This is a genomic window from Kribbella sp. NPDC059898, from assembly GCF_042730855.1.
Lineage (GTDB): Bacteria > Actinomycetota > Actinomycetes > Propionibacteriales > Kribbellaceae > Kribbella.
The window spans coordinates 1-57,459 of the sequence record NZ_JBHWKR010000008.1 but is presented as its reverse complement, the minus strand read 5'-3'; the positions used below and the strand labels follow the sequence as shown (position 1 = coordinate 57,459).

Here is a 57,459-nt window from a genome sequence, read left to right as displayed (position 1 = left end):
GGCGCCGCGGGTGCCGCCGACGGCGACGTCGATCACCAGCTCCTTGCCGGTGGCAACCACCGTGACGGCCGGCTCCTTGGCGACCACCGTGCCGACGCGCCGCCCGACCGTCACGCGGACGACCTGTGCGGTCCGGCTCGGATCGGACACCGCAACCGTGGTCACGGGGCCTTCCCGCCCAATCACCACCGAGGCCGGCCCGTCGCTCGCGACGCCCGCCACCGCGTCCCCGGAGACGGATCCTGCGGCCCAGAAGTTCGCCAGTACCAGGCTCTCGCGGTGGGAGACGACCGCCTGGACTGTCGGATTGTTGACAAGAACAGTCAGCCCGGGGTCCGCCGACCGCTCAGCGGTCTGACGGGCGGTTGCATTGGGCAACAGAACGTACGCGTACGACCCGGCGTCCGTCCCGTGCTCGAACACGAGCTTGGCGTAGCGCCGGGTGTACGGCGTCGTCGAACCGGCGGTGTCGTTCCCGATGTTGATCTCCGACCACGAACCGGTCCGGTCCTCCCGCTCGACCCGCAGCTGACCGCCCGCCGGGAACACGTACCCGCCGACACCCTCCAGGTACGCCCACCGCGGATCGCCGTACGTCTGGTCGACGCCAGGCTGCCCGTCGACGACCAGCGCCGCCGTCCCGTTCTCGTGGACATTCCGATTGTCGACAATCGTCTCGACCGGATACCCGTCCGTCCCGACGATCCCGGCCCCGAGCGCGACCACCGAGTCCCGCAGACAGAACCACGACTTCCTGGCCTGCAAGCTCTTGTCGTAGTTGATCAGGTGCATCCCGACCGCACCCGCGACATCCTTGTACGACGCCCCGCCGACCCACTCCGCGAACGCCGCGACGGTCCCCGTACCGCTGCCGGTACCACCCGGCTGCCGCGGTTTCGTGCTGACCGTCGTACCGGGCATCCGCTGCGCGTCCACGGTCGGCCAGTACGCGTCGTAGTACTGCGACTGGTCGGCGTTGTACAGGTACGTCATACCGTCGCCGACGTACCAGCCGCGGAGGTTCTCGCCGTTGCCCCACTCGTAGCGGGCCATCCGCTTCGACGACATCGCGATCGCGAACGTCCAGCCCGGCCGGCGGTGCACGACGCGGTCCTGGTTGTAGAACTGGAAGTGCCGCGGCACCGCCGGCGCGGGTGTCACCGCGGTGTCCGCGAGCAGGGCCTTCGCGCGGGAGATCTCCGGGATCGATGCACCGGGCAGGTAGTCGGCGAGCCGGTCGCGGGTGATCCAGCTCTTCGCGAGTGCCTGGTAGCGCGAGGCATACGGCTCGGCGACACCGCTCGCGAGCAGCAGCACGGTCGACGTGGTGCCGTGGCCGTTGCGGTGGTCGCCGGCGGCCTCGCGGGAGATCGCGCGGCCGGAGACGCAGTCCATCATCAGACCGTCGACCATGAACGGCGCGAAGCTCGCGTCGACCGCGTCCAGCAGTACGGCGCGGTTCGGGTCGGTGATCTCCCAGCTGGAGCCGCCGAGCAGCGCGATCAGGTTCGCGACGCCGCCGAGCGCGACGTTGCCGTACGTGCCGACGTACGCGAGGTTGCCGTGCTGGACGAACGAGCCGTCACGGTAGAACCCGTCGCCGCTGGTCACGTAGGTGAAGACCGAGTTCTTCCCGGACTCGGCGACGTCGCTGAGCGCGTCGCGGGCGGTCGACAATCTGCTCGTCGACTTTCCGACGATCCCGCGGAGCGCGACGATCAGCGACTTGTCGACCCGGTTCGCGCCGGTCTCCCGCAGCGAGGGCAAGTTGGTCCGGCGGTTCGGGTCGGGAACGAAGTGGTCGACGGCGGTCAGGTACTTCGTGAGCTGGTCGGCCGAGAGCGCGTCGTACGCCAGCACGCAGGTGTCGAGGAGCGCCCGGGGTGCGCCGATCTCCCAGAACCACCAGTTCCCGGTCTCCTTCAGCGTCTCGTTGAACGAGTGCACATTGAGGAAGTCCAGCGCCCCGCTCAACAGCTCGCCGACCTCCGCACCCACGCCCGCGCCGGGTGTCGCGCGGGCCAGCGCGATCGTCTTCAGCCGGGTGTAGCTGATCGAGAAGTTGCCGCTCGACGGGCTCAGCGGCAGATCCGCCCACAGCGCCGTCCGCGCAGTGTCGACAATCAGCGTGTCGACAAACTGCTGCGCCTGCTGACTGAGCTTGCCGAGCGCACTCGCGTACGCCGGATCGCCGGCGTCGATCGCCCCACCGGTGTTCAGTTCGGCCCAACGCGCCCGGAGAACGTCGAACTCGTCCTCCGCGAACGCCCGGGTGGGCAGCCCCACGGCACTCAACGCACCGGCGGCAAGCCCCGCCTGCAACAACAGCCGACGACGAATGAAGGGCGGCATCGCGACTCCTCGACCAGGGGTAGTAAACGCTTACCCCACAGCCTGCCGCGTGTCCGTAACCGTCGTCAACAGCTCACTGCGATCACTTTTGATCACTTCGCAGCAGGCCGCCCGAGAGGCTACGGGAGCAGGTCGCGCACCACCGCGTCCGCGAGCAGCCGGCCGCGGTCGGTCAGCACCAGGCGCCCGTCCGCGACGATCGCTAGCCCGTCCGCGACGACCTGGTCCACCGCCGCTCGGCCGGCGGTGTCGAGCGCCTCGAGTGGGAGGCCGGCCGAGAGCCGGACCTCGAGCAGGACCCGCTCGATCCGGCGGGTCTCCGCGTCCAGGGTCTCCCGGGCGTACGCCGGGCTCTCGCCGGACGCGATCCGTTCGGCGTACGCGCTGGGGTGCTTCACGTTCCACCAGCGCACCCCGCCGGCGTGGCTGTGCGCGCCCGGGCCGATGCCCCACCAGGTGTCGCCGCGCCAGTACAGCTCGTTGTGCCGGCAGCGTGCCGCCGTACTGCGGGCCCAGTTGGAGACCTCGTACCACCCGAGGCCCGCGGCGGTCAGCAGCTCGTCGGCCAGCACGTACTTGTCGGCGAGGTCGTCGTCGTCCGGCATCGGCAGCTCACCGCGCCGGATCCGCCGCGCGAGCTGGGTGCCGTCCTCGACGATCAAGGCGTAGGCGCTCACGTGGTCGGGCTGCGCGGAGAGGGCCGACTCGAGCGACGCCCGCCAGTCGTCCAGCGATTCGCCCGGGGTGCCGTAGATGAGGTCGAGATTCACATGTTCGAAGCCTGCGGACGTTGCCTCACGAGCGGCCTGCAGTGCACGCCCAGGACTGTGTTGGCGGTCGAGGATCTTGAGCACGGCCGACGAGGAGCTCTGCATGCCGAAGCTGATCCGGTTGAAGCCCACGGCCCGTAGTTCGTCCAGATAGGCGGGGTCGACCGACTCCGGGTTCGCCTCCGTGGTCACCTCCGCGTCCGGCGCGAGCCCGAACTCGTCCCGGACCGCCGCCAGCATCTTCCCGAGATCGGCGGCCGGCAGCAGGGTCGGCGTACCGCCCCCGAAGAACACCGTGTCGACCGGCCGATCCAGGTCCGCCAGCACCCGTCGCGCGAGCCGCACCTCGGCGACCGCGTTGTCGGCGTACGACGCCTGCGACCCGCCGCCACCCAGCTCCGTGGCCGTGTACGTGTTGAAGTCGCAGTACCCGCAGCGTGACGCGCAGAACGGTACGTGCAGGTAGAAACCGAAGGGCCGCCCGGCGGCCTCACGGACGGCAGCTTCCGGCAGCGCCCCGTCCCGGGGCGCAACCTCCCCCTCGGGCAATGTCGACGGCACCCGTCCATCCTACGGAACTGTTTCGACACCGGATTTCCGTCGTTTCGCGCCTCACACACGGTCCGGCAGTCGTTACATTCGGTTCATGGACACCGAGGCTCAGCCCGTCGGACGTGCCACCCGGAACGCGGTCGTGGTGGCGATCATGCTCGGAATGCTGCTCGCGGCGCTCGACCAGACGATCGTGGCGACCGCACTGCCGACCATCGTCAGCGACCTCGGCGGCGCCAACCACCTGTCCTGGGTGGTGACGTCGTATCTGCTCGCCGAGACGATCATGACCGCGCTGATCGGGAAGTTCGGCGACCTGTACGGGCGCAAGCCGATGTTCCTGACCAGTGTCGTGCTGTTCCTGGCCGGATCCGCGCTGTGCGGGATGGCCCACTCGATGCTGTGGCTGGTCGGCTCCCGCGCGATCCAGGGCCTCGGCGCCGGCGGCCTGATGGTCACCGCGATGGCCGTCATCGTGGACGTCGTACCGCTGAGCGAACGCGGTAAGTACCAGGGCGTGATGGGTTCGGTGTTCGGGGTGTCGACGGTCGCCGGGCCGCTGCTCGGCGGGCTGTTCGTCGACCACCTGAGCTGGCGCTGGGCGTTCTACGTCAACCTGCCGCTCGGCATCATCGTCCTGATCGTTGCCTCGATCACCCTTCCGTCGGTGAAGGCCGCGGTCGGGCCGAAGATCGACTACCTCGGGATCCTGTCCATCGGGATCGCCGCGACCGGGCTGACGCTCGTCACCACCTGGGGCGGGAACGAGTACGCCTGGACGTCGACCGTGATCATCGCGATGGCGGTCGGGTCCGTGGCCGCGCTGGGGCTGTTCGTGATCGCGGAACGAAGAGCGGCGGAACCACTGCTGCCGTTGCGGCTGTTCCGCTCCCCGGTGTTCACGGTGTGCTCGATCATGAGCTTCATCATCGGGTTCGCGATGCTCGGCGGCGTCACGTACCTGCCGACGTACCTGCAGTTCGTGCACGGCGCCTCCGCGACCGAGTCCGGCTTGCAGATGCTGCCGCTGGTGTGCGGGCTGCTGGTCGCGTCGGTGGTGGTCGGGCAGATCATCAGCAAGACCGGGCGGTACCGGCTGTTCCCGATCTTCGGCACGGTCCTGATCGGCGTCGGGCTGTTCCTGCTTTCGCTCCTCGACAACACCACGTCGTACGTCGAGACCGCGGGCTTCATGGTGGTCCTCGGGCTCGGCGTCGGCGCGTGCATGCCGGTGCCGACCGTCGTCGTCCAGAGCACCGTCGACTACTCGGACCTCGGCGTCGCCACCTCCGGCGTGAGCTTCCTGCGGACGATGGGCAGCTCGTTCGGGGTGGCGGTGTTCGGGTCGATCTACGCGCACCAACTGCCGGAGAAGCTCGGCGTCGCGGCCGCCGCCGCGAAGGTCGACCCGCGGGTGGCGGCGACCGTGGAGGGCGTCCGCGGGCTGCCGGACGCGGCGCGGTCGGTGATCACCGCGGCGTACGCCGACTCGCTGCACGTGGTGTTCTTCTGGGCGGTACCGGTCGCCGGGCTGGGGTTCCTCACCGCGCTGCTGCTGAAGGAGGTCCCGCTCCGCGACACCGCGCGGATGGCCGCGTCCGACGTCGGCGAGAACTTCGCGGCGCCGGCCTCGTTCGACTCCGAACGGGAGCTCCAGAAGCTGGCGGCGCTCGTCGTACAGCACCACAAACGCAACCCGGCCCCCGAGGTACTCGCGCAGTCCGGGCTGCCGTTGAGCGCGGCGCAGACCTGGATGATCATGCGTGTCTTCCGCGGCGGCGCGGAGTCCGGGTCCGCCACGCTGGCCGAGATGACCGGCGACCTGCGGATGCCGCCCGGCGTCCTCGAACCGTTGGCCACCCAACTGGTTGCCGACGGCTACTTGTCGGAGACCCTCGGCCACTACCGCTTCACCACCCTCGGCCTGGAGATGTTCCAGCGCTTCGTCGGCGCCTTCCGCGTCTGGATGCTCGAACGCCTCGACGACTGGGACGTGGACAACTCCGAGGCGTTCTCCCAGGCCGTCGACCGCCTCGCCGAACAGATGATCGACCGCGGCCAGTCCCTCACCACCGGCAAACACGCCCTCCCGGTCTGAGCCGGACCACTCAACCCCCGGGGCCAGTCCAGAAGGCCGTGAGGTTGAGGCCGGTGGCTCCGGTCGGACCACGGAGCCTGAGGCGGTTCAACTCGATGCGGTAGGTCAACGGCGTCCGAAGACTGTCGACCACATCTCGCTCGAGTTCGGCAGCACGCTCGGTGGAACGGCCCGGGGTGATGACCAGATCAGTGAACGTGAGCGTGTCATCGGTCCGCGTCACGGTGGCCGTGAACGGGCTCGCGCCGGTGAAGCCGGTGACCCGCGCGCCGTCGAAGACGATGGTCGCGGGACCGACGAGAGGGTAGGCCCGGGAGGAGCGTCCTCCCGCAGTACGACGGATTTCACAGCCCAGGTGGTGCCGTCGAGGGGGAGGTCGGGCTCGGCGATCCGGCGGTCGAGGAGTTCGAGCGTGGTGCTACCGCTGGTGAAGGTGAGTACGTCGCCGTCGACGACCCACGCGGGCTCACTCGTCAGGAACTCGGCGATCCACTCGTCCTGCGCGTTCAGCTCGTCTCCGCAGTTCATCTGGGTCACGATCCCGCGCTCGAACAGCAGTACGCCGTCGTCGAGCATGATCAGCCCGTTGAACTCGTTGCACCCGGCGCGGGCGGCCAGCAGTCCGTCCTTCCGGACCTGCAGCCACAGGCGAGTCCCGAGCACGAACGGCCGTTCCACCCCGTCCACCGTCACCCGGACAGACAAGTACGTCTTTCCCAGCGGTGACTTGTCCCCACCGACCAACGGTCCGTACACCGTCATCTCGTACCCCCTCCGTCAGAGGTTGTTCAGCCAGGATTGCAGGGTGGTGAGGGTTTGGGGGGTTACGCCCTGGTGGGGGTCGATCGGTGGGAGGAAGGTGGGGGCCGGGTGGTGGGTGGCGAGCCAGGTGGTGTCCTGGGTGGTTGGTTCGTCGTCGAGCCAGGCGAAGGGGCGGGTGCCTGCCCACGATGCGAGGCCGCGAGTCTTCCAGTGGAGGCCGTACCAGTGGTCTTCCGGCTCGGGGTCCGATTCCCATGTCACCACGGGCAGGTGCGGGAGACCTAGGAGAGGAGCGAGCTCGAGGTTGGCGTCTTCGCCCCAGGTCGTTGCCCAGACGAGTTCGCACGGTAGCGCGGCCAGCCGCGGGCCGACGCCGGCGACGAGGTGCCGGCCGGCGGGATCGCCCGTGAACGGCAGCAGCGTGCCGTCGACGTCGAGGAACAGGATCGGGTCACCGCTGCTCGTCATCCCCAGGTCTCCCCCATGTGTGCAGCAAGTCCACCATGCCCTTGGGCCACGCGTATGCTCACCGGCATGTTGAGCGATGGCGTGCGGACGGTACCCGCGGGCGGGGTCGGCCATTGGGTACGGGTGGTGGGCGCGCGGAACGGCGGTACGCCCCTGGTCCTGCTGCACGGCGGCCCCGGCGAGAGCTCGTACGGCGTCGAGCGGTCGGTCGGTGACGCGCTCGCCGAGTTCGTCCCGGTGGTGTTCTACGACCAGCGCGGCTGCGGCCGTACGGAGCGTCCGTCCGACGCGTCGACGTACACGATGGAACGTCTGGTCGCGGACCTCGACGAGGTGCGTACGGCGCTGGGCGTCGAGCGGATCGTCCCGTGGGGCGTGTCCTTCGGCGCACTGCTGGCCGCCGAGTACGCCGTTGCCCACAGCAACCATGTGGACCGGCTGGTGCTGCACGCCCCGCCGATCGTCGATCCGCTGCACCCCGGCCTGTGGACGATGCGCCCGGGCGCCGTCGACCCGCTGCTGACCGACGCCGAACGGACCGCGCTGCGTACCCAGCTCGCCGACGTCACCGAGCCGCTGGACCGTACGGTCGCCGCGCTCGGCGCGATCGCCCAGAGCGAGAACGCGGCCGCGTTCTTCTACCACGACCCGTCGAACATCCCCGCCGACGACGAGAACGCGCCGCCGCCGAACATGGACGTGGCGATGGCCCTGGTCGGCAACGAGCGCCCCGAACTGGTCGACGACCTCGCCGCGCTCGACCTCCCGACCCTGATCCTGGCCGGCCTCTGGGACCGCCAGGTCGGCTTCGACATCCCCCGCGACCTCGCCACCCGGCTGCCCCAGGCGACGCTGGAGATCTTCCAGCACTCGGCCCACTCGATCGACGAGGAAGAGCCGGCCCGGTACGTCGAGTCGATCCGCAAGTTCCTCGCCCGATGAACGCGTGGACCTCGCCCGAGTACCCGGGCCGCGGACTCGCGGTCGGACGTGATGCCGACGGCGTCCCGTTCTTCGCGTACTGGCTGACCGGCCGCTCCCCCGCGTCGCAGTCCCGCGAACTCGTCGTCAACGACCGCGAACTCATCGTCCGCGACACCTCCGGCGGCCCGGTCGACGACCTGCGCCACTACACGGCAGCAACTCGCGGCGACGACTGGTTCATCCTCGGCAACGGCACCCAGGTCGCCGCCCTGACCGCGACCCGCGCAACACACCCCGACCTCCAACTCGCCCTACGCCAACTGACCTACGAACCCGACCCGCCCATCCGCACCCCACGCATCACCGCGAGCGCCGTGCTCAGGGACGATGAGCTCACCGACGTCGTCGTCGGCTCGGCCCGGGCGTACGGCGGTGCGCCGGAACTGACCGAGCATCCGTCCGTGTACCTGGCGCGGATCGCACCCGGGACCGCCGTCACGACGACCACCTACGACGGCACCGCGACAGCGATCACCACCAACGGGCGGCCTGTGACGGTCGACGTATCGAGGTCGTGGGCCTCCGTCACCGACGCGATCTGGGCAAGCCTCACGCCGTCGCTCCGGGTCGCGGTGGTGACGGTCCGGCTGGACCGGGACATCTTCGCGGACGTCCGCACCGCGGCTCGATAGGGCTACTCGTACATCTTGTCGAGGAGGTCGGCGTACTCGGATTCGACGTATTTGCGTTTGAGTTTGAGGCTGGGGGTCATCTCGCCGGACTCGACCGTGAGGTCGCGGTCGAGGATGGTGAACTTCTTGATGGTCTCCCAGCGGTTCAGGCCGGCGTTGAGTTCGTCGACGTACCCCTGGACCATGGCGCGGGCGGCGTCGGAGGTGACGATCTCGGCGTACGGCTTGCCGGCGAGGCCGTTCTGGTCCGCCCAGCCGGTGATGGCGTCCGGGTCGAGGGTGACCAGCGCGGAGACGAAGTTGCGCAGGTTGCCGTGCACGATGAACTGGCTCGCGTACGGGCAGATGGTCTTGAAGCGGCCCTCGATCACCTGCGGTGCGACGTACTTGCCTCCGGACGTCTTGAACAGGTCCTTTTTGCGGTCGGTGATGTAGAGGAACTCGTCCTCGAAGTGCCCGATGTCGCCCGTGTGGAACCAGCCGTCGGCGTCCAGCACCTCGGCGGTCTGCTCGGGCTGGTTGTGGTACCCGCTCATCACGCCGTCGCCCTTGATCAGGATCTCGCCGTCCTCGGCGACCTTGAACGACGTCCCGGGGAACGCCGGGCCGACACTGCCGAGCCGGTACTGCGTGGGCCGGTTCAAGGTGGACCCTGCCGACGTCTCCGACAGCCCGTACCCCTCGAGGATCAGCAGCCCGGCCGCGTGGAACCACTCCGCCAGCGACTTGTCGAGCGCCGCGGACCCGGACACGAAGAACCGGATCCGGCCGCCGAAGCGGGCCCGGATCTTCGACAGCACCAGCCGGTCCGCCGCGGCGTACTGCGCGCCCAGCAGCCCCGACGGCTCGCGTCCGGCCTGCCGGAGCGCGGAGACCTTCGCGCCGACCCCGAACGCCCAGTCGAACATCTTGGCCTTGGCGCCGCCCTCGGACTGGATCATCGTCTTGATCCGGGCGTGCGCCTTCTCGAAGATCCGCGGCGCCGCCGCCATGAAGGTCGGCTGGACGATCGCCGCATTGTCGACAATCTTGTCGATCCGGCCGTCCACCGCGGTGGCGAAGCCGATCTGGCACTGGACCGCGAGCAGGACCTGGCCGAACACGTGCGACAACGGCAGCCAGAGGAACTGCAGGTCGTCCGGCGACAACACTCGCATCCCCTCGACCGCGGCGCCCTCGTATGTCCACACCGAGTGCGGCAACCGGACCCCCTTCGGGCGGCCCGTCGTACCGGACGTGTAGATCAGCGTGCACAGGGTGCCCGGTCCGATACCGGCAATCCGATCGTCGACAATCGACGGATGCCCGGCCAGGTAGTCGTCGCCGAGCAGGTCCAGCTGGCCGAGCCCGATCACCCAGTCGCCGTCGCGCTCCTCGGGCGTCCCGTCCAGCAGCACGACCTTGCGCAGCGACGGTGTCTCGGACCGGTGCTCGCGGAGCTTGTCGACCTGCCCCGCGTCCTCGGCGAACACCACCTGTACGTCGGCGTCGGCCACGATGAACGCCACGTCCGCGGACATCGTCGACGGGTAGATCGTCGTCGTCGCGGCGGCCGCGAGGACGGCGGCCAGGTAGCACTCGATCCACTCGATCCGGGTGCTCGCGGCGATCCCGACCCGCTGCTCGGGTTCGACCCCGAGCGCGATCAGGCCGGCGGCCCGGCGCCGGGTCAGCGCCTCGGTCTCCCGCCAGGTGACCGACTTCCACTGGTCTCCGCGCGGAAAGCGGAACGCCTCCCGCTCAGGCGTCGCCGCCACCCGGTCCAGGAACATCTGGGCCATGGTGCCCTTGCGGTTGCTGAGGAGTGCGAGCTGGCCGGGATCGGCGACAGGCGTCATGACTGGCCTCCATCGGGGGTCAAGTAAACCGGACAGTAATAGCAATCCACGCGGCTGACCATGCCACTCGCTTGCCCACCGGAACCTTCTCCATTACGTTTCCGCAACATGCGCACACGGTCGGTGCTAACCGCCTCACTATCCGTCCTGCTGCTCGCGATCGGGATCCCGGCGCGCGCGGCGGCCCCGCCGGCCGAGTTCGGCTCGGACTACGACGACCCGCGGACGCCCGCGCCGGCCGTCGCGGTCCCGCACACGCGGCACTGCGAAGTGCAGATTGTCGACAATCAGTTCCGGAACTTCGACCCGTACCGGTCGACGTACACGCCGCCGGCCGACTGCCAGGGTCCGTGGTCGAAGGTCGTGCTGCGGATGCACGGCGCGGTCAAGGGCGTGCAGTACGACCGCCTCGGGCACCTCACGATCGGCGGCGTCGGCGTGTTCCGGACCTCGACGCCGGAGCCGAGCGCCGACGGCATCGAGTGGAACGTGGAGAAGGACGTCACGTCGTACAGCCCGCTGCTGCGGACGACGCAGCCCGTCGTCATGGAGCTCGGCAACGTCGTCGACGACACGTACACCGGCGTCCTCGACATCAAGGTCACGCTCGACTTCTACACGACGGACCGCCGCGCGCCCGCCGCGAAGACGGCCGACGAAGTACTCCCGCTGCAGGACCAGACCCGTGACGGCGCGGATCTGAGGGGTACGGCGACCCTCCCGAAGAACACGACCCGGGTCCTCGGTGAGGTGTATGTCACGGGCTCGGGCGGCGGCTGCGAGGAGTTCTGGGACACCTCCGCACCGGCCTCGACCGGGTACTCCTGCCCCGACGGTTCGCCGTACCGCGAGGTCGACGTGAGTATCGACGGCAAGCTCGCCGGCATCGCCCTGCCGTACCCGTACATCTACACCGGAGGCTGGTCGAACCCGTACGAGTGGCGTCCCTCGCCCGCGCCGCGCGCCTTCGACATCAAGCCCGTGACGTACGACCTGACGCCGTTCGCGGGCCTGCTCGCCGACGGCAGGCCGCACGAGTTCCGCATCCACGTCGACGGCGTACCGGCGGGCCAGTCCGGCTGGTTCACGGTCCCCAACCTGCACGTGTGGACCGACGCGCACCGCGCCCGGACGACCGGCGCGCTCACGTCGTACGCCGTCAGCCCGCTCGCCAAGACAGAAGTCACCGGCACCGGCTCTGTCAACATGACCGCGTCCCGCACACTCAAGATCAGCGGGTACGTCGACACCTCGGCCGGCCGGATGCATACCACCGTCGAGCGCAACCTGAGCAATGTCTCCAAGCACACCTGGGATGCGGGTGAGTCCCACGACGCCCTCGACGCGAACTGGCGCGATACCGAGACCACGATCAGCAACGGCCGCGTGCACCGTACCGACCTCGACTACGGCAAGAACGGCCTACTGACGTTCTTGCCCAACGCAACGATCCCCGGCGGGTACGACGTGGTCACGGACCTCAAGATCTACGACACGATCCGTACTCCCGGCCTCACCACGACCGAGACGTACGACGGCCGCGCGTCCTGGATCTACGGCGTACCGCGCGACCAGCGCCACGCGACCGGCGCCCAAACCGTACGCTTCCGGGCAACCGGCCACGGGTGTTACGACCACACACTGGCCGCGGTGAACGGCGTCTACACGAAGGACTTCTACCGCTGCTGAGCGGCCAGCAGTTCCGCGATCTGGACGGCGTTGAGGGCGGCGCCCTTGCGGAGGTTGTCGTTCGAGACGAAGAGGATCAGCCCGCGGTTGTCCGGGACCGACTGGTCCTGGCGGATCCGGCCGACGTACGACGGGTCCTGGCCGGCCGCGAGGAGCGGGGTCGGGAGGTCCGCGAGCGCCACACCGGGAGCGGCACGGAGCAGCTCGGTCGCCTCCGCCGGGGTGATCGGCTCGGCGAACTCGGCGTGGATGCTGAGCGAGTGCCCGGTGAAGACCGGGACCCGGACGCAGGTGCCGGCGACCGGCAGGTCCGGGAGGTGCAGGATCTTCCGGCTCTCGTTGCGGAGCTTCTGCTCCTCGTCGGTCTCACCGGTGCCATCGGCAACGATCGACCCGGCCAGCGGGAGCACGTTGAACGCGATCGGCCCGGCGTACACCTTCGGCTCGGGCAGCGTGATGCCGTCGGTCCCGCGTGCGAGCTTGCCGCCGGCCACGGCCAGGTCACGCGCCTGGTCCTCGAGCTCGGTCACGCCGACACCGCCGGAGCCGGAGACGGCCTGGTACGTCGAGACCACGAGGCGGGTCAGCCCGGCAGCGCGGTGCAGCGGGGCGAGGACCGGCATCGCGGCCATCGTCGTGCAGTTCGGGTTCGCGACGATGCCCTTGGGGATGGTGTTCAGGTCGTCCGGGTTCACCTCGGAGACGACCAGCGGTACGTCGGGGTCCATCCGCCAGCCGGACGAGTTGTCCACCACGACCGCACCGGCCGCCGCAACCCGCGGGGCGAGCTCCTTCGAGGCCGTCTTCCCGTTCGAGAACAGCGCCAGCTCGAGCCCCGTGAAGTCCGCCGTCGCGGAGTCCTCGACGACGATCTCCCGGTCGCCGAACGGCAGCTTCGTACCGGCCGACCGCGCGGACGCGAAGAACCGCACCTCGTCGAGCGGGAACGTGCGCTCGAGCAGCAACTCGCGCATGACCCCGCCGACCTGACCCGTCGCACCGAACACACCTACTCGCATACGACCGAGGGTAGTAGGTGCCCACGGCGCCCGCCCGCACATTTCAGCGGGCGGACGCACACCGCAGGCGGGAGGCTGCCCGTGCGCGAGGGTGTCGGGGGTCCGGATGCCAGGGCCATCACAATCGCTCGGGGGCGGGCCGGTGCAGGCTCGGCTGCCGGCGGATCGGGCGATTGTGATGGCCTGGCGATCCGGGGTCAGGCGTCGGCGGCCAGGGTGCCGCCGTTGGCGACGTCGGTCTTCTCGATCTCGGTGAAGACGATCCGGACCGCCTCGCGCTTGGCGCCGAGGATCGCGATCGCGGAGTCGGTGACGGCGGCGACGAACTCGCGGCGCTGGTCGAGGGTGCGGCCGGAGAGCAGTTCGACGGTGATGTTCGGCATCAGGCGGTTCTCCTGTGGGTTGTTTTCGAACAGTGTTTCAGGACCGGGCCGCCGCCGCGTGCGCGGTGACCTCGGGGTCGGTGTTCAGCGAGTCGACCAGTTCGTCGACCTCGGACCGGTGCTCCGGCGCGAGCAGGCCGAGGCCCACGTACACCAGCAGAGAGGTTGCCAGCGGCAACGCGACGACCAGGGTCTGGTCGGTGGATCCGACGCCGTACTTGACGACCGCCCACGCGATCAGCCCGATCGCCCAGGACGCCAGCGCGGCCCGCGACCCGCTCCGCCGGAACCACGGCAGCAGCCCGAGCATCAACGGGATCGCGATCGGCCCCATCGTGGCCGCGACCAGGTCGACGACGATCTTCAGCACCACGCCTTCGCCGTTGGTGGCGATCGCGATCAGCATGCTCACCGTGACGAACGTGAACGTCACGATCCGCGCCATCTTCAGCGTCGCACCGTCGGTCAGCTGCCGCACCCGCGGCACGAGCACCGGCGCGAGGTCGCGGGTGATCACCGACGAGATCGCGTTCGCGTCGGAGGCCACCATCGCCATCGTGTGCGAGAAGAACCCGGCCAGCACCAGCCCGATCAGCCCGCTCGGCAGCAGCAGCTGCGACAACGCGACGTACGACTGCTCGGGCTTGCCCGGGTGTACCAGCAGCGGCGCCGCGCACATCGGGATGAACAGGACCAGCGGCCAGACCAGCCACAACGCCGACGACAGCAGCGCGGACTTCTTCGCGGCGGAGCCGGACGGAGCGGCCATGTAGCGCTGCGCCAGGTTCCACATGCCGCCGTTGTACTCGAACGTCTTGATGAACAGGAACGCGATCAGGAAGATCGGCGTGTACGGCCCATTCAGCGCGTGACCGTGCCCGGCCGGCAGTTGGTCCCACATCTTCCACAGCGTCGGTACGCCGTCCAGGTGGCGCAGCACGCCGACGAACATCGCGACACCGGCCGCGAACTGGATCACGAACTGCCCGAAGTCGGTGAGTACGTCGGCCCACAGCCCGCCGAGCGTCGCGTACAGCATCGTCACCACGCCGGTGAGCAGGATCCCCCACCGGATCGGTACACCGGTGAAGCCGTTCAGCAGTACGGCGATCGCGACCCACTTGGACGCGATGTCGACGACCTTGAGCGCGGCACCGGAGTACGCGAGCGCCTGCTGGGTCGGCAGGTTGTACCGCCGGGCGAGGTACTCCAGCGGTGACACGACCCCGTGCTTCGCGCGCAGCCGGTTCCAGCGGGCGGCGAACAGGAACGCGCCGACGCCGACGCCGATCCCGATCGTCATCGCCCACCAGACGTAGACGGTGATGCCGTACGAGTACGCGACCGCCGCGAACGCGACGAACATCACCGCGCTGTAGCCGGACATGTGATGCGAGATGCCGGACAGCCACCAGGGGATCCGGCCTCCGGTCGTGAAGTAGTCGACGACGGTCTTGATCTTGGTGCGTGACCAGAGCCCGATCAGCACCATCAGCACGAAGTAGCCGACCAGGACCGTCCAGTCCACAGCGGTCATCGGGGATCCTCCCAGGGGCGTTGGGCGAGTGCTTGAGAGGTTCCACCGAACAGAACTCGGTGTCAAGACACGGAACTTGGAACAATTCCGAAACCTGTTCCAGCGTTGACATGCTGTTCTGCTGAGTAGAACCTTGTTCCGTGACTCTGCAGATCAGGCACGCCACCCATCCCGAGCAGCTGCCCGGCTTCGACACGGCCGCGCTGCGCCGCCACTACCTGGTGGACGACCTCTTCGTCCCCGGCGCCGTCACCGCGGTGCTCACCCACCACGACCGGATCGTGCTCGCCGGCGCCCGCCCGACGGACGGCCCGCTGACCCTCGGCACCTACCCCGAGCTGCGCAGCGAGTACTTCCTCGAACGCCGCGAGGCGGGCCTCGTCAACGTCGGCGGACCCGGCACGGTCACCGCGGACGGCACGAAGTACGAGCTGACCACCGGTGCCTGCCTGTACGTCGGACGCGGCGTCCGCGAGGTGGTCTTCGAGGGACCCGAGGCGGCGTACTACGTGTTCTCGGCGCCCGCGCACACGACGTACCCGGTCGCGCTGATCAACCCGGGCGAGGGGAACCGGATCGAGGCCGGCGACCCGCTGACCGCGAACCGGCGGACGATCGACCAGTTCATCCATGCGGACGGCGTCCGGAGCTGCCAGATCGTGCTCGGCGTGACGACGCTGCACGCGGGCAGCACCTGGAACACGATGCCCGCGCACACCCACGACCGGCGGACCGAGTGCTACCTGTACTTCGGGCTGCCGGAGACCGAGCGGATCGTCCACCTGCTCGGCGAACCCGACGAGACCCGGCACCTGCTGGTCGCGGACCGGCAGGCGGTCATCTCCCCCAGCTGGTCGATCCACTCCGGCTGCGGCACGTCGTCGTACAGCTTCGTCTGGGCGATGGCCGGCGAGAACCAGGCGTTCGGCGACATGGACGGTGTCGACGTCCGGGAGCTGCGGTGACGTCCTTCGGTCTCGAAGGACGGACCGCGCTGGTCACCGGGGCGCGGCGCGGGATCGGCGCCGCGATCGCGGCCGGGTACGCCGCGGCCGGCGCGGAGCTGATCCTGCTGGCCCGGGACGCGGCGCTCGAGGACACTCTCGAGGCGATCAAGCGGAACGGCGGCGGCGACGCGACCGTGGTGACCGCGGACTTCGCCGACCCGGCCGCGGTGGAACGCGCGGCGCTGCAGATTGCCGGCCATCGGAACGTCGACATCCTGGTCAACAACGCCGGCACGATCCGGCGCGCGCCCGCGGCCGGGACCACGACCGCGGACTGGCAGCACGTGATCGACGTGAACCTGAACTCCACCTGGGCGGTGACCCGGCCGATCGGCGCCGCGATGGCGGAACGCGGCGCCGGGAAGATCGTCACGATCGCGTCGCTGCTCAGCTTCCAGGGCGGGATCCGGGTCCCGGCGTACACAGCCAGCAAGCACGCGGTGGCCGGGCTGACCCGGGCGCTGGCGAACGAGTGGGGCCCTGCCGGGGTCCAGGTGAACGCGATCGCGCCCGGGTACATCAGTACCGACAACACCACCGAACTGCGGGCGGATCCGGAGCGCGAGGCCACGATCCGGGAGCGCATCCCGGCCGGCCGCTGGGGGCGGCCGGAGGACGTTGTCGGCGCCGCGGTGTTCCTGGCGTCGGCCGCGGCGGATTACGTCAACGGGCACGTTCTCGCCGTCGACGGTGGCTGGCTGGCGAGATAGGGGTGGCAGGATGTCCGACATGAGTTCGCCCTCGGCCATCGACAAGACGCTGATGGTGCTGGACGCCGTACTGGAGCATTCGCGGTTCACCGACGTGGTGAACGCGACCGGTCTGGCCAAGTCGACCGTGCACCGGATCATGGCGTCGCTGGTCGAGCACGAGTTCGTCACGCAGGCCGACGACGGGTCGTACCACCCGGGCCCGAAGGCGCTCCGGCTCGCCGGGCACGCGCTGACGAACGTCGATCTGGCGACCGTGGCCCGGCCGGTGCTCGCGGACCTGGTCGCGCAGACCCGCTGCACGGTGCACGTCGGACTGCTGAACGGCGACGAGGCGATCTACGTCGCGCGGCTCGACGGCCCGAAGCCGTACCGGATGCCGTCCCGCGTCGGCAAGGCGATCTGGCTGCACTGCACCGGCATCGGCAAGGCGCTGCTCGCCGAGAAGGACGACGAGGCGCTCGACGTCCACATCACCCGCACCGGCCTGCCCGCCCGTACGCCGCTGACACACACCACCGCTGCCGCGCTGAAGGCGGACCTCGCGCAGACCCGGGCCCGCGGGTACGCGCTCGACGACGAGGAGAACGAGCCGGGCATCCGCTGCGTCGCCGCGGTCATCCACGACCACACCGGCGCCGCGATCGCCGCGGTCAGCATCTCCACGCTCTCACTCGAGCAGTCGATCGCCCAGGTCGCCCTGATGGCCCCCGCCGCGCTCGAGGCCGCCCGCAAGATCTCCGCGGCGCTCGGCTACCGCGAACCGACCAGCTGACGCGCCGCCGCCCACCGGACCACCGGGACGAACAGCACGCCGACGACCGCGAACCACCCGCCGAGGATGATCCACCCCGGGACGCCGAGGCCGAGCGGGAGCAGCGCCAGGACCGTTGGCGCGACCATCGAGCTGATCGACATACTGGTGTTCCAGACACCTTGGTACTGCCCCTGGGCGTGACCTGGCGCGAGGTCGAAGCTGAGCAGGAACGAGCCGGACGACTGCAGCAGTTCGGCGATCACCTGGACGAACGCGCCGACCGCGAGCAGCGCCACCGCGATCACCGCGTTGCCCCAGGTGGCGCCGGCCATCAGCACCATCGATGCCAACAGCAACAGTCCCGCGGTGCGCGTGGCCCGGGCCGCCGTGGCCGGGTCGGCGATGCCGCGCGACGACCGTACCTGGAACAGCGAAACCACGACGGTGTTGATGATCAGCAGCACCGCGACCGTCCAGCGCGGGGCGTCCGTGTGGTCGACGACCCACAGCGGGATCGCGACGTCGAGGACCGCGAAGTGGATGCTCATCCCCGCGTTCAGCGCCGCCACCGCGAGGTACGCCCGGTCGCGCAGCGCGATCCACACCGGCCCGTCGTCGTCGTGCGGCTGCGGCGCGACCCGCGGGATCGCCAGTACGACGAACGCCGCGACGCTGCTCAGTACGGCGTCGAGCACGAACATCAGGCGGTACGCCGGACCCGTGTCGAAGTGCAGCGCGAACGCGCCGATGCCCGCGCCGGCCATGATGCCGATGTTCGTGACCGCCCGGAGGTACGCCCGCGCCGCGACCCGCCCGGCACCGGTGGTGACCGCGGCGATCAGCGCCGCCCGGACCGCGCCCGCGCCGCGGTCGATCATCGTCAGCACGATGCTCACGACCAGGAACTGCCAGAAGTTGTGCACGAACAGGTAGACCAGCGAGGACGCGCAGACCAGCAGACTCAGGACGACGAACAGTCCGCGCGGGCCACGCCGGTCGGCGAGATGCCCGAGCGGTACGGCGGACAGCAGGCCGAACAGGCCCGCGATCGTGAGCCCGAGGCCGACCTGCGCGATGCTGAGGCCGACGATCCGGTTGAAGTACAGCACGCTGACCGTCATCAGCAGGCCGTTCCCGACCCGGCTGAGCAGAGTGGCGAGCGCGAGCGGACGCAACGGTCCAGGCGCCGGCAGCACTCCCTGGGTCGACGGCGCGCTCATCCGCGCGTCACGACACGCTGCGCGTTCTCGCGCAACTCCTCCATCAGGTCGACGCCGGAGTCGAGCATGCGCTGCATCTTGACGGGATCCTCCAGGGCGAACATGAGTGCGACCGTGACCTCGTGGTCCGGCCGGCTGACGATCTCGATCGGGTCGCCCGCACCGATCGAACCGGTGCGCAGAACCTTCAGGTACGCGCCGGGCCGCCGGGCCTGATGGAAACGCTTGACCCAGCGGGGCAGCTGCATCCGGTGCTGGAACGTGATGCACGGGATCCGCGGCGCCCGCACCATCACCTCGACCTCGGGCCCGATCCGCCAGACCTCGCCGAGCAGCGCGCCGTTCACGTCGAGCCCCTCGGTGCGGAGGTTCTCGCCGAACAGCCCGGTCGGGATGTCGCGGCCGAGTTCGTCCGCCCACCACTTCGCGTCCTCGTCGGCGTACGCGTAGAGGGCGAGGTCCGGGCCGCCGTGGTTCTTGGTGTCGCAGACCCGGTCGCCGGCCAGCCCGAGCTCGCCGACGCGGACCCGGCCGCGCTGGGGCCGCTTGTCGATCGCGGTGAAGCCGGTCTCCTTCGGCCCGGGGATCAGCTCCTCGACCACGTTGACCGTCAATACCCGCATACCCGCATCTTCTCCCGGCGTCGCGGGTGTTTCCACCGGTTTAACGCGGTGTGAGCGGCAGTACGGCGATGATCAGCAATGTCGCCGCGGTCGCCGCCGCGCCGATCCAGGCGGCGGCGCCGTACCCGGACTCGTGTGGGAAGACACCGGTGGTGTGGGCGGCGAGGATCAGCCCGCCGAGCGCGCTGCCGGTGGAGAAGCCGACGCTGCGGACGACCGCGTTCACGCTCATCGCGCTGGCGGTCTCGGCCTTCGGGGTGACCGCCAGGATGACCGTGGGCATGGCGGCCGAGAACGCGCCGACGCCGAAGCCGAGGATGCCGATGGCAACGATCGGTTCGACCTGGTGTGAGCGGGTGACTGCGAAGAGTACGAACGCGGCGAGGACGAAAGCGGTACTTGCCGCCAGCAACAGGCGGGCGCCGAGACGGTCGCGCCACTGCGGGACCAGGCGGCCGGCGACGAAACCGAGGACCGAGAACGGGACCAGGACGAGGCCCGCCTGGAACGTGTTCAGGCCGAAGCCGTAGCCGGCGGGCGCCGGGGTCTGGACGTAGCGGGTGATCAGGCTGAACAGCAGATACATGCCGACGCCGCCGGTGAGCATCACCAGGTTGGCGGCGGCGACCGCCGGGTGGCGGAGCAGTTTGACGTCGACCAACGGGTGCTCGGTGCGTAGTTCGAGGAAGGTCCAGCCGATCAGCAGGAGGACGGCTGCCAGCAGGACGGTGATGGCGAGGGCGGGGTGGTCGGTCCAGACAGTGGTGTCGCCGATCACCAGCAGGAGGGCGGGGAGGGCGATCGCGAGCAGGACCGCGCCGCGGACGTCCAGCCGGATCCGCGGGCGGTTCGGGGCTTGCGGGAGTACGACGAACGCTGCGGCGAGGGCCGCCGTAGTGATGAGGAGGCCCAGGCCGTACGCCGTCCGTACGCCGGCGAGGTCCGTGAGTAGACCGCACAACGGGTAGCCGATGCCGATCCCCGCGGTGGTGGTGACCGACAGGAGCGCGATCGTCCGCGTGGCGCGGTGCTCGTCGAGGTGGTCGCGGGCGATGGCCATCATCAGCACGACGAGGCCAAGTCCGGAGCCCTGGAGCGCGCGGCCGATCAGCAGGAACGCGAACGGCAACGGCAGGACGGTCAGCAGGCTGCCGATCACCTCGGCCCCGAGCATCCACAACACCACTTTCCGCCGCCGCGGCCCGGCCCCCAGCCGCCCGAACACCGGCGTCGCCACCGCACCCGCCAGCAACGCAATCGTCAACGTCCACTGCGAAGCCGCCAACGAGACGCCGTAAGCCTCAGCCACCGCGGTGATCAACGGCGCCCCCAGGCTCCCGATAACAGCCCCCACCAACCCGACAAAGACGAGAAATCCCACGAGCAATCCCGGCGAGGGGTGAGGGGCACCCATGGCTGGGCTGCCGTCCGCATTCCTGTGCGTGGTCATCGGTTGGTCTCGGTGGTGATGTGGGTGAAGAGGCCTGGTTTGATGCGGGTTCTGGCCTGGTGGGACCAGGTTTCGTCGACCTGTGGGAGGTCGAGGGCGGCGTTGGTGTTGAGGAGCTGGCCGAAGGCGAGGAACGCCTTCACCGTGACCGGGTCCAGCTGGGCCGTGTCGGCGACCGACTGCCACAGCCGGGCGAAGCTCGTGCGGACGGCGTCGCGGACCTCGCCGTCGCCAGCGGCCGCGGCGGCGGTGCCCTGCAACTGGAGGAGCAGCGTCGTACGGTCGGCGAGCATGTCGTTGTACTCCTGCCCCATCGCCGTCAGCGCCTCGATCCCGTGCGTCCCGCCGGCCGCCGCGACCATCGCGAGCCGCATCCGCTCGAACGCCGCGTCCACGCACTCCAGGAACAGCAACTTCTTCGTCCCGAACATCCGGAACACGTACGCCTGGGTGATCCCCGCCCGGCGCGCGATCGTCTCGGTCGAGGCGCCGTGCAGCCCCGCCACGGCGAACTCCTGCTCGGCGATCCCGAGCACCTGTTCCCGCCGTTCCTGCCCGCTCATCCGTGTCGCCATGACTCGAAGTTAGTAGGTAGTAACTACTAACCACAATGTCTCCCGCATTACGTTTACGTGTGTATATTTACAGTCGTGAACCAGGAGAAGGAGTCGAAGATGACAGACCAGCGATTCAGCCGCCGCCGGGTGATCGGCACCGGAGCGGTGGCCGGTGTCGCCGCCGCGGCGGCCGGAGCGGCCGCGGGCGTCGCGTTCACCCAGACCGGCACCCCGCCGACGATGCAGGCCTCGGCCCGCAAACGGTTCGAGAACAAGGTCGTGCTGATCACCGGCGCCACCAGCGGGATCGGCCGGGCGGCGGCCCTGCTGTTCGCGGCCGAGGGCGGCAAGGTCGGGTTCTGCGGGCGCCGCGAGCAGCTCGGGAAGCAGGTCGAGGCCGAGATCAGGGCGGCCGGTGGCGAGGCGACGTACCTGCGCGCCGACGTCCGCGTCGAGGACGACGTACGGCGGTTCGCCGACGGGATCGCGGCGAAGTACGGCGGGCTCGACGTGTGCTTCAACAACGCCGGGATCAGCATCGAGCGGCCGCTGCACGAGTACACGACGGCTGAATGGGACGACGTGACCAACACCAACCTGCGCGGAAACTTCCTGGCCCTCAAGTACGAGGTGCCGCACCTGCTGAAGCGCGGCGGCGGGACGGTCGTCGTGACCTCGTCGTCGAACGCGATCGCGACCACCGAGAAGCGATCCGCCTACACCGCGACCAAGCGCGGCCTGGTCGGCCTGGTCCAGTCGGCCGCCCACGACTACGCGGCCCGCGGCATCCGGATCAACACGCTGATCCCCGGCACCACCAACACCGAGCTCGTCCGCCGGCTGGCCGGCATGATGAACGTCCCCGACCCGGTCTGGAACGCCCTGGCCGCGAACTGGGGCAAGACCCACGTCCACGGCCTGCAACGGATGGCGACCCCGAACGAGATCGCCGTCTTCGCGCTGGCGCTCGCGTCCGACGACTTCCCCTACCTGACCGCGTCCCAGCTCGTCATCGACGGCGGGAAGACCGCCTACGCGGGGTGACCAACGATCTGCCGGACGAGGCGGTCGACGTACCGGTCCTCGTCCGGCAGCTCGAACCACGGCATCGACACGCTCAACTGGGCCCGCCCGTGCAGGGCGAGCCACAGCTCGAGCGAGGTCTCGCGGACCTCGTCGTCCGACGCGTCCGGGAGGACGGCGCCGACCGCAGCGATCAGCGGCTCGAACGCGGCCCACCCCAGCTCGACCAGCTCCGCCGCGGGCGTGGCCGGCGCGTCGGTACGGCGGTGTGCGTGGAACATCACGGCGTACCGGCCGTCGTGCTCGCGCGCGTACCGCAGATAGGCCTTCGCCAGCGTGCGGACATCACCGTCGGCCGCGAGCAGACTGTCGCGGAGCTCGCCGAAGAAGCGTGCCTTGACCGCGCGCAGCAGCTCTGCCAGATCGGCGAAGTGCAGGTACAGCGCGGTCGGGCTGACACCCGTTGCCGAGGTGACCGTACGCACCGACAGCGAGTTCAGGTCCTGCGTTTCGAGCAGTTCCGCCGTCGCGGTCACCAGCGCGTCCCGCAGGTCCTCCCCCGACCCACGCGGGCTGCGGGCTCTGCGGTTCACCACGGTCACGTTGTGGAGTCTAATGGCTCATTTCTGGTCTAGATGAGAATTTTTTGGCGTTTCACGCAACCAAACCGGGATCCCGGAGCATCTCTCGTATGTACCTCGGGGGAGATCGATTGAGGGGACAGGAGCTGTGGGGGCTGTTGAGATCGCCGTGATTGTGCCGTGTTACAACGAGGCAGCGGCGGTGCGGAAGGTGGTCACCGAGCTGCGCGACTCGTTGCCGACGGCGCGGATCTACGTGTACGACAACAACTCGACCGACGGCACCGGCGCGATCGCGGCCGAGGCCGGCGCGATCGTCCGCCGGGTGACACGCAAGGGCAAGGGCAACGTCGTCCGCCGTGCCTTCGCCGACGTCGAGGCCGACGTGTACGTGCTGATCGACGGCGACGACACGTACGACGCGGCCCGCGCGGCCGAGCTGGTCGAGGTGCTGCTGACCGGCCCGTACGACCACGTCGTCGGCGTCCGGCGGCACTCGAACGAGGCGGCGTACCGGCCCGGGCACACGATGGGTAACCGGATGCTGACCGGTGCGGTCGGCAGCTTGTTCGGCCGCGACATCACCGACATGCTGAGCGGTTACCGCGCGTTCTCGCGGCGCTACGTGAAGTCGTTCCCGGCGTTGTCGCAGGAGTTCGAGATCGAGACCGAGCTGACCATCCACTCGCTGCACCTGCGGGTCCCGGTCGCGGAGGTCGAGGTCGGGTACAAGGAACGGCCGGAGGGCGGCGAGAGCAAGCTCCGGACGTACCGCGACGGCCTGCGGATCCTGCGCTGGATCCTGCTGCTGGCACGGCTCGAGCGGCCGACGCTGTTCCACGGTGTGCTTGCCGCGGTCTGTGGCGTGCTGGCGCTGGTGCTCGGCATCCCGGTGGTTCTGGAGTACCTCGACAGCGGGCTGGTGCCGCGGCTCCCGACGGCCGTCCTGGCGTCGTCGATCGGGCTGATCGCGATCCTGCTGGTCGTGCTCGGCTACCTGCTCGACGCGATCGGCCGGAGCCGGCAGGAGGCCGCGCGGCTGAGCTACCTCAGACACCCGGCGCCGACCCAGTTGCTCGAGCCTGCGAAAGCTGGGTCCGACGAGTTCCGGACGGTGGGATGAACCGGGGTTTCGCGGCCCGGGTGCGACGCCAGTGGCCGGCGCTCGCCGCCGCTGTCGCGGCCGGGCTGACGTTCGTGATCAGCGGCATCATCCGCGGCACCTACCCGTTCGGGGACGGGCCGCGGAGCACGAACGACCTCGGGCAGCAGTTCGTCCCGATGTACGCGCACTACCGCGACATGCTCACCGGCCACGGTGTTGGCGACCTGTTCTTCAACTGGTCGGGCGGCTTCGGCGTCCCGTTCCTGGGCGACTTCATGGCCTACGTCGGCTCGACGCTGTCGTGGATCGTGCTGCTGTTCCCGCGCGACCACATCGACCTCGCACTGTTCGGAGTCGACGTGTTCGCGATCGGGCTCGCCGCCGGCGCGATGACGGCGTACCTGCGCCGGCTGCGGCCCGGTCCGGCGTGGATCGCGGTGGTCGCGGGGATCTCGTACGGCGCGTGCGGCTGGGCGATCGACGACGCGGCCTACATGAGCGTCTGGCTGAACGGACTGGTCGCGTTCCCGATCATCTGCCTGCTCTGCGAATGGATCCTGAGCCGGCGGTCGACAGTCTCGCTGCTGGTCACGCCGTTCGTGGTCGCGTTGTTGTGGACGTCGCACTTCTACACGGTGTACATGGCAACGATCGGTGCCGCGATCGTCGTGGTGGCACGGATCCTGGCGTACGACGGTCACGTGTCCTGGCGCGATCGACTGACCGGCGGGCTGCGCTGCATCGTTGCCGTCGGCATCGGTATCGGGCTCGCGGCGCCGTTCCTGCTGCCGACGTTCCGGATCGTGCAGGCAGCACGGCCGAGCCCGGACGCCGCGTTCACACCGATCAGCATGATCGACTTCCTGGCCCGGTTACTTCCGGGCAGCGAGGGAGTCGGGGCGACGCCAGGACTCGCGGTCGGCACGGTGCTGTTGCTGCTCGCGGTCAGTTTCCCGTTCAACCGGGCGATCCCCGGCCGCGAGCGGATCGTCTGGTCGGCCGCGGTCGCGCTGACCGTGCTCAGCATGCAGATCGACTTCACCCACGACGTGTGGCACGGGTTCGACACCCCGAACGGCAGCCAATACCGGCAGGCGTTCATCGTCTCCGGTCTCCTGGTGATCCTCGGCTGGCAATCCGCGGCGGCCGGCCTCCGTACGGCGCTGTCCGTCGCGGCGCCGGTCGGCATCGTCCTCGTGCTGTACGCCGTGATGTGGAACGTCCGGACCACCACCACGACCACCCGGATCGTCGTACCGCTGCTGATCGTGATCGCCGTCGGCGCGTGGCTCGCGAGCCGCCGCCCGGACCGGATCCGACAGGTCGCGGTGGCGCTCCTGGTCGGCGCGGTCGTCGCCGAGGTCTCGGTGTCGTCGGCGGCGATCGACGCGCAACGCAGCAAGATCCTCAGCGCCAAGGCGCCGTGGGGTGACCAGCACACGGCGATCCGCGGCCTGGTGGAGTCCGCGGACGACTGGCCGACGTATCGCGCGGCACCGGGCGCGGACCAGACCGTCAACGATCCGATGCTGATGGGCGGTCAGGGACCGCAGTACTACTCCAGCACGATCCCGGACCGGGTCTCGCAGCAACTGCTCGACCTGGGCTTCGGCTACAGCTCGTACGGGCGGGCCACGATCGACCCGCAGAACCCGGTCGTCGACGCCGCGTTCGCGATCCGCAACCGGGTGGTCGTCGGGGACGACGACATACCCAAGCTGGAGACGTACGACGCTCCGCCGCTGGTGACCGTGCGGCCCGTGAAGGCCTTCACGTCCAGCGATCCCGGGCCGTTCGGAGTCCAGGAGACTGCGCTGGGCGCGGACGTCTACACGATGCCGAAGGTGCTGGGTGAGAAGGATCCGGATGCGACGGTCTCGGACCGGCGCGGCGGGCTCACGATCACGCCGACACCGGGCGCCACCCGGCCGGTCGAGACCACGTTGCATGCGACCTGTACGCCGGGGTCGGAGATCTGGTTCGCGGCGCCGACGTACGTGGGCGACGTGCTCGTCGACGGGCGCGACTGGGTGACGAACCTGGCGCCGACCGCGAAGAGCCCGGGCATCTACTCCGGCGCGCCGATGCTCCGGATCGGGACGGCGGGCGCGGACGGGAAGGTCGATGTGACGCTCCGGCTCGCGGCGCGGACCAAGCTGCCGTCGTCGCCGATCGGCTGCCTGCACAAGGATCGGCTCGACGCGGCCGTCGCGAAGCTCAGCGCGAGCAAGGCGTCCGCGGTGGACGTCGGCGGTCACAGCATCCACGTGCGGCTGCAGCCCGGCGACGCCGCGGCGGTGGTGATCGCCGTCGTACGGATCGACGGCTGGCGCTGCTCGGTCGACGGCAAGGCGGGCCGCAACCCGGGCACCCGCGGCGGTCTGCTCGCGGTCGCGGCGCCGGCGGGCGCGTCCGAGGTGTCGTGCGCGTACCGGCCCGTCGGCGCACGGATGGGGCTCGCCATCGGCGGGCTCGCTCTCCTCGGGCTACTGGCGATAGCCGGCGTGCTGGCACTGCGGCGACGAGGGGTACAGACCGACAGGTAGTACACCGGCGAGACGGTGTACGCGCGGGGCCGACCACGCTCAGGTGCACTGCCCCGGCAGGCGACATGTCCTGTTCTTGTGTACCCCGCACTACGACTGGATCGCTTTGACGATCGCGATGTTCCTGGTCAGCCAGTCCTGCGGCAGCGACTCGTCGGTGTCGGTGGACTCGAGCGTCCACAGCACGTTCAGCATCTGCCGGACGATCACCCAGTCGCGGGCGCGGTCCTCGTCGAAACCGGCCGCGTCGACCGCGGTCCAGAACCGCTGCCGGACGGCGAACCGCAGGTCGTGGGCGGCCGTGACCTCGTCCCAGCGGTTCCAGATCAGCGGCGCGACCTCGAAGTGCGGGTCGCCGGACAGCGGCTTCGGGTCGATCACCAGCCACGGCTCGCGGTCGGCGGCGAGCATGTTCTCGTAGTGCAGGTCGGTGTGGATCAGCCGCCCGTCGGTGGCCGGGTCCGCGATGAAGTCCGACGCCAGCGAGATCGCCTGCTCGACGTACCGGTGCGGCACCGGCGCGGAGGCCGGCAGTTGCCGGAACCGCTCGACCCAGCCGGTCAGCTCCCCCGACAGCGTCCGGTACTGCGGACCCGCCGGGATGTGCAGCCGCTTGTAGGTCTGGCCAACGATCTCGCAGGCGTCCAGCGCGTCGATCGTGGTCAGGTCGCGCGGATGCAGCCGTTCCAGCAGGAGCGCGAACCGGCGCGGGTCCGCGCGCAGCAGCTGCACGGTGCCGTTGGCGGCCCAGTCCCGCAGCGCGAGGTGCTCGGTTTCCGCCTCCCAGTGCGGGAACTGGACCTTCAGTACGGCGCTCTTGCCCTCGGCAAGCACCGGTACGACGAGCGCACAGTTGCCGTACGCCGGCGTACCGTCGGCCTGCAGGCCCCACTCGTCGAGCAGCTCCCGCACCAGCCGCGGCAGCCGATCCAGCCAGTCGGCCCAGTCCTGCCCCCGCGAGGCGACAACCAGCAGACCTTCGGGAATCTGGATCGGCAACCTACTTCTTGCCTGCCTTCTCGCCGGCGTCGGTGGTCCGCAGCGCGGCGATGAAGGCCTCCTGCGGGACCTCGACGCGGCCGACCATCTTCATCCGCTTCTTGCCTTCCTTCTGCTTCTCCAGCAGCTTGCGCTTCCGGGTGATGTCACCGCCGTAGCACTTCGCGAGGACGTCCTTGCGCATCGCCCGGATCGACTCCCGGGCGATGATCCGGGACCCGATCGCGGCCTGGATCGGCACCTCGAACTGCTGCCGCGGGATCAGCTCCTTGAGCTTCCCGGCCAGCGCGACGCCGTACGCGTAGGCGTTGTCGCGGTGCACGATCGCGGAGAACGCGTCCACCGTCTCGCCCTGCAGCAGGATGTCGACCTTGACCAGCGCGGCCGTCTGCTCACCGGTCGGCTCGTAGTCCAGCGACGCGTAGCCCTTGGTCTTGGACTTCAGCTGGTCGAAGAAGTCGAACACGATCTCGGCCAGCGGCAGCGTGTAGCGCAGCTCGACCCGGTCCTCGGACAGGTACTCCATCCCGAGCAGGTTGCCGCGCTTGGACTGGCACAGCTCCATGATGACGCCGATGTAGTCCTTCGGGCTCAGGATCGTCGCCCGCACGACCGGCTCGTAGATGTCGGCGATCTTGCCTTCGGGGAACTCGCTCGGGTTCGTGACGACGAACTCCTTGCCGTCCTCCATCTCGACCCGGTAGACCACGTTCGGCGCGGTCGAGATCAGGTCCAGGTCGAACTCGCGCTCGAGCCGCTCCCGGACGATCTCCATGTGCAGCAGCCCGAGAAACCCGCAGCGGAAGCCGAACCCGAGCGCGCCCGAGGTCTCCGGCTCGTACTGCAGGGCCGCGTCGTTCAGCTGCAGGCGCTCCAGCGCGTCCCGCAGCGTCGGGTAGTCGTCGCCGTCGATCGGGAACAGGCCGGAGTACACCATCGGCTGGGGATGCTTGTAGCCACCGAGGGCCTCGGTCGCACCGTGGACGGCCGCGGTCACGGTGTCACCGACCCGGGACTGGCGGACGTCCTTCACGCCGGTGATCAGGTAACCGACCTCGCCGACACCGATACTCGGCGTCTTCATCGGCTCCGGGGAGATCACCCCGACCTCGAGCATCTCGTGCACCGCGCCGGTCGACATCATCTTGATCCGGTCCCGGTGGACCAGCTCGCCGTCAACCACCCGGACGTACGTGACGACGCCACGGTAGGTGTCGTAGACCGAGTCGAAGATCAGCGCCCGCGGCGGCGCGTCCTTGACGCCCTTCGGCGGCACGACCTGGGCGACGATCTCGCTCAGCAGGTCCTCGACGCCCTCACCGGTCTTCGCCGACACCTTCAGCACGTCGGACGGGTCACAGCCGATGATGTGGGCCAGCTCCGCGGCGTACTTCTCCGGCTGCGCGCTCGGCAGGTCGATCTTGTTCAGCACCGGGATGATGTGCAGGTCCGCGTTCAGCGCGAGGTACAGGTTCGCGAGCGTCTGCGCCTCGATCCCCTGCGCGGCGTCGACCAGCAGCACGGCCCCTTCGCACGCCTCCAGCGAACGGGACACCTCGTACGTGAAGTCGACGTGACCGGGCGTGTCGATCATGTTCAGGATGTACGTCGTACCGTCCGGGGCCAGCAGGCCGCCCGGGGTGTCCGGGCCGGGCGTGAACGGCAGCCGGACCGCCTGGGACTTGATCGTGATGCCGCGCTCGCGCTCGATGTCCATCCGGTCGAGGTACTGCGCCCGCATCGAGCGGTCGTCGACCACGCCGGTGATCTGCAGCATCCGGTCGGCCAGCGTCGACTTGCCGTGGTCGATGTGGGCGATGATGCAGAAGTTCCGGATCAGCGACGGGTCGGTACGACCCGGCTGCGGCACTTTCGTGGGGCCAACGGGCACGGAGGGGGTCCAGTTCTGGTCTCGGGTGGTATATCCGGTCAATCATCCCATGCGGGTCCAGCAGATTCGAAAATCGCTGGCGGCCGCCCGATAGCGTGCTCCGGTATGGCGCATGCTGCTGGGGTCCGGTTGCCCTACTTCGAACTGCCGTCCGCCGTGCGGGCGTGGGTCGAGCGCACGCTGGGGTCGGTCGTGGTGTCGGCGAGCACCCAGCAGGGCGGCTTCTCCCCCGGCACCGCCGCGCGTCTGGTGACCGCCTCCGGCCGCCGGGCGTTCCTGAAGGCCGTCGGTACGTCGCTGAACCCGAAGACGCCGTCGCTGTTCCGGCAGGAGATCACCGCGATGCAGGCGATCGGCCGGCTCCCGATGGCGCCGGAACTGTACGCGGTGTACGACGACGGTGACTGGGTCGGCCTGCTCTTCGAGGACATCTCCGGGCGGCTCCCGGCGCATCCGTGGGAGCAGTACGACGCGGACCGAGTACTGGACGCGCTGGCGGAGCTCACCGACGTACTGGACCCGTCGCCGTGGCCGGACGCTCCCGTGGTCGCCGTACGCAGCCGTGACTTCCTGAGCCGCTGGGAGAACGTGCTGGCGGACGACCTCGCCGTACCGTCCTGGGTTGATGTCGAGGCTCTCGCCGAACAGGCGCGCACCGGTCTGCGGGCGCTGGCCGAGGGCACGGCGCTCGCGCACTACGACCTGCGGGCCGACAACATCATCCTGACTGACGACCGGGTGGTGTTCATCGACTGGGCACACCCGGGCCTGGCGCCGCGCTGGGCGGACACGGTGATCCTGCAGGCGGAGATGCGCGGCTCGGTGACGCTCCCGGAGCTTCCTGACGACCCTGGGATCACCGGGTTCATCACGGCGCTGGCGGGCGGGCTCTGGTGGGGTTCTGCGCAGCCGGCACCGCCTGGCATCCCAACGATGCGGACCTGGCAGCGCGAGAGCGCCCTCGTCCACCTGGACTGGGTACGGGAGAGACTGCACTAGCGCGGAATGCAGCGTTTTCGCCGGACGGGCGTCTCTGGGGTGTGACGAATCCAATGGTGAGTATCAGAGGCCCGGTGCCGATACCGGTGGCAGAGGACGCGCGCATCGCCGTGTCGAACCTCTACCACCGGCATTGGGCGGGACTTGTCCGCCTGGCCGTCCTGGTGACGGACGACCGGCAGGCGGCGGAGGACGTCGTACAAGAGGCCTTCGTGCAGCTGTACCAGCGCTGGCCCCTGCGCGAGTCCGAGGCCGCCGTCGGCTACCTGCGGACCACAGTGCTGAACCGTTGCCGCTCCGTACTCCGGCGTCGCCGGGTGGCGCGGCTCTACACCCCACCCCATGCGGCACCGGGCGCATCCGCCGAAAGCGCCGCCGTGCTCTGTGAGGAGCGCTCACAGGTACAACGAGCCCTGCACAGCCTTCCGACCCGCACCCGCGAAGTCCTGGTACTGCGCTACTACCTCGACCTGCCCTTCGACGAGATCGCCCAGCTCCTCGGAATCGGCACCTCATCGGCCCGGGCGACGGCCTCGCGCGGCCTGACCGCTCTCACCGACAAGCTCAAGGAAGTCCGATGAACGACACCGAGAACCGCCTCCGGGACTACCTCCACACCCAGGCCGCCGACGCCGTTCCGGCCGACGCCCACGGCCCCGGCCCGGAGTTCGGCGAACCCACCCGGGCCCGGCACTGGCCGGTGCTGCTCTCCGCGGCCGCCGTCGTCCTCGTGCTGGGGCTCGCGGCGACCTTCCTCACGCACCTCGGCTCCGGCAACGCCGACCCCGCCGGGCGGCCGACCAACGTCTATGCGCCGCCCGGCGCGCTGACGGCCGACCTGCCGAAGGTCCCGTACACGATCACGAAGAACAACGTGAGCACGCTGTACGACGACGGCCAGGCGGTCCGGCTGCCGGCCGGCGTCGAAACCTACTTCAGTCGCCGGGTCGACGGCGGCTGGCTGGCGCAGTCCGACGGCCCGGGCGACTTCAAGGCCGGCGTCCTGCTCCAGAACGGGACCTTCCGCCAGGTCGGCCCGGAGCGCAGCGACATGCCGACCCTGTCACCGGACCGCACGCAGGTCGCCGTCGTCCACAGCACTGCGGGCACTGACCTGGGCCAGGTCCTGGTGCTGGACCTTCGGACCGGCCGCGAGGTCTCGCGCACGCCGGTCGGAAGCGTCCCGCTGCTGCGGGGCTGGAACAAGGACGGCATCTGGTTCAGCAACGGTGAGCACGACAGCCCGCCGACCATCGGAACCCTGTACGTGTGGAGGCCGGGAAGCGGCGAGCCACAGCGGGTATCGGTCCCGGGCTACGCCGGTAGCCTCGACGTTCCCGCCGAGCCCGGGAATGTCGTCGTCACCACCGGAACGATCGGCCACGAGTGCCTGGTGGCGGGCAGCCTGAGCGACGGCAAGTTCGTCCAGCAGCGGAAGTTCTGCTCCACGTCGACCGCCGCGGTCTACCCCGTGCTCGCACCGGACGGCCGGACGATGCTGGACACCGGCGCGAACCAGGCGGTCGACCTCGGTACCGGCAGGACCACAAAGTTCCAGCTGCCGGACGCGATCACGGCCTGGCCGGAACCGGTCTTCGAGGACGCGGCCCACGTGCTCCTGCTGACCGAACGGCAGCCGAAGGGCGGCCACGGCGACATCCTCCAGCAATTGTTCCGGTGCGATGTCACCAGTGGCGCCTGCAAGCTGGTGATGAAGGACGGTAGCAACCTGAAGCTCAGCAAGCCCTGAAACAGATGGTGGGGCGGCCCCTTTGGCGGGGCCGCCCGCTTTCAGCAGTCTACGCGGACCACGGTGTTGCCGGAGCCGTCGGCGCCGTCGGAGAAGTGCAGTTGGCCCAGGTACCTGGTGCCGGCGGTCAGGCCGGTCCAGTTGGCTGTGACGGTCGTATCGCCCGCTACCTGGACCTGTTGGGTGGCGGGAGTCACGGTCAGGTTGCCTGTGCTCTTCTGCAGCTCCCAGTGGTTGAGCTTTACCTGCTGCTCGTTCGCCCCGGCGTACAGGTCGACGTACACGTCAACCGGACCGCCCGCGGGCTGCGACAGGTTCACCTCTTCCTCGGCGGAGCCACCGGTGCTGCTGCCGAGCAGGGTCGTCGTACCGGCCTTGTAGACGAACACGTCCAGGTCGGTGCCTGCCGGATAGTCCGCGTCGAACGTGGAGAACCTGGCGTACGTCGTACCCACCGGGACGTCAGCGGTGAACTTCGCGACGTGGTCGTTCGCCTTGGGCGCGGTGGTCGGGAACGACACGCCACCCGGGTTCCTCAGCGTTGCCTCGCCCACGGTCGCCGGGTTCAGACCCAAGGCCGTCGTGTTGAGCGTGCCGGCGTATCCAGCGGTGACGGGGACGTCGACGGAGCCCGCCGTACCGGTGCCCTTGACCTGGACCGGCGCCTTGACCGTCAGCGGCTTGATCGCGAGCGTGCTGGCGACGGAGTGCTTCGCCGACTTCCAGACCAGCTTGCCGAACGAGTACTGCTCCAGCGGGGCGCCGTTGTTCTCGATCGTGACCGTGTAGGTCGTTCTGCGGCCCGGGAACGTGACCAGGAGCTTCGGCGACACCGTGATCTTCAGGCCCTTCGCACCCTCCACCGTCGGGAAGTAGACCTCGGGCGTCTTGCCGACGTTCGTGACCGTCCGGGTCACCGTCTGCTTGCCGGCCAGGTCGCCGATCGCGATCGTCGGGTAGTTGAGGTCGCTCAGGTCGATCTTGCCGTTCGCGCACAGCTCGTGCGTGCTCGGCACCTGCCCGGACCCGCAGACGAACTTCGTCCAGTCCGTGTACGTCGAGTCGTAGACCAGCCCCGGATCCATGCCGTACTTCGGCTGCACCTCGCCGGCGCCGTACCCGAACGGGTTGGCCGCCGAGCCGGAGTCGTTCTTGATCGGCTTGCCGCTGGTGTCCTTGTCGGTCGCGGTCGTCATCATCGCGGACTTGATCGCCATCGGGGACCAGGTCGGGTGCGCGCTCTTGATCACCGCGGCGATCCCGGCGATGTGCGGCGTGGCCATCGACGTACCGCTCATGAACGCGTACTCGCCACCGGCGGCGCTGAACGCGGTCGTCGCAGCCAGCACGTTCGTACCGGGCGCCATGATGTCCGGCTTCAGCAGGTCGCCGTTGCCGGCCGGGGACGGGCCTCGGCTCGAGGAGCTCGCGACCATCGGGGCGTTGACGCGGACCGGCGTACCGGCGCCGATCTTCGCGGTCGGGTTCGCGGTACCGCTGACGTACGCCTTGACCTCGGCCGTCTTGGTGTCGTCCAGGTGGACCGTCGGGACCGCGTGCAGGTCGGCGTCGAGCGTGCCCGGGACGATGTTGAGCAGGATCATGCCGATACCGCCGGCGTTCTTCACCTGCAGACTCTTGTCGGCGCGGGCGTTGACGCCGCGGTCGCAGACGACGATCTTGTCCTTCACCTTGGCCGGGTCGAGCGTGCCCGCCTGGCAGAGCGTGAGGTTCGTCGGGTTGGCACCGGCCAGGCCGGCGTCCTTCGCCAGTACGACCGGGGCTTCCGGCGTACCGGATCCGATGCCCGCGCCGGTGTAGGACTTGCCGTTCCCGAGCGTCACCGTGGTCTGGATGTCGCGGTCATGGGTGCCGTTGGCAACAGACGTGACCCAGGGGTACGTCTTGCCGACGGTCGCCTCGCCCGGACCGGTGTTGCCGGCGCTGCTCGCGACGAACACGCCCGCCTTGGCGGCCCGCAGGAACGCGAGCCCGGTGGCGTTCACGTACGTCGACCCGCTGCCCGAGATCGAGTAGTTGATGACGTCCACGCCGTCCGACACGGCCGCGTCGATCGCGGCGACGATGTCGGCGTCCGTACCGCTGCCGCCGCCCGACGCGTCGACCGCCCACAGCGCCTTGTAGATCGCCAGCCGGGCATGCGGCGCCATCCCGGAGCCCTGGCCGTAGTCGCGTCCCATGACCGTCATGTCGACGCCGTTGTTGCCGGCCGCCGTACTCGCGGTGTGCGTCCCGTGACCGCCGTAGTCGCGCGGCGACCTGAACTCCTCCGGGATCGGGCGGTTGCCGATGCCCTTGTCGAAGTACCGCGCGCCGATCACCTTGTTGTTGCAGGTGACGGGCGCCTCCTCGCCGGCCTGGCAGGTGCCCTTCCACTTCTTCGCGACGATCGCGTCGGACTGCTTGGTGGTCTTCATCGGCGCGAAGCTCGGGCGCTCCGGGACGTACCCGGAGTCGATCATGCCGATGATCACGCCGTCGCCGGCCTTGTCGACGCCGCCCGCCTGCTGCCAGGCGCCGCCCTTCCCGGACAGGCCGAGGAAGCGCGGGGTGTCGACGGTGTCGGCGTGCTCGATCTCGCTCGGCTCGACGCTCTTCACACCGGACGACTTCGCCAGCTTCACGGCGTCGTCGTACGACATCTCCGCCGAGAATCCGGCGTACGTGTAGTTGTAGTCGTAGAGCTTGGTGATACCTGGGACCTTCGTCAGGACCGCGTTGCGCTCGTTGGCGAGGTGCTTGACATAGTCGACGACGGGCGCCGCGGTCTTCAGCAGCTTCGCGCCGGGCAGCACCTTGGTGGCGGCGAGGCCGGCGATGTCACCGTCGTACTCGGCGACCGGTGAATCGTCGAGCTGGACGATGTACGAGCCGGTCGCGGAACGCTTCACGTCCGGATCGGCCACGGTCGGAGTCGGTTGGCTGGCGTGCGCGGCGTTCACCAGTACGGGTACGCCGGCCGCGGCGGCGATCAGTGCGGTCGCGGCGATGATCGCCGGTCGCTTGCGGGTCACGGAGTTCCTCCAGGGCTTGGCGGAGCGATGGCGGAGCTTTGGGGCTCGCGGGGCCCCGAGTATGCCGTCAGGCGTCGGCACTGTCACGCTCAGCGGAGCCCGCGACCGCCCAGAGCAAGGGAAAACCCGATGCCCGACCTGACCGAGTCCATCACAGTGCAGTCGTCCGCTGACACACTGTATCGATTGGTCAGCGATCTACCGCGGATGGGCGAATGGAGCCCGGAGTGCACGCGGGTGACCTGGCGGGGTGCCGGCACCGCTGCTCCGGTCGCGGGTGCGCGGTTCGTCGGGCACAACCGGGTCGGGATGGTCTCGTGGTTCACCTTCGGGAAGGTGGTGACCGCGGATCCCGCGCGGCGCTTCACCTTCGACATCACCTTCGGGCCGATCCCGATCTCCCGCTGGGACTACGTGTTCGCCGGTACCGCCGACGGCTGCACGGTGACCGAGTCCTGGACCGACCATCGCCCGGCCGTCCTGAAGACCCTGTTCCGCCCCGTCTTCGGGGACCGCACGCCGCGCAACGTCGACGGCATCCACACCACGCTGCTCCGGCTGAAGTCCGCGGCCGAAGCCGGGTGAGTTTGGAGGTGGGGGTTGCTTGTTGGTAATCTGTTCCTTCGCGTGCCCACGGGTGGTGTACAGCCGTGCGCGCAACACCATCCTGTAATGACCGCACACACCTGATCGAGGCTCTGCTCCGTGGCGAACATCAAGTCCCAGATCAAGCGCAACCGCCAGAACGAGGCTGCGCGACTTCGCAACAAGTCCGTGAAGTCGACCCTCAAGACGGCTGTCCGGCGCTTCCACGAGGCCGTCGAGGCCGGCGAGGCCGAGAAGGCCACCGAGACCGCCCGCAAGGCCGGTCGCCTGCTCGACAAGGCCGTCAGCAAGGGCGTGATCCACGCCAACCAGGCCGCCAACCGCAAGTCGGCGATCTTCAAGAAGGCCGCGTCGCTCTGACGCCCCGGCCACGTCCCTGACGCAGCCCCAAACGATCGGCCCGGTCCACCAACCCGGCCGATCGTTTTCGCGTTCCCGAACACACCCCGCACCACCCCCACACCACGCAGCGCAGCCAGCACCCACCGTGGAACGCCCCCACTCCGCCACGCAGCGCCCAACCGGGGCCGCCTGGATCGGGCGGCTAGCACCCGACGGGACGCTTGGGTGGGGTGGTTAGCGCCCGACCGGGGCGCCTCGATCGGGTAGTTAGCGCCCGACCGGGGCGCCTCGAACGGGTAGTTAGCGCCCGACGGGGGCGCCTGGGTGGGGTGGTCAGCGCCCGACGGGGGTGCTTGGATCGGGTGGTTAGCGGCGGCCGTGGGAGCGGGTGATGGTGAGGACCATGCGTTCGAGGGCGTAGCCGGCGTCGCCGGAGGCGCCCTTCACATCGGCGTCGGCCTGCGCAACCGCCTTGATCGCGGCAGCCAGCCCGCCAGGCGTCCAGCCCCGCGCCTGCTGCTTGAGCTGCTTCAGCTTCCACGGCGGTACGCCGACCTCGCGCGCCAGATCCGCGTCCCGCATCCCGCCCGACGCGCTCGCGTACTTCGCCAGCCCGCGCAACCCGCCGGCCATCGCACTCGTCACCAGCACCGGCGCGACCCCGCAGTCCAGCGCCCAGCGCAGCTGCTCCAGCGCCGGCTCCGTCCGCCCGGCGATCGCCGCATCCGCGACCGCGAAGCTCGTCACCTCAGCGCGCCCACCGAAGTACTGCCCGATCAGCTCGGCCGTCACCGCCTGCCCGCCCGAGTCCGACACCAACTGCGAACACGCACCCGCGAGCGCCCGCAGATCGTGCCCCACCGCGTCGACCAGCGCCGATGCCGCGCCCTCGTCGACCGTCCCACCCAGCAACCGGATCTCGCCGGCCACGAACTGCGGCAACTCCCACGCCTTCGGCGCCGTCGCGACGACCTCGTTGACCGATGCCTTCCGCAACTTGTCGAGGACGCCCTTGCCCTTCTGCCCACCCGAGTGCACGAGCACCACGAGTACGTCGTCCGCCGGCGACCCGGCGTACTCGACCAGATGCGCCGCCATCTCGCTCGGCAGGTTCTCCAGCGCGCGGAGCACCAGCACCCGCTCGCTCGCGAACAGCGACGGCCCGGTCAGTTCCGCGAACACCCCGACGTCCAGCGTCGACGCGTCGAGATCGGTCACCTCGACCTCGGAACTGGTCTTGGACACGGCCGCGATCGCCGACCGCACCGCCCGGTCCGCCAGGAACGACTCGGAGCCGGTCACCAGCAGGACATCACCGAGCTTCGGCGCAGAACCTTTACGAGCAGCCACGGTGCCCAGCATCCCACGACGCCCGGACAATCCGGGTGCGCACCCACACCGAAACCGCGAGGATGAACCCATGACCTCCGCTGCCGACGCGCCGCCCTCCTGCGACGCCCTGATCGTCGTGGACATGCAGACCGCTTTCGTCTCCGGCCCCGACGCGGTACCGGACGCCGCCCAGCTCCTGGACCGGGTCCGCGACCTTCTCACCCGCGCCCGGGCGGCCGGCGCGGTCGTCGTACACCTCCAGAACGACGGCCCGCCCGGCGCCGACGACGAACCCGGCACGCCGGGCTGGGAGCTGTACCTGCCGGCCAGCCCCGGTCCCCGCGAACACGTCATCCGCAAACCACGCGACGACGGCTTCGACGCCACGCCGCTGGGCGACGTCCTGGTGGCGGCCGGCGTCCGCTCCCTCGCCATTTGCGGCGTGATGTCCGAGATGTGCGTCCGCGCCACCGCGGAAACCGCCCTCGACCGCGGCTACCAGGTCGTCCTCCCCCACGACGCCCACGCGACGTACGACGTACCGGCAGTCCCCGGCGTCTCGGAGGTTGTCCCGGCCCACATCGCCTCCCGAGTAGCCGCGTGGTCCCTGGGAGACCAGCTCATGAACACCCTCCCCGCTTCATCCACGAGCTTCTAACCCGACCTAGCCCGTCGCGGCTCCTCCCACCATCCCCACGTCTCCCGCCGCTCACCCAACCGCCTCGCTTGAGCGAGTCGCGAGGGAGAGGTGGCTGTTGGTGTTCGTGACGACGAGCGAACCGCTCACATTGGTGGTGGCTGTCCGAACTGTGTCGTGGGACAGCAGGTCCAGCGTCCTCGGCGCCGGGTGCCCGTAGTCGTTGTCGCGGCCCGCGGAAATGACCGCCAGCCGCGCATTCACCGCGGCGATGAACGCCGGATCCTGCCGCGCCGACCCATGGTGCGGAACCTTCAGCACATCCGCCCGCAGATCGACCCCGCTCGCCAGCACCGCCCGCTGCGACTCCGGCTCCAGATCCCCGGTGAGCATGATCCGCAGGCCGCCCACCTCCACCATCATCGCGATACTCGCGTTGTTCTCCGGAGACCCTTCGTCCGTTGACGTCGCCGACGACGTACCCGTCGGCGGAAGCGCAGGCACCTTCGCCGGCCACAACGTCGTCCAACTCACCTGCCCGACAACCCGCTGCTCGTGGAACGCGACCGTACGAACCCCGACCCCGTGCTGCGCGGCGAGCTCGGTCACCCGGTCGTACTCCGCCCGCGGCGAGAAGTACGGCGTCACCTCGATCTCTCCTACCTGCCGCCCGTTCAGCACCCCGGCCAGCCCGCCGACGTGATCGGCATGGAAGTGGCTGAGCACCAGCACCGGGATACGCCGTACCCCGAGATCCGTCAGGCAGCGGTCCATCGCCGCCGGATCCGGCCCGGTGTCGACGACCACCGCCGTACCGTCACCGGCCTTGAGCACCAGGCCGTCTCCCTGCCCCACATCACAGACCACGAACAGCCAGTCCCGCGGTGGCCAGCCGAGGGAGCCGATCGGGCGCAGTACGGCGACCGCGAGCACCACCGTCGCGAGGATCATCGCGATCGGGCGCGCCAGGATCCGGTGCATGCCGAAGACGAGCGCCAGGCAGAGCAGGGTCAGTACGGCGACGCCGAACACCGTTGCGGGCCAGGCGCTTTCGGCACCGGGCAGATCAGCACCCTCGCGCGCGACGAGGATGATCCACCGCGCGGGCCATCCGGCGGCCCACCCGACGACCTGTGCGAGTCCCGTACTCAGCAAGGCGATACCGGCCGCCACGAACCCGAGGATCGTCGCCGGACCAACCATTGGACCGGCCAACAGATTCGCCACAACCGCGACGAGCGACACCTGTCCCGACAGCCACGCGACGATCGGCGTACACGCGATCTGCGCCGCCAACGGGCACGAGATCGCATCGGCCAACCATCCGGGAAGCCAACGCGCCAACGCATCCCGCCAACCAGGCCCGAGCAGGACGATCCCCGCGGTCGCGAGCACCGACAACGCGAACCCGGCCGACCGCGCGAGCGACGTGTCGAGCAGCAGGAGCACGATCACCGCGACCGAAAGACTACGCACCGCCCGGCGCTGCCCTCCCCCACCGGTCATCGCAGCCAACGCGATCAGCCCCATCGCGGCCGCCCGAAGCACGCTCGGCTGCGGCCGCGCGAGTACGACGAACACGACAACCGTCAGTACGCCGACGACCGTCAGGCCACGGGCCCGTACGCCGATCAGCCGCGCCAGCGGGAGCAGGAACGCGAGCAGCAGCGTCAGGTTCGTCCCGGAAACGGCGGACAAATGCGTGAGGCCAGTGGTCCGGAAGTCGGCGTTCAACTCGGCCGATACGCCGGAGACATCACCCATCACCAGCGCCGGCACGAGCCCGCGCACGTCCTCCGGTTGATGCGCCACCGCCTGCCTGAGACCGGCCCGTACGCGCTCGGCAGCACGCAACCACCACGGCGGCGCGTCGACGACACGAGGCGGCGACCGCGTCGACAGCATCGCCGCAACCTCACCACCACTGTCAGCCCGCTCGAGCCGCCCAGTCGCGTCGACGTGCTGCCCGTACCTGACCTCCTTCCACTTCGCCGTACCGATCAGCAACACCGGCGTACGAACCCGCACCGAACCCGAGGGTTGCCCGCTCGCCCGCCCACGCACTTCCTCAACAGTCGCCTTCACCACCACATACGGCGGCCGCCTGGAGGTGGTGCTCTGCTTCAGTACCGGATCCCCGTCAATCCGCACCCGCACGTTGGCACTCGCCGCACGCCCCGCAAGCTCATACACCGGCCCAGCCCGCACCGTCCCAACCTGCAGCGCCGCCGCAACCGCCAACCCCCCAACCACAACAAGAACCCCGACCCCCGCCCACACCCACCCCACCCACGGCCCCACCTCACCCCCACCACCCCCATTACCCACCCCACCCACGCCACCCACGCCACCCACGCCACCGTCGCCACCGTCGCCACCGTCGCCACCGTCGCCATCTAGTCGACCATCGCCACCTTCGCCACCATCGCCATCCACCCGACCATCGCCATCCAGGCCAGCCCCGCCACCAGCTCCACCATCACCATCCAGGCTGGCCGCGCCGTCAGCTCCAGGCACGGCGCCCTCACCAGCTCCAGGCACGGCGCCCTCACCAGCTCCAGGCACGGCGCCTTCATCAGCCACCGCACCATCGCCGGTCACCCGACCGCCACCCATCAGCCCCCGCAGCCGACCGCCACCAGTTGCCAGCCACTGCCCACGACCAACAGCCGGTCGCTGCCACACCAACAACAGCCCCACCACCACCGCCAACCCCAGCACCACCCCGCCAACAACCGCCCCAACCAACGGCCCCCGCCCCACCAGAACCGCCGCCACCAACCACCCAACCCCCGCCGGCAGCAACAGCCGCATGTCCATCCGCTCGGCCGCTTCAACCACCACATCCGCCGACGTGGCCTCCGATGCGACGTCCGCAGCGGACTCCCCTCCGACGGCCACGGCGGACTCCGCAGTAGAACCTCGCCGAACCTCACCTGGGCGCTCTCGAGCGACGCCCGGAGCAGCGCCCGGCCCGACGGCTGCGGTCGACGCCACCGTGGAAGCTTGTGGAGTCCCATCCCTGTCCTGCGGGGTGGTGTCCGGGGTGGGGGCACGCTCGGCGGGTGGAGCTGAGGCTGAGGTGGAGGGCGGTGGAGCGGCCTGTTGGTCCTCCGGCGTGAGGTTTGGGGCCGCCTTTGCTGCGTGGTGCGGCGGGCGGGCAGGACGTGGGGTGGGGTCAGATGCGGACATGGGATTTGAGGGAGTCGTACTTCTTGGGGCCTACGCCGGGGACTTCTTGGAGTTGGTCGATTGTGGTGAAGGGGCCGTTCTGGGTTCGGTAGTCGAGGATGCGTTGGGCCAGGACGGGGCCTACGCCGGGCAAGGCATCGAGTTGGTCAGCGGTGGCGGTGTTGAGGTTGACGGTGGTGTCGGGGGCGGAGGTTGGAGCGGCGGTTGTGGAGGTTGTGGGTGGGTTTGGGGGTGGGGGTTGGGTTGGTAGGCCCACGTTGATTTGTTCGCCGTCGGTTACGGGGCGGGCGAGGTTGAGGGTGGTGAGGTCTACGCCGCGGAGGGGGCCGCCGGCGAGGGTGAGTACGTCGGCTACGCGGGAGCCGGGTGGGGCGTGGACGAGGCCGGGGCGGCGTACTTTGCCTGCGACGTACACGACCAACTGTGGGCCGGACGAGGTTGTGGCGCCGGGCGACTGGGCGGGATCGGCTGGGGATTGTGGACCGGGCTGCGTGGATGCGGCGCCGGGTTGGGTCGGGCCGGTGCCTGGTTGGTTCGGTCCTGCTCCGGGTTGGTTCTGTCCGGCGCCAGGTTGGGTCTGGGTGGCTCCGGGTTGGGTGGCGCCTGGGTTGGGGCCGCCGGGCTGTGTGGGGCCTGTGCCGGGTTGGGTTGGGCCGGTGGGTTGGCCGGTGCCGGGTTGGGTTACGGGGGTGCCGGTGCTTGTGGTGGTGGGGTGGGTTTCGGGGATGGGAGTTGGGCGGGCGTGGAGGAAGGTCCAGGTGGCCCAGGTGAGGCCGACAACCAGGACGGCGGCGAGGATCAGGACGTGGCGCGGGGTGAGGGTCCAGCGGGCGTTGCGTAGGCGGTCGGGTACTTGGTCAGGGATCCATCCACCGCGCACCTCATCACGCTCCTCGGGGTCTTCGGGCAGCACCTCGGCCGGCGCTTCGGGCAGTACGTCGGCTGGTGCTTCGGGCAGCACGTCGGCTGGTGCTTCGGGTAGCACTTCGGGTGGTGCTTCGGGGGTGTGAGGGTCGGCGTACGTGGGTGGTCGGGTCGCCAGGCGGGAGAGGGCTCGGGCGCGGGCGTCCTCGGAGGGGGGTTGGGTACGGCGGAAGACCTTCACGCCCAGAGAAGGTACGAGTCCGGCACCCGCCCCGAACCCGTCATTCGAACCTTGTGGAGAACCAACACCACGCCACGCTCGGCTCACCCGACAGGCGCGGGAGGCGGATCGATCAGGTTGGGGAGGATCTCCCACCCGCATCGGCACACAATGTTCCCCAGACCGTCAATCCATCACAGTTGCAACCGGAGCGGGTCCTGGCGCGGCGCCGGCGGCCGCGGGAGAGGGCGCGGGGCGCGGTGGGTTGCCGGCGGGACGGGGGCCGAGGCGCCACAGCTCGCCGGTGCCGACGTGGGCCGCCGACCTGAGCCGCCGACGTGGAGCGCTGACGTGCGGCGCTGACGTGCGGCGCTGATCTGACGCGCTGGCGTCGGCCGCTGACCTGACGCGCTGGCATTGGGCACTGACCTGAGGCGCTGACGTGAGGCGCTGACCTGAGGCGCTGGCGTCGGCCGCTCGCCCGGACCGCTGACCTGACGACTGGCCTGACGCGCTGGCGTCGGTCGCTCGCCTGAGGCGCTGATGTGAGGCGCTGATGTGGGCGGCGAGTGCGGGGGTGGGGGTGTGCGGCGCGTCTGGTGGTGTGGAGCGGGGGTGGGCGTGCGGGGTTAGAGGAGGCGCTTACTACTGGGGTTAGAGGGGGCTTACTACTACTGCTAGGAGGCCGGGGCCTACGTGGGCGCCTATGACGGCGCCTACTTCGCGGAGGACTATCTCTTCGGCCTGCGGGAGGCGGGTGGCCAGGTTGTCGGCGAGGGTTTGGGCTTTTTCCAGGTTGGCGAGGTGGTGGACGGCCAATTGGACGGGGGTGTCGCCGGCTCGTTGGACGGCGATGTCGGCGAGGCGGGCGATGGCGCGGCTCGACGTACGGACCTTTTCCAGGGGGACGATGCGGCCGCCGTTGATGGTGAGGAGTGGCTTCACGGCCAGCGCCGTACCGAGGAGGGCCTGGGCGGCGCCGATGCGTCCGCCGCGGCGGAGGTATTCGAGGGTGTCTACGTAGAAGTACGACGAGATCGCCTTCATCCGGGCTCGGGCGGCAGCCTCGACGTTGGCGGCGTCCTCGCCGGCGGCGGCCGCGGCGGCCGCGGCGAGGACCGGGAAGCCGAGGCCCATGCCGAGGGAGCGGGAGTCGACGACGCGGACCGGGACCGGGGACTCCTTGGCGCCGATCATCGCGGCCTCGAAGGTGCCGGACATGTCGCCGGAGAGGTGGATCGAGACGATCGCCTCGGCGCCGTCGGCCGCGCAGGCGGCGTACGTGTCGGCGAACGTCTGCGGCGCCGGCCGGCTGGTCGACACCGGCGTGAACGTCTTGAGCGCCTCGGCGACCGCGTCCGCGGAGGTGGCGCCGTCGTCGTACGACGTGCCGCCGATCACGACCTGCAGCGGTACGACGGTCAGCGGGTGCCGGAGCAGCTCGTGCGTGGACAGACCGGCCGTGGAGTCGGTGACGACCTGCACGCGGGCTGCCATGTTGCGAGGTTACCGGACAGTTAATGTCCGAGCGCAGTGCCAAACTCCACAAGATGAGGGAGACAGCAGCGGAAGTCGCCGAGCTGCAGGCGCTGATGGACGCCGTGTACCCGCGGTCGACGGAGCACCTGCGCAGCATCATCAAGGGCCGGAAGCGGCTCAGTGCCGCCGCGCTGGTGCGGGCGCTGACCGGCATGTGCACGGTGAACCTGGCGACCGTGACGGCGCGGGGCGAGCCGCGGATCAGCGCGGTCGACGGGCATTTCCTGCATGCCCGATGGGTGTTCACCACGTCCGGGTCGGCGGCGAAGGCGCGCCATCTCAGAGCGCGGCCGGCGGCGAGCATCGCGTACGTCGACGGCGAGCGGATCGGCGTGTTCAGCCACGGCGACGTCGAGTTCCTGACCGCCGCGCACCCGGACTTCGCGGAGATCGAGGAACACCTGACGAAGCACTACGGCAGTTCGCCGTCGAGCTGGGGCCCGGACATCGTCTACGGCAGGCTCCAGCCGACCTGGATCGTCGGGTACGGCGAAGCGGAAGCGAGGTGAAGGTCACCCCTCCCGGGACCTTCACCTCGCTCGGGAACTTGGCCGGGCCGCTGACGTCCCCTGTGCGTCAACAGCCCGGCTCGTCCGGCTGACTCCCCCTGGTTGTCAGCTGAAGTTGGTGGAACCCCGGCGAGCTACTCCCCGTATCCGGTTCTGTCCGAACCGGCCTGACCGCGAGCTCACCGAGGTCCCGGGAGGTCCCAGCAGCCGACACGCCGGCGGGAGACCTGGCCCGCCGGGCACCCGCGTCAGCCGGATCCCGACACTCGTCCCCTGTGTCGTGTGCCGGACCCGTTGCTGGGACCCCGCCCCGGAAGCAGTGCCCTGACGGTGCACCGCGCCCGGTACAGGCAGGACAGATCCGCATTCCGCAGCACTCCGGAGCTCTCGGCCGCCGGTCGGCGCCCCCACCGACCAGCACCCGGAGGCCCTCCGCGTCGCCTTCGCCGGTCCGGGCAGTGCCGCGGTGTGCCATGGCCTCTTCATGGTGCACCGCCTTCCGCTGCCGTTTTCCGGGGTCGGACTCTGCGTCCTGGAACCTGCCCTACGGCTGTAATTCTTCGTCCGGCGGCCATGTCAGGACGAGGCAGAACGACCGGCAGTTACCCGGCAGCTTCAGCGGATCGGCGTCACGAAAGAGCGGCGAGTACGTCGTTCGCCAGCCGCTGTACGGCGGCCGCCGGATCGGGCTGCGGCCACCCGTCCGCGACCGACGCGCTGTGGCACGACTCCTGCAGCACGGCCCACGCCGTCGGCAGCATCGGCGGGTCCATCGTGCGCTGCCACGCGAGCAGCTGACCGCACACCGCATCGCCCGCCTCGGAACGACCCAGCACGTGCAGCACGGCCACAGCCTCCGGCAGTACTTCGAGCAGGTAAACGACCCGCCCTTCGAGCAGGAGCCGGTTCAACGCGTCCAGCACCGCCTGCCGGGCCTGCTCGATCTCCCCGGCGGCCCGTGCCAGCCGGGAGCGATACAGCATGACCAGGTAGTCGAAGTACCCGCGATGCCCGCGGATGTCCGCCTCGGCCTGGTCGAGCAGTGCGCGGGCCTCGTCGTACCGGCCGTCCTGGTACTCGACCATTGCGAGGCAGCTGGCCACCTTGGTGCGTTCCGGGTCGTCCGGAGCCTGGCTGTCGCGGGCGAGCTCAGCCCAGTGCCGTGCGCCCGCCAGGTTCCCCAGCTCCAGGTCGACCCGGCTGAGCGCGATGTAGCCGATCTCGTCCGGGTAGACGCCAGGATTGACCAGGGCGGCCTCCCACGCGAGCAGGAGGTCCCTGGCCTCCACCAGCCGGCCCCAGCGCAGCAGAGCGAGCCCACAGGTCGCCTGCACGGTTGTGGACCGCTGGATGTCGCCGTGCTTCCGGGCGTCGTCCACCAGCGCCGGGATCTCTGCCAGGCTCTGTGTGTCGAGCAGGTGCGACCCGGAGGACACCCAGCCGCCTCGGGCGACAAGACCCATCTCCGTCTCGCCCGGGATCAGTTTGCGCGCCTCTTCGTAGTGCCGCCGCGCCCCGTGGATGTCGCCGGTCAGACTGGACAGCCGCCCCGCGATGGCGAGCAGCCGGCCGCTCGTCTCCTTGTCCGACACGTTCGAGGCGCACAGCGTCGCCCACCGGATCCCGCTCTCGGCCACGCTCGCCTGGTACTGCCAGGCGATCCGGAACCCGAGCACGATCCGCGCCGCCGTGTCCCACTCCCCCAGCTCGGCAGCCCGCGTCAGCGCCACCTCGAACAGCGCCGAGTTGGCATGCGCCGCCCGGTACCGCCGGTCGCGGTCCGGCGACGACCACGCGCCCTCCAGCCCCGCGACGTACGTCGTACACCACTCGACGGCCCGGTTGCGGAACTCGGTGAGGTCGTCGCCCTGCGAGGACAGCCCGGCGTACGCGTGCTCGCGGATCGTCTCCAGCAGCTTGTACCGCGCGCCGTACAGCCGTTCGAACTCCGGCACCGGCTGCAGCAGCGACTTCTCCACCAGCTCGGCCAGCAGCATCGGTACGTCGAACTCGTGGATCGGGGCGCCCGTACACACGCCCGCCACCGCCTCCAGCGTGAACGGCGACCCGAGCAGCGACGCCCGGTACAGCATCTGCCGCGCCGCGTCCGACAGCCCGTCGACGCTCCACGCGATGGTGTCCGCCAGCGTCCGCTGGTGCGGCGCACCGAACCGCCGCGGCCCTGACAGCAAGCGGAAGCGGTCGTCCAGTGCGGCCAGGATCGTCTCCACCGACAACGACCCCGCCCGCGCCGCGGCCAGCTCCAAAGCGAGCGGTAGGCCGTCCAACCGGCGGCACAGCCGCGCCACGGTCGAGGCATTCTCCCGCGTCAGCGTGAAGTCCGGGCGTACTCGCGCGACCCGGCGGCAGAACATCTCCACCGCCGGAGATGCCGCGATCTCCTCGAAGTGCTCGTCGTTCGCCGGTACGCCGAGCACCTGGACGCGACGTACCACCTCGTCCGGCAGGCCGAGCGGGATCCGGGACGTGACAAGTACGCCGACCCCCGGGAAGCTCCGCACCATCCGGTTCGCGACGGTCGCGACGCCGTCGAGCACGTGCTCGGCGTTGTCCTCGACGATCACCAGGTCACCGGGCCGGCGGCCGGACAGTACGTCGTCGAGGTCCGACGTACCGGGAGCGGTGCCGAAGGCGTCGAGAATGGCGGAGGTGACGGCGGCGTCGCGCTGGACCGTCGTCAGGTCGACGACCACGACGGTGGTGTCGGCGCCGGAGAACCGGTCCGCGGCGGCCAGCGCGAGCTCGGTCTTGCCGACACCGCCAGGGCCGACGAGCGTGACCAGCCGGTTCTGCCGGAGCAGTCCCTCCAGCTCCAACAGTTCTTCCTCACGCCCGACCAGCCCGTCCGGAATCGGCCGCGTCCCGCGCCACCGCAGGCCGGTGGGCGCCGGGTCGGCGACCGAAACGGTCGGAGGACTGACAGCAGGACGTACGACGGCCCGCCCGGAGCCGTGCCCCGCGGCCTGCAGGAACTCGGCCACGTCCTGGAGCTCCAGCGCGGACGCCAGCAACCGCACCGAGTCCTTCCGCGGGCGCGCGACCCGGCCGGCCTCCATCTCCCGGATCGAGCGCACACTCAGCCCGGCCCGGTCGGCCAGCTCCTCCTGGGAAAGGCCGGACTGGACCCTCAAGTCGAGCAGCAACTCGGCGAACCCTCGCCGACCGCCCGCTCGACCATCCACGTCCGACACAGCCGGTCACCCCTCTGCAGGCCTCACATACTCGTCACAACATAGCGTGACAAGCGTGTCCTCGCTGGGCATACCCGGCGTGCGAGCTGCGGCCTGGGTCACAGCACAAAGGCCCGGCACAAAAAGCTTGGGCGATCAGAAATGCACGTTTCAAGCAGTCGCGCGAACCGACTGGGATTCATTTTCCACGGCGTACAGCGAAAGGATGCCGGCCCAGTCGTCGATCCGGGCACTGGTGTCGGCGCGGCCGGAATCGGCATTCAGCAGGCTGCCGTCGCAAATCCCGCGGGTCGCGCGAACCAGGAGCTCAACGGTGACGTCGCGCAGGGAGTCGAGGGCAGCCATGCGGTAATTCAAGCGGAGCCGTGTTTCGCAAACGTAACGCCGTCGCCAACATCACAATAAGTCACCAAAATACCGCGGCAGTTATTACCGGGTAGTCCACTAACTACCCAGCCAGGACAGCCGGACCTGACGCTGGGGATTGTCGACGTTGGTGTCGACAAGGCAGATCGATTGCCAGGTGCCGAGCATCATCCGGCCGTCCAGCACCGGCACCGACGCGTACGGCGGGATCAGCGCGGGCAGGACGTGATCGCGTCCGTGCCCCGGTGAACCGTGCCGGTGCCGCCAGCCGAAGCCGCGCGGCAGCAGCTCCTCGAGCACCGCGAGCAGGTCGGTGTCGCTGCCGGCCCCGGTCTCGAGGATCGCGATCCCGGCGGTCGCGTGCGGCACGAAGATGTGCAGCAGCCCGTCGCCCTGGGCCTGGTGGGCCTCAGCGGCGACGAACTGCTCGCACCTGCTCGTCAGGTCGTACACGACCCCGGTCCCGCCGGTCGCGACGTCGATCAGCTCGGAACGCATCCAAGCAGCGTAGTCCTACGCCGGAACGATGTTGACCAGCTTCGGCGCCCGCACGATCACCTTGCGGGTACCGCGGCCGTCCAGCGCCTTCTGGATCGCCTCGGACGCCAGCGCCAACTGCTCCAGGTCGGCGTCGGAGATGCCCGGCGCGACCTCCAGCCGGTCCTTCACCTTGCCGGCCACCTGGACCACGCAGGTCACGGTGTCCTCGACCAGCAGCGCCGGGTCGACCTTCGGCCAGCCGGCCTTGGCGACGGTCGGCTCGTGGCCCAGCTCCTCCCACATCTCCTCGGCCGTGTACGGCGCGACCAGGCTCAGCAGGATCGCCACCGTCTCGACGGCCTCGCGGACCGCCGGGTCGGCCGCGCCCGGTCCGGCGTCGATCGTCTTCCGGGTCGCGTTCACCAGCTCCATGATCCGGGCGACCATCACGTTGAACCGGTGCGAGTCGATCAGCTCGGCCGCGTCGGCGATGGTCCGGTGGGTCAGCTTGCGCAGCTCCGGATCACCCGCCGCCGGGTCGGCACCGACGGGCGACGAGACCGCGCCGGCCAGCCGCCAGGCCCGTTGCAGGAACTTCAGCGAACCGCCCGGCGACATGTCGGCCCAGTCGATGTCGTCGGCCGGCGGACCCGCGAACACCATCGTCAGCCGGACCGCGTCGACGCCGTACTCGTCGATCATGTCGCCCAGGTTCACGCCGTTGCCCAGGGACTTGCTCATCGCCTTGCCCTGGTTGATGACCTGGCCCTGGTTCAGCAGCCGGGTGAACGGCTCCACCACGCTCAGCATGCCCATGTCGTGCAGCGCCTTCACGAAGAAGCGCGCGTACATGAGATGCAGTACGGCGTGCTCCTTGCCGCCGACGTACTGGTACACCGACATCCACCGCTCGGCCGTGGCCTGGTCGAACGGGCCGTCGGTGTACTCCGGCGACAGGTAGCGCAGGAAGTACCAGGACGAGTCGACGAACGTGTCCATCGTGTCGGTGTCGCGCTCGGCCGGCCCGCCGCACTTCGGGCAGTCCACCTCGACCCACTCGCGGGCGGCCGCCAACGGCGAGACACCCTTCGGCTGCAGGTCGGCGCCGCGCAGGTCGGGCAGCTCCATCGGCAGCTGGTCGTCCGGGACCGGCACCTCGCCGCAGGACGGGCAGTGGATGATCGGGATCGGGCAGCCCCAGTACCGCTGCCGGCTCAGCAGCCAGTCGCGCAGCCGGTAGTTGATCGTGCGCTCGCCCAGGCCCTTGTCCTGCAGCCAGTCGATGATCCGCGTCTTCGCCTCGGCGATCTCCAGCCCGTCCAGGCTGATCTCGTCGTTCGCGCTGTTGATCGCCGGGCCCTCGCCGGTGAACGCCTTGCCGTCGAAGCCGTCGACAGGCTGCACGGTTCGCACGATCGGCAGGCCGAACTTCTCCGCGAACTCCCAGTCCCGGGTGTCCTGTCCGGGGACCGCCATGATCGCGCCGGTGCCGTAGTCGGCCAGCACGTAGTCGGCGGCCCAGATCGGGATCCGCTGCCCGGTCACGGGGTTGATCGCGTACGAGCCCAGGAAGACGCCGGTCTTCTCGCGCTCGGTGCTCTGCCGCTCGATCTCGGTGGTCGCCTTGACCTTGGTCAGGTACTCGTCGAACGCGCTCTGCTGCTCCGGCGTGACCAGCTCGGCGGCCAGCTTGGCGTCCGGCGCGACCACCATGAAGGTGGCGCCGAACAGCGTGTCCGGCCGGGTCGTGAAGACCTTGATCGTTTCGTCGCGGCCCTCGACCTCGAAGTTCGCGAAGGCGCCCTCGGACCGGCCGATCCAGTTCCGCTGCATCAGCAGGATCTCTTCCGGCCACTGCAGCAGCTCCATGTCGTCCAGCAGCCGCTGGGCGTACTCAGTGGTCTTGAAGTACCACTGGGTCAGCTCCCGCTTCGTGACCTCCCAGCCACAGCGCTCACAGCGCCCCTGCACGACCTGCTCGTTGGCCAGCACGGTCTGGTCGTTGGGGCACCAGTTGACGTACGACGCCTTCCGGTACGCCAGGCCGCGCTCGTAGAAGCGCAGGAACAGCCACTGCGTCCACCGGTAGTACTCCGGGTCGGACGTGTGCAGCCGGCGCGACCAGTCGAAGCTCAGCGCGTACCGCCGGATCGACTCCGCCTGGGTCTCGATGTTGGCGTACGTGTACGTCGCGGGGTGCTCGTTGCGCTTGATCGCGGCGTTCTCGGCCGGCAGCCCGAACGAGTCCCAGCCGATCGGGTTCAGCACGTCGTACCCCTGCTGGAACCAGTAGCGCGCCAGCACGTCGTGCAGCGCGAACACCTCGCCGTGGCCCATGTGCAGGTCGCCCGACGGGTACGAGAACATCGTGAGCGCGTAGCGACGCTCCGCGGAGCCGTCGTCCTTCGCCTTGAACGGGTCCAGCTTCTCCCACACCGGACGCCACTTGGCCTGCATGGCGTTGAAGTCGTAGCCACCCCGGTCGATCGGAGTGTCGTCCACCTGCTCGCTCACGGTCCTACTCCTGCTTCGTGTCTGTGTTGAGCCCAAATCTGCCAGAAATGAAAAATCCCCTCACACAGGAGGGGGTGCCGTACTGACCGGAATGCCAGTACGGCTAGGTAAGGAGCAGGCTCACTCGCATGCGCTCAGGGTAGCACTACAGGAACTCCGTCCCGCCGGTGCGGCGGTGCTCCCCGGGTGTACGGCCGTACTTGCGTTTGAACGCTGTGGAGAACGGACGTACGTCGGAGTACCCGCAGGCTCGCGCCACGTCCGTGACGGAGAGCGTGTGATCCAGCAGGAGCTGCCCGGCGAGTTCCAGCCGCAGCCGCCACAACGTGGACATGATCGAGTCACCGGTCTGCTGCGTGAACAGCCGCTCCGCATGGCGCTCGGAGAGGTGAGCCGCCGCGGCGACGTCTCGCACGGTGATGGGCCGCGACAGGTTGTCGCGGAGGTGCCGCTGCATGGCTTCTACCACCAGTGGTCCTCTGTCGCGACGCACTGGCTCAACAGCTAGGTCCTCCTCGCGGGCGAATGCCCGCGCCGTCTCCAGCACGAGCGTTGAGCCCAGAGCTGTCAGAGCAGTTTCGTAGCCCGACGTGGGGGCCGCAGCTTCCCGCGCCAGCGCGGTGACGAGTGCTGGGAGCGCACCCGCTCTTCTCGACATGACAGGGCCATCAGTGCGTGTCAACCCGGACCACCATCCGCCCTCGTCCGACCCCGGGCGGAAGGTAAACCCCCAGAACGCGATCCCCAACGGCTCACTGTGCGAAGACTCGATCTCGTGCACGTCACCCGGTCTGGCGAGGAACACCGAGCCCGGCACCACGTCGTACCGCACAGAGCCGTTGTTGAAGCGGCCCTCCCCCGAGTACGCCAGGCAGACCTCGTGGAAGGAGTGGCTGTGCCAGTAGTTGCGCCAGTACTCCGGCTGGTAGTGCCCCCAGCTGAGGAAGTCCGCGTGGAAGCCGTCGACCTCGCAGGACTCCAGGAGCCCAGCGAGGTCGACGAACCGGTCCGCATTGCCTACCTCGGCGAGCGTCAAACGGCACTCCTGCCAGTGGGGTCGACTCCACGAAGCATCATGCCCTGACCGAGCGACCACTCGTGGGTCTTCACCGTCGGCGGGTCCGCCGGGTCGCGGTACTGGATCAACCACGTCGTACGGGCCTCGTCGCTGGTGTTCACGCCGGACCCGTGCACGGTCAGGTACGTGAAGAACAGTACGTCGCCCGCCTCGGCCGGCTGCGGCGTCGCCTCGTCGAAAGCAGGCTCGAGCAGGTGGTACGAGCCCTCCGCCTCATGCTCGCGCGGCCCGGACTTGTGGCTGCCCGGGATGATCCGTACGCAGCCCTTCTCGACCGGGGCATCGTCGAAGTGGAAGATCGCCGCACCGACCCGGTGGTACGTGTGCGGGAAGAACGGGTAGTCCTGGTGCAGCGGGAACGGCGAACCGTTCTCCGGCGGCTTCACGAACAGCTTCGTGTGGTGCAGCTGCACGTTGTCGACCCCCATCACCGCGGCGGCCACGTCGGTGAACCGCGGGTCCACGAGCAGCTTGGCGAACTCGGCGTCGTAGAACTGTGCGTCGTGCAGGTGCTGCAGTTTGGTGGGTGCGTCGGCCATGTCACGAGCGGCCCCCCAGGTGGGGTCGTCACCGCGGTTCAGCTGTGCCAGCAGGTCGTGGCTGCGCTTGCGGTAGTACGCCGCTTCTTCCTTGCTGAGCAGGCCTTTCACCAGCACGAAGCCGTCGGCGGCGTACTGCTGCGCGAGCGACGACAGCTCGGGCCGCTCGGATGTGATCGTCATCTCGGAGTACCTCCTGATCGGGTACTTCGAGCCTACGAACGCCGGCGTCCGCGCGGGAGGACCCGACCGGACGCCGATGTTCGTCAAACGGACATGCTCACTCGGCCTCGTCCGCTACGGCGATCGGCCGCAGCCGCGCCCAGAGCACGAACAGGGCGGCGAACACCAGCATCCCGATGCCACCCCAGAGGTTGATGTTGATCCCGGCCGCCTTGTCGGTCTCGGCCTGGCTCCCGGTGATCCCGAGGATCGTCAGCACCACGCCGTAGATACCGACCAGCAGCGCGATCACGACCCGGATGTCGAACGCTCCGGCCTTCTTCTTCTCCGCCATGTCACTGCTCCTTGTCAGCCGAAGATGATGTTCAGGGCGATGGTCATCGCGAGCGAGATGCCCGCCAGCAGCACCGGCTTGCGGTACCAGCCGCCGTCGCCGGCGACCGCCACCTCGGTGTGCTGTTCCTTCGGGGTCAGCGAGTACACCAGACCCACCAGCTCGGTGTCGCGCTTCGGGGTCGTCACCAGACTCACCAGCACGCTGACCACGATGTCGACCGCGAACGCCGCACCGGCGCCGACGAAGCTCGCGCCCTGGCCGGGCAGGTTGATCACGCCGTTCTCGGACAGTATGAAGACCAGGATCGCGGTCGCCGTACCGGTGACCAGGCCGATCCACCCGGCCGTGGCGGTCATCCGCTTCCAGAACATGCCGAGGATGAACGTCGCGAACAGCGGCGCGTTGAAGAACGAGAACAGCTGCTGCAGGTAGTCCATCAGGTTGCTGTAGCCGGAGGCGATCGCGGCGGTGCCGATCGCGACCAGGGTGCCGGCCACGGTCACGATCCGCCCGGTCCGCAGGTAGAACTCGTCCGGCCGGTCCTTGAGCACGTACCGCTCGATGATGTCGTACGACATGACCGTGTTGAACGAGCTCAGGTTGGCCGCCATACCGGCCATGAACGACGCCAGCAGGCCGGTGATCGCGAGGCCGAGCATGCCGTTCGGCAGCAGGTCGCGCATCAGCAGCAGGATCGCGTCGTTGTAGTCGACGTCGCCGCTGCCGCTCGCCTTGAACTGGGCCAGCTCCGGCACGGTCACCGCGGCGATGATGCCGGGGATGATCACGATGAACGGGATGAACATCTTCGGGAACGACCCGATGATCGGGGTCCGCCGGGCGGCCGACATGTTCTTCGAGGCCAGCGCCCGCTGGACCTCGGTGAAGTTCGTCGTCCAGTAGCCGAACGAGAGCACGAAGCCGAGGCCGAACACGATCCCGATCACCGACAGGAAGCTGTTGCCGAACCCGCTGAGCGCGTTCCCCGGCCACGCCGACATCTGCGAGCCGCCGCCCGGCGACGCGGTCACCTTGTCGACCAGGCCCTGCCAGCCGCCGACCTTGTGCAGGCCGACCAGGGTCAGCGGCAGCAGCGCGGCGACGATCACGAAGAACTGCAGCACCTCGTTGTAGATCGCCGCGGACAGGCCGCCGAGCGTGATGTAGCTGAGCACGATCGCGGCGGCGACGATCACCGACACCCAGATCGGCCAGCCGAGCAGGACGTTCACGATGGTGGCCAGGAGGAACAGGTTCACGCCCGCGATCAGTACCTGCGCCAGTGCGAAGCTGATCGCGTTCACCAGGTGCGCGGGCTTCCCGAACCGGCGGAGCATGAACTCCGGCACGCTGCGGACCTTCGAACCGTAGTAGAACGGCATCATCACGACGCCGAGGAACAGCATCGCCGGGACCGCGCCGATCCAGAAGTAGTGCACGGTCGGCATGCCGTACTGCGCGCCGTTCGCGGACATGCCCATGATCTCGATCGCGCCGAGGTTGGCCGAGATGAACGCCAGGCCGGTGACCCAGGCGGGCAGCGAGCGGCCGGACAGGAAGAAGTCCAGGCTGCTCGACACCGCGCGTCTGGCCAGGTAGCCGATGCCGAGCACGAAGACGAAGTACAGGGCGATGATGACGTAGTCGATCGCCGTGGCGTCCAGTCTGAGGATGGATTGTTGCGGAAGCATCGGCCCTCCGGAACGTCGGTTGTGACAGATCGTGGTGTTACCGGTGAGGAACGTTACTCCTCTTTTCAACCAGATCGCGTCTCCACCCGGATCTCCACCCGTGGTCTGTCCTCACGCAGTGCAGTCCGGACCTACCGTCCGTGACATGAGCTTCGGAACCTTGCCCAACGCACTCGTCGTGATCGCCATCGTGATCGCCGTCGTCGCCCGGCGGCTGTCCTGGTCCGAGCTGGACAACGCCAACGCCGACGTCTGGCGTGGCCCGGTCATCCTGATCGGCGCCGGGGTCTATCAGCTGTACGCCCGGCACACGTACCTCGGCGCCGCCGACGTGATCCTGCTGGTGATCGGCGCGGGCGTCGCGCTGGTCGCCGGGGTCGCCGGCGGGCGGGTCGCCCAGGTGGAGCGACGCGCCGGGAAGGTGTTCTACCGGCTCGGTCTGCCCGGACTCGGCATCATGGTGGCCTACCTGGTCATCCGGCTCGGCCTGGCGGGCGTCGGCCATCTGCTCGGCGTACCGGTCGCCGAGGGCGGTGCGCTGATGGTCTCGCTCGGTGCGAACCTGTTGACGCAGTCGATGATCATCCAGGGCAAGGCGAGCCGCATGGCCGAGGAGTACACCAACCAGTGAAGCTGAAGGCGCTGCTGCCGACCCGTCCGCACGGCGAGAGCGGCTGGGTCGGCCGGGTACTCACCGCCGGCGTCGCGATCGCCGTACTGGCCACCGCGCGCCCCGCGGACAACTGGGTCTGGGTAGTGCTCGGTGTGAGCTTCGCAGTCTTCCTGGTCGGCTCCGTGCTCATGTCGGCCCGGCCGTACGTCGCCTTCGGGCTGCTGTCGGCTGTCGCGGTCGGCAACGCGCTGATCACCGGCTACTCGCAGTCGAACGCTCTGGTACTCGTGCTGGTCGCCATGACCGACATAGCGGTGATCGTCTTCCGACGGCACGGCAACCGGCCGATCGTTGCCGCCGGCATCGGGGTGTCGGTCGCGTACGCCGGTTCGGCCTGGCTGTTCGGCCAGTCGGACACGTGGTACTTCACTCAGCTGCTGTGGACCGCAGTACTGATCGCGTTCGGGTTGAACCGGCGGCAGTACGAGGTACAGGCGCGGCAGACCGAGCAGTTGCTCGAGCAGACCCAGCTGGCGCAGAGCGAGCACACCCGCGCCGCGGCACTCGAGGAACGTGGACGGATCGCTCGCGACCTGCACGACGTACTGGCGCACTCGTTGGGCGCACTGAGCGTCCAGCTGGAGGTGGCCGAGGCGCTGCTGGCGGAGCGGGGCGATACGGCGGGAGCGCTCGAGCGGGTACGTCGATCGCGGAAGCTCGCCGTACAGGGGCTGACCGAGGCGCGGAGCGCGGTGGCTGCGTTGCGGGCGGACGAGGTGCCGGAGCTGCCGGCGGCGCTGGCTGCGATGGCGGAACAGCACGAGAAGGACCACGGGACAGCCGTGCGGCTGACGGTCAGCGGGCACCACAGGCTCGACTCAGGCGTCACGGTCGCGCTGCTTGGTGCGGTGCGGGAGGCGCTGACGAATGCGGCGAAACATGCGCCTGGTCAGATTGTTGACATTCTGCTTGTCTACAACGGCGGCGTACGGGTGTCGGTGCGGAACAAGGGGGTCACCACCGGCGAGGGGTTCGGGCTCGCCGGGATGCGGGAGCGGCTGGCGCTCGTGGGCGGCACGCTGACCGCTGGTGCGGACGGCGACGACTGGTTGGTGGTGGCGGAGGTTGAGTGACGTGATCCGGGTAGTTGTCGCGGACGATCAGCAGGTCGTCCGGGAAGGGCTGGTCGCACTGCTCGGGCTGATCGACGGCGTCGAGGTTGCCGGCGCGGCCGCGAACGGCGTGCAGGCCGTCGAGCTGGTTGCCCAGGGCAACGTGGATGTGGTGCTGATGGACCTGCGGATGCCGGTGCTGGACGGTACCCAGGCGACCGCGCGGATCACCGCCGACCACCCGGACGTCGCCGTACTGGTGCTGACGACGTACGCCGACGACGCGTCGATCGCGAACGCGCTCCGGGCCGGCGCCCGCGGCTACCTGACCAAGGACGCGGGCCGCGCCGAGATCGGCGCCGCGCTGCGGTCGACCGCGGCCGGGCAGTCGACGTTCGACCCGGAGGTCTCCAAACGCCTGATCGCCGGGCTGACGCAGGCCGGCGATCCGGGCAACGACGGCCTCACCGCGCGCGAGACCGAGGTACTGAAGCTGATCGCCCGCGGCCTCAGCAACCCGGAGATCGCCGGCGAACTGTTCATCAGCGAGGCGACCGTGAAGACGCACATCAACAACACGTTCGCGAAGATCGGCGCCCGGCACCGCGCCGAGGCCGTCCGCTACGCGTACCGCCAGGGGATCGTGTCAGAGGGTGCCTGAGAGCTCCGCGCCCGACCCCGTGGCCCGCCCGAGGGGCGGGGCTGAAGGGCACCCCCACAGAGGCGGGTCACGGCCCCCACCCGGGGGGGGTGGGT

At 69.5% G+C, this 57,459-nt stretch carries 50 protein-coding genes (1 of these 50 only partly in view); 20 read left to right on the top strand and 30 right to left on the bottom strand.

Annotation, left to right across the window (positions count from 1 at the left end; genetic code table 11):
• Both ACFV9C_RS24530 and hemW read right to left on the bottom strand, forming a co-directional pair.
• Positions 1-2,352: the 5' portion of a polysaccharide lyase 8 family protein gene (locus ACFV9C_RS24530; RefSeq protein WP_380197055.1), read on the bottom strand. It extends 24 nt beyond the left edge of the window; 2,352 of the gene's 2,376 nt are visible here — the first part of the coding sequence; it begins with the start codon at positions 2,350-2,352; its stop codon lies beyond the left edge, outside the window.
• 119 nt (positions 2,353-2,471) lie between these two features.
• Positions 2,472-3,683, bottom strand: a complete 1,212-nt coding sequence (gene hemW, locus ACFV9C_RS24525; RefSeq protein ID WP_380197053.1) for a radical SAM family heme chaperone HemW — start codon at positions 3,681-3,683, stop codon at positions 2,472-2,474.
• An 85-nt stretch (positions 3,684-3,768) separates the two neighbouring features.
• Between hemW and ACFV9C_RS24520 the strand changes: the two genes are divergently transcribed.
• Positions 3,769-5,772: an MDR family MFS transporter gene (locus ACFV9C_RS24520; protein ID WP_380197052.1), complete on the top strand. Its 2,004-nt coding sequence runs from the start codon at positions 3,769-3,771 to the stop codon at positions 5,770-5,772.
• A gap of 10 nt (positions 5,773-5,782) precedes the next feature.
• Here ACFV9C_RS24520 and ACFV9C_RS24515 read toward each other — a convergent pair whose 3' ends face one another.
• Genes ACFV9C_RS24515 through ACFV9C_RS24505 form a run of 3 tightly spaced genes read right to left on the bottom strand, consistent with a single transcriptional unit; the run spans position 5,783 to position 7,002 of the window.
• A complete protein-coding gene (locus tag ACFV9C_RS24515; RefSeq protein WP_380197610.1) occupies positions 5,783-6,055 on the bottom strand; it encodes an META domain-containing protein in 273 nt (90 codons plus the stop codon).
• A complete protein-coding gene (locus tag ACFV9C_RS24510; RefSeq protein ID WP_380197050.1) occupies positions 5,992-6,534 on the bottom strand; it encodes an META domain-containing protein in 543 nt (180 codons plus the stop codon). The genes ACFV9C_RS24515 and ACFV9C_RS24510 overlap by 64 nt, the downstream gene beginning before the upstream one ends.
• Positions 6,535-6,549: 15 nt before the next feature.
• On the bottom strand, positions 6,550-7,002 hold the full coding sequence (locus tag ACFV9C_RS24505; protein ID WP_380197048.1) for a hypothetical protein: 453 nt from the start codon (positions 7,000-7,002) through the stop codon (positions 6,550-6,552).
• Between the two features lie 66 nt (positions 7,003-7,068).
• Here ACFV9C_RS24505 and ACFV9C_RS24500 point away from each other — a divergent pair, with 66 nt between their 5' ends.
• Both ACFV9C_RS24500 and ACFV9C_RS24495 read left to right on the top strand, forming a co-directional pair.
• Positions 7,069-7,944 carry an alpha/beta fold hydrolase gene (locus ACFV9C_RS24500; RefSeq protein ID WP_380197046.1) on the top strand — a complete coding sequence of 292 codons (876 nt, stop codon included), beginning with the start codon at positions 7,069-7,071 and terminating at the stop codon, positions 7,942-7,944.
• Positions 7,941-8,618 (top strand): IMP cyclohydrolase, encoded by a 678-nt coding sequence (locus tag ACFV9C_RS24495; RefSeq protein WP_380197045.1) that lies wholly within the window; start codon positions 7,941-7,943, stop codon positions 8,616-8,618. Before ACFV9C_RS24500 ends, ACFV9C_RS24495 begins: the two co-directional genes overlap by 4 nt.
• A gap of 2 nt (positions 8,619-8,620) precedes the next feature.
• Here the strand turns inward: ACFV9C_RS24495 and ACFV9C_RS24490 are convergent, their stop codons facing one another.
• A complete protein-coding gene (locus tag ACFV9C_RS24490) occupies positions 8,621-10,456 on the bottom strand; it encodes an AMP-dependent synthetase/ligase (protein WP_380197043.1) in 1,836 nt (611 codons plus the stop codon).
• Between the two features lie 108 nt (positions 10,457-10,564).
• On the opposite strand from ACFV9C_RS24490, the gene ACFV9C_RS24485 reads away from it, so the two are divergent.
• Positions 10,565-12,145, top strand: a complete 1,581-nt coding sequence (locus ACFV9C_RS24485; RefSeq protein WP_380197042.1) for a peptide-N4-asparagine amidase — start codon at positions 10,565-10,567, stop codon at positions 12,143-12,145.
• Here ACFV9C_RS24485 and ACFV9C_RS24480 read toward each other — a convergent pair.
• The 3 genes from ACFV9C_RS24480 to ACFV9C_RS24470 all read right to left on the bottom strand — a co-directional run bounded on the left by ACFV9C_RS24480 (position 12,133) and on the right by ACFV9C_RS24470 (position 15,084).
• The gene (locus ACFV9C_RS24480) at positions 12,133-13,164 is read right to left on the bottom strand and encodes an aspartate-semialdehyde dehydrogenase (RefSeq protein WP_380197040.1); all 1,032 of its coding nucleotides are present in this window, start codon (positions 13,162-13,164) and stop codon (positions 12,133-12,135) included. The genes ACFV9C_RS24485 and ACFV9C_RS24480 overlap by 13 nt on opposite strands.
• A gap of 197 nt (positions 13,165-13,361) precedes the next feature.
• A complete protein-coding gene (locus tag ACFV9C_RS24475; RefSeq protein ID WP_131459181.1) occupies positions 13,362-13,547 on the bottom strand; it encodes a tautomerase family protein in 186 nt (61 codons plus the stop codon).
• 37 nt (positions 13,548-13,584) lie between these two features.
• Positions 13,585-15,084, bottom strand: coding sequence for a sodium:solute symporter family protein (locus ACFV9C_RS24470; protein WP_380197038.1), 1,500 nt, complete (start codon positions 15,082-15,084; stop codon positions 13,585-13,587).
• A 140-nt stretch (positions 15,085-15,224) separates the two neighbouring features.
• Here ACFV9C_RS24470 and kduI point away from each other — a divergent pair, with 140 nt between their 5' ends.
• The 3 genes from kduI to ACFV9C_RS24455 are packed head-to-tail and all read left to right on the top strand — an operon-like array spanning position 15,225 to position 17,576.
• Positions 15,225-16,049 (top strand): 5-dehydro-4-deoxy-D-glucuronate isomerase, encoded by an 825-nt coding sequence (gene kduI / locus ACFV9C_RS24465; protein ID WP_380197036.1) that lies wholly within the window; start codon positions 15,225-15,227, stop codon positions 16,047-16,049.
• On the top strand, positions 16,046-16,801 hold the full coding sequence (locus ACFV9C_RS24460) for an SDR family oxidoreductase (RefSeq protein WP_380197034.1): 756 nt from the start codon (positions 16,046-16,048) through the stop codon (positions 16,799-16,801). The genes kduI and ACFV9C_RS24460 overlap by 4 nt, the downstream gene beginning before the upstream one ends.
• A 19-nt stretch (positions 16,802-16,820) precedes the next feature.
• Positions 16,821-17,576, top strand: coding sequence for an IclR family transcriptional regulator (locus tag ACFV9C_RS24455; RefSeq protein ID WP_380197032.1), 756 nt, complete (start codon positions 16,821-16,823; stop codon positions 17,574-17,576).
• On the opposite strand, the gene ACFV9C_RS24450 is transcribed toward ACFV9C_RS24455, so the two are convergent.
• From ACFV9C_RS24450 to ACFV9C_RS24435, 4 genes are read right to left on the bottom strand one after another with little or no spacing between them, the layout of a single operon-like run.
• On the bottom strand, positions 17,555-18,778 hold the full coding sequence (locus tag ACFV9C_RS24450; protein ID WP_380197030.1) for an MFS transporter: 1,224 nt from the start codon (positions 18,776-18,778) through the stop codon (positions 17,555-17,557). The genes ACFV9C_RS24455 and ACFV9C_RS24450 overlap by 22 nt on opposite strands.
• Positions 18,775-19,401, bottom strand: a complete 627-nt coding sequence (locus ACFV9C_RS24445) for an MOSC domain-containing protein (RefSeq protein ID WP_380197028.1) — start codon at positions 19,399-19,401, stop codon at positions 18,775-18,777. Before ACFV9C_RS24445 ends, ACFV9C_RS24450 begins: the two co-directional genes overlap by 4 nt.
• A 40-nt stretch (positions 19,402-19,441) precedes the next feature.
• Positions 19,442-20,815 carry an MFS transporter gene (locus tag ACFV9C_RS24440; RefSeq protein ID WP_380197607.1) on the bottom strand — a complete coding sequence of 458 codons (1,374 nt, stop codon included), beginning with the start codon at positions 20,813-20,815 and terminating at the stop codon, positions 19,442-19,444.
• 32 nt (positions 20,816-20,847) lie between these two features.
• A complete protein-coding gene (locus ACFV9C_RS24435) occupies positions 20,848-21,426 on the bottom strand; it encodes a TetR/AcrR family transcriptional regulator (RefSeq protein WP_380197026.1) in 579 nt (192 codons plus the stop codon).
• A gap of 99 nt (positions 21,427-21,525) precedes the next feature.
• On the opposite strand from ACFV9C_RS24435, the gene ACFV9C_RS24430 reads away from it, so the two are divergent.
• Entirely contained in the window at positions 21,526-22,452 is a 927-nt protein-coding gene (locus tag ACFV9C_RS24430) for an SDR family NAD(P)-dependent oxidoreductase (RefSeq protein ID WP_380197024.1), read from the top strand.
• Here the strand turns inward: ACFV9C_RS24430 and ACFV9C_RS24425 are convergent.
• Positions 22,440-23,033, bottom strand: a complete 594-nt coding sequence (locus ACFV9C_RS24425; RefSeq protein ID WP_380197022.1) for a TetR/AcrR family transcriptional regulator — start codon at positions 23,031-23,033, stop codon at positions 22,440-22,442. The genes ACFV9C_RS24430 and ACFV9C_RS24425 overlap by 13 nt on opposite strands.
• A 127-nt stretch (positions 23,034-23,160) precedes the next feature.
• On the opposite strand from ACFV9C_RS24425, the gene ACFV9C_RS24420 reads away from it, so the two are divergent.
• Positions 23,161-24,135: a glycosyltransferase gene (locus ACFV9C_RS24420; RefSeq protein WP_380197020.1), complete on the top strand. Its 975-nt coding sequence runs from the start codon at positions 23,161-23,163 to the stop codon at positions 24,133-24,135.
• Positions 24,132-26,663 carry a YfhO family protein gene (locus ACFV9C_RS24415; RefSeq protein ID WP_380197018.1) on the top strand — a complete coding sequence of 844 codons (2,532 nt, stop codon included), beginning with the start codon at positions 24,132-24,134 and terminating at the stop codon, positions 26,661-26,663. Before ACFV9C_RS24420 ends, ACFV9C_RS24415 begins: the two co-directional genes overlap by 4 nt.
• A 90-nt stretch (positions 26,664-26,753) precedes the next feature.
• Here ACFV9C_RS24415 and ACFV9C_RS24410 read toward each other — a convergent pair whose 3' ends face one another.
• The gene (locus tag ACFV9C_RS24410) at positions 26,754-27,662 is read right to left on the bottom strand and encodes an aminoglycoside phosphotransferase family protein (protein WP_380197016.1); all 909 of its coding nucleotides are present in this window, start codon (positions 27,660-27,662) and stop codon (positions 26,754-26,756) included.
• Between the two features lies 1 nt (position 27,663).
• Positions 27,664-29,553 carry a translation elongation factor 4 gene (gene lepA / locus ACFV9C_RS24405; protein ID WP_380197014.1) on the bottom strand — a complete coding sequence of 630 codons (1,890 nt, stop codon included), beginning with the start codon at positions 29,551-29,553 and terminating at the stop codon, positions 27,664-27,666.
• A gap of 105 nt (positions 29,554-29,658) precedes the next feature.
• Here lepA and ACFV9C_RS24400 point away from each other — a divergent pair, with 105 nt between their 5' ends.
• The 3 genes from ACFV9C_RS24400 to ACFV9C_RS24390 all read left to right on the top strand — a co-directional run bounded on the left by ACFV9C_RS24400 (position 29,659) and on the right by ACFV9C_RS24390 (position 32,302).
• The gene (locus ACFV9C_RS24400) at positions 29,659-30,552 is read left to right on the top strand and encodes a phosphotransferase family protein (protein WP_380197012.1); all 894 of its coding nucleotides are present in this window, start codon (positions 29,659-29,661) and stop codon (positions 30,550-30,552) included.
• A 74-nt stretch (positions 30,553-30,626) separates the two neighbouring features.
• The gene (locus ACFV9C_RS24395) at positions 30,627-31,133 is read left to right on the top strand and encodes an RNA polymerase sigma factor (RefSeq protein ID WP_380197010.1); all 507 of its coding nucleotides are present in this window, start codon (positions 30,627-30,629) and stop codon (positions 31,131-31,133) included.
• On the top strand, positions 31,130-32,302 hold the full coding sequence (locus tag ACFV9C_RS24390; RefSeq protein ID WP_380197008.1) for a hypothetical protein: 1,173 nt from the start codon (positions 31,130-31,132) through the stop codon (positions 32,300-32,302). Before ACFV9C_RS24395 ends, ACFV9C_RS24390 begins: the two co-directional genes overlap by 4 nt.
• Positions 32,303-32,343: 41 nt before the next feature.
• Here the strand turns inward: ACFV9C_RS24390 and ACFV9C_RS24385 are convergent, their stop codons facing one another.
• Positions 32,344-35,337: a S8 family serine peptidase gene (locus tag ACFV9C_RS24385; protein ID WP_380197006.1), complete on the bottom strand. Its 2,994-nt coding sequence runs from the start codon at positions 35,335-35,337 to the stop codon at positions 32,344-32,346.
• 27 nt (positions 35,338-35,364) lie between these two features.
• Here ACFV9C_RS24385 and ACFV9C_RS24380 point away from each other — a divergent pair, with 27 nt between their 5' ends.
• Both ACFV9C_RS24380 and rpsT read left to right on the top strand, forming a co-directional pair.
• Complete coding sequence (locus ACFV9C_RS24380; RefSeq protein ID WP_380197004.1) at positions 35,365-35,922, top strand: SRPBCC family protein; 558 nt, start codon at positions 35,365-35,367, stop codon at positions 35,920-35,922.
• Positions 35,923-36,042: 120 nt separating this feature from the next.
• Complete coding sequence (gene rpsT, locus ACFV9C_RS24375) at positions 36,043-36,303, top strand: 30S ribosomal protein S20 (protein WP_380197003.1); 261 nt, start codon at positions 36,043-36,045, stop codon at positions 36,301-36,303.
• 348 nt (positions 36,304-36,651) lie between these two features.
• Here rpsT and holA read toward each other — a convergent pair whose 3' ends face one another.
• The gene (gene holA / locus ACFV9C_RS24370) at positions 36,652-37,635 is read right to left on the bottom strand and encodes a DNA polymerase III subunit delta (RefSeq protein ID WP_380197001.1); all 984 of its coding nucleotides are present in this window, start codon (positions 37,633-37,635) and stop codon (positions 36,652-36,654) included.
• A 70-nt stretch (positions 37,636-37,705) separates the two neighbouring features.
• Here holA and ACFV9C_RS24365 point away from each other — a divergent pair, with 70 nt between their 5' ends.
• Entirely contained in the window at positions 37,706-38,275 is a 570-nt protein-coding gene (locus ACFV9C_RS24365) for an isochorismatase family protein (protein ID WP_380196999.1), read from the top strand.
• 51 nt (positions 38,276-38,326) lie between these two features.
• Here the strand turns inward: ACFV9C_RS24365 and ACFV9C_RS24360 are convergent, their stop codons facing one another.
• The 4 genes from ACFV9C_RS24360 to ACFV9C_RS24345 form a co-directional block, all read right to left on the bottom strand.
• The gene (locus ACFV9C_RS24360; protein ID WP_380196997.1) at positions 38,327-40,411 is read right to left on the bottom strand and encodes a ComEC/Rec2 family competence protein; all 2,085 of its coding nucleotides are present in this window, start codon (positions 40,409-40,411) and stop codon (positions 38,327-38,329) included.
• Positions 40,412-40,650: 239 nt separating this feature from the next.
• Positions 40,651-40,845 carry a hypothetical protein gene (locus ACFV9C_RS24355; protein ID WP_380196995.1) on the bottom strand — a complete coding sequence of 65 codons (195 nt, stop codon included), beginning with the start codon at positions 40,843-40,845 and terminating at the stop codon, positions 40,651-40,653.
• Between the two features lie 587 nt (positions 40,846-41,432).
• Complete coding sequence (locus tag ACFV9C_RS24350; RefSeq protein ID WP_380196993.1) at positions 41,433-42,551, bottom strand: helix-hairpin-helix domain-containing protein; 1,119 nt, start codon at positions 42,549-42,551, stop codon at positions 41,433-41,435.
• Between the two features lie 633 nt (positions 42,552-43,184).
• Positions 43,185-44,027: a DegV family protein gene (locus tag ACFV9C_RS24345; protein ID WP_380196991.1), complete on the bottom strand. Its 843-nt coding sequence runs from the start codon at positions 44,025-44,027 to the stop codon at positions 43,185-43,187.
• 53 nt (positions 44,028-44,080) lie between these two features.
• On the opposite strand from ACFV9C_RS24345, the gene ACFV9C_RS24340 reads away from it, so the two are divergent.
• Positions 44,081-44,578, top strand: a complete 498-nt coding sequence (locus ACFV9C_RS24340) for a pyridoxamine 5'-phosphate oxidase family protein (protein ID WP_380196990.1) — start codon at positions 44,081-44,083, stop codon at positions 44,576-44,578.
• Between the two features lie 629 nt (positions 44,579-45,207).
• Here ACFV9C_RS24340 and ACFV9C_RS24335 read toward each other — a convergent pair.
• From ACFV9C_RS24335 to ACFV9C_RS24300, 8 genes are all read right to left on the bottom strand, one after another.
• On the bottom strand, positions 45,208-47,742 hold the full coding sequence (locus ACFV9C_RS24335; protein ID WP_380196989.1) for an ATP-binding protein: 2,535 nt from the start codon (positions 47,740-47,742) through the stop codon (positions 45,208-45,210).
• Positions 47,743-47,940: 198 nt separating this feature from the next.
• The gene (locus ACFV9C_RS24330; protein WP_380196987.1) at positions 47,941-48,135 is read right to left on the bottom strand and encodes a hypothetical protein; all 195 of its coding nucleotides are present in this window, start codon (positions 48,133-48,135) and stop codon (positions 47,941-47,943) included.
• Positions 48,136-48,234: 99 nt separating this feature from the next.
• Entirely contained in the window at positions 48,235-48,654 is a 420-nt protein-coding gene (locus ACFV9C_RS24325; RefSeq protein WP_380196985.1) for a YjbQ family protein, read from the bottom strand.
• A 15-nt stretch (positions 48,655-48,669) separates the two neighbouring features.
• Entirely contained in the window at positions 48,670-51,150 is a 2,481-nt protein-coding gene (gene leuS / locus ACFV9C_RS24320; RefSeq protein ID WP_380196983.1) for a leucine--tRNA ligase, read from the bottom strand.
• A gap of 145 nt (positions 51,151-51,295) precedes the next feature.
• A complete protein-coding gene (locus tag ACFV9C_RS24315) occupies positions 51,296-52,186 on the bottom strand; it encodes a helix-turn-helix domain-containing protein (protein ID WP_380196982.1) in 891 nt (296 codons plus the stop codon).
• On the bottom strand, positions 52,183-52,950 hold the full coding sequence (locus ACFV9C_RS24310) for a phytanoyl-CoA dioxygenase family protein (protein ID WP_380196980.1): 768 nt from the start codon (positions 52,948-52,950) through the stop codon (positions 52,183-52,185). The genes ACFV9C_RS24315 and ACFV9C_RS24310 overlap by 4 nt, the downstream gene beginning before the upstream one ends.
• A gap of 97 nt (positions 52,951-53,047) precedes the next feature.
• Positions 53,048-53,284, bottom strand: a complete 237-nt coding sequence (locus ACFV9C_RS24305) for a hypothetical protein (RefSeq protein WP_380196978.1) — start codon at positions 53,282-53,284, stop codon at positions 53,048-53,050.
• Between the two features lie 14 nt (positions 53,285-53,298).
• Positions 53,299-54,978, bottom strand: a complete 1,680-nt coding sequence (locus tag ACFV9C_RS24300) for a sodium:solute symporter family protein (protein WP_380196977.1) — start codon at positions 54,976-54,978, stop codon at positions 53,299-53,301.
• A 145-nt stretch (positions 54,979-55,123) separates the two neighbouring features.
• Between ACFV9C_RS24300 and ACFV9C_RS24295 the strand changes: the two genes are divergently transcribed.
• From ACFV9C_RS24295 to ACFV9C_RS24285, 3 genes are read left to right on the top strand one after another with little or no spacing between them, the layout of a single operon-like run.
• Positions 55,124-55,609: a hypothetical protein gene (locus ACFV9C_RS24295; RefSeq protein WP_380196975.1), complete on the top strand. Its 486-nt coding sequence runs from the start codon at positions 55,124-55,126 to the stop codon at positions 55,607-55,609.
• Positions 55,606-56,724, top strand: coding sequence for a sensor histidine kinase (locus ACFV9C_RS24290; protein ID WP_380196973.1), 1,119 nt, complete (start codon positions 55,606-55,608; stop codon positions 56,722-56,724). The genes ACFV9C_RS24295 and ACFV9C_RS24290 overlap by 4 nt, the downstream gene beginning before the upstream one ends.
• Before the next feature lies 1 nt (position 56,725).
• A complete protein-coding gene (locus tag ACFV9C_RS24285; RefSeq protein WP_380196971.1) occupies positions 56,726-57,364 on the top strand; it encodes a response regulator in 639 nt (212 codons plus the stop codon).
• The last annotated feature ends 95 nt before the right edge of the window (positions 57,365-57,459 follow it).

Coding starts and splice junctions, on each gene's coding strand:
- ACFV9C_RS24520 (WP_380197052.1), top strand. CDS start 3,769: ATGGACACCGAGGCTCAGCCCGTCGGACGTGCCACCCGGAACGCGGTC.
- ACFV9C_RS24510 (WP_380197050.1), bottom strand. CDS start 6,534: ATGACGGTGTACGGACCGTTGGTCGGTGGGGACAAGTCACCGCTGGGA.
- ACFV9C_RS24505 (WP_380197048.1), bottom strand. CDS start 7,002: ATGACGAGCAGCGGTGACCCGATCCTGTTCCTCGACGTCGACGGCACG.
- ACFV9C_RS24500 (WP_380197046.1), top strand. CDS start 7,069: ATGTTGAGCGATGGCGTGCGGACGGTACCCGCGGGCGGGGTCGGCCAT.
- ACFV9C_RS24495 (WP_380197045.1), top strand. CDS start 7,941: ATGAACGCGTGGACCTCGCCCGAGTACCCGGGCCGCGGACTCGCGGTC.
- ACFV9C_RS24490 (WP_380197043.1), bottom strand. CDS start 10,456: ATGACGCCTGTCGCCGATCCCGGCCAGCTCGCACTCCTCAGCAACCGC.
- ACFV9C_RS24485 (WP_380197042.1), top strand. CDS start 10,565: ATGCGCACACGGTCGGTGCTAACCGCCTCACTATCCGTCCTGCTGCTC.
- ACFV9C_RS24480 (WP_380197040.1), bottom strand. CDS start 13,164: ATGCGAGTAGGTGTGTTCGGTGCGACGGGTCAGGTCGGCGGGGTCATG.
- ACFV9C_RS24475 (WP_131459181.1), bottom strand. CDS start 13,547: ATGCCGAACATCACCGTCGAACTGCTCTCCGGCCGCACCCTCGACCAG.
- ACFV9C_RS24470 (WP_380197038.1), bottom strand. CDS start 15,084: ATGACCGCTGTGGACTGGACGGTCCTGGTCGGCTACTTCGTGCTGATG.
- ACFV9C_RS24455 (WP_380197032.1), top strand. CDS start 16,821: ATGAGTTCGCCCTCGGCCATCGACAAGACGCTGATGGTGCTGGACGCC.
- ACFV9C_RS24450 (WP_380197030.1), bottom strand. CDS start 18,778: ATGAGCGCGCCGTCGACCCAGGGAGTGCTGCCGGCGCCTGGACCGTTG.
- ACFV9C_RS24445 (WP_380197028.1), bottom strand. CDS start 19,401: ATGCGGGTATTGACGGTCAACGTGGTCGAGGAGCTGATCCCCGGGCCG.
- ACFV9C_RS24440 (WP_380197607.1), bottom strand. CDS start 20,815: ATGGGTGCCCCTCACCCCTCGCCGGGATTGCTCGTGGGATTTCTCGTC.
- ACFV9C_RS24435 (WP_380197026.1), bottom strand. CDS start 21,426: ATGGCGACACGGATGAGCGGGCAGGAACGGCGGGAACAGGTGCTCGGG.
- ACFV9C_RS24430 (WP_380197024.1), top strand. CDS start 21,526: ATGACAGACCAGCGATTCAGCCGCCGCCGGGTGATCGGCACCGGAGCG.
- ACFV9C_RS24415 (WP_380197018.1), top strand. CDS start 24,132: ATGAACCGGGGTTTCGCGGCCCGGGTGCGACGCCAGTGGCCGGCGCTC.
- ACFV9C_RS24400 (WP_380197012.1), top strand. CDS start 29,659: ATGGCGCATGCTGCTGGGGTCCGGTTGCCCTACTTCGAACTGCCGTCC.
- ACFV9C_RS24390 (WP_380197008.1), top strand. CDS start 31,130: ATGAACGACACCGAGAACCGCCTCCGGGACTACCTCCACACCCAGGCC.
- ACFV9C_RS24380 (WP_380197004.1), top strand. CDS start 35,365: ATGGCGGAGCTTTGGGGCTCGCGGGGCCCCGAGTATGCCGTCAGGCGT.
- ACFV9C_RS24365 (WP_380196999.1), top strand. CDS start 37,706: ATGACCTCCGCTGCCGACGCGCCGCCCTCCTGCGACGCCCTGATCGTC.
- ACFV9C_RS24355 (WP_380196995.1), bottom strand. CDS start 40,845: ATGGTGCGGTGGCTGATGAAGGCGCCGTGCCTGGAGCTGGTGAGGGCG.
- ACFV9C_RS24345 (WP_380196991.1), bottom strand. CDS start 44,027: ATGGCAGCCCGCGTGCAGGTCGTCACCGACTCCACGGCCGGTCTGTCC.
- ACFV9C_RS24340 (WP_380196990.1), top strand. CDS start 44,081: ATGAGGGAGACAGCAGCGGAAGTCGCCGAGCTGCAGGCGCTGATGGAC.
- ACFV9C_RS24330 (WP_380196987.1), bottom strand. CDS start 48,135: ATGGCTGCCCTCGACTCCCTGCGCGACGTCACCGTTGAGCTCCTGGTT.
- ACFV9C_RS24325 (WP_380196985.1), bottom strand. CDS start 48,654: ATGCGTTCCGAGCTGATCGACGTCGCGACCGGCGGGACCGGGGTCGTG.
- ACFV9C_RS24310 (WP_380196980.1), bottom strand. CDS start 52,950: ATGACGATCACATCCGAGCGGCCCGAGCTGTCGTCGCTCGCGCAGCAG.
- ACFV9C_RS24305 (WP_380196978.1), bottom strand. CDS start 53,284: ATGGCGGAGAAGAAGAAGGCCGGAGCGTTCGACATCCGGGTCGTGATC.
- ACFV9C_RS24300 (WP_380196977.1), bottom strand. CDS start 54,978: ATGCTTCCGCAACAATCCATCCTCAGACTGGACGCCACGGCGATCGAC.
- ACFV9C_RS24295 (WP_380196975.1), top strand. CDS start 55,124: ATGAGCTTCGGAACCTTGCCCAACGCACTCGTCGTGATCGCCATCGTG.